This window comes from Clostridium sp. SM-530-WT-3G (assembly GCF_012843905.1).
Classification (GTDB): Bacteria; Bacillota; Clostridia; order Clostridiales; family Clostridiaceae; genus Clostridium.
Genome location: NZ_JABAGC010000002.1, coordinates 1 through 57,671, shown reverse-complemented (window position 1 = coordinate 57,671; position 57,671 = coordinate 1). Strand labels below are relative to the sequence as shown.

The 57,671-nt window shown below is 29.7% G+C and carries 58 protein-coding genes and 1 pseudogene (1 of these 59 running past the window's edge); 4 read left to right on the top strand and 55 right to left on the bottom strand.

Annotated elements, in window-relative coordinates:
- Positions 1-630: the 5' end (the start) of a YifB family Mg chelatase-like AAA ATPase gene (locus tag HF850_RS01225; protein WP_169103668.1), read on the bottom strand. Its footprint begins 894 nt before the window's first position; only the first 630 of its 1,524 coding nucleotides appear in the window; its start codon is at positions 628-630; its stop codon lies off the left edge, out of view.
- Between the two features lie 160 nt (positions 631-790).
- Here HF850_RS01225 and HF850_RS01220 point away from each other — a divergent pair, with 160 nt between their 5' ends.
- Positions 791-1,162, top strand: a complete 372-nt coding sequence (locus tag HF850_RS01220) for a YraN family protein (RefSeq protein ID WP_169103667.1) — start codon at positions 791-793, stop codon at positions 1,160-1,162.
- A gap of 127 nt (positions 1,163-1,289) precedes the next feature.
- Here HF850_RS01220 and HF850_RS01215 read toward each other — a convergent pair whose 3' ends face one another.
- From HF850_RS01215 to pta, 20 genes are all read right to left on the bottom strand, one after another.
- Positions 1,290-2,102 carry a ribonuclease HII gene (locus HF850_RS01215; protein ID WP_169103666.1) on the bottom strand — a complete coding sequence of 271 codons (813 nt, stop codon included), beginning with the start codon at positions 2,100-2,102 and terminating at the stop codon, positions 1,290-1,292.
- Positions 2,089-2,973, bottom strand: coding sequence for a ribosome biogenesis GTPase YlqF (gene ylqF / locus HF850_RS01210; RefSeq protein WP_169103665.1), 885 nt, complete (start codon positions 2,971-2,973; stop codon positions 2,089-2,091). The genes HF850_RS01215 and ylqF overlap by 14 nt, the downstream gene beginning before the upstream one ends.
- A gap of 231 nt (positions 2,974-3,204) precedes the next feature.
- Positions 3,205-3,555: a 50S ribosomal protein L19 gene (gene rplS / locus HF850_RS01205; RefSeq protein ID WP_169103664.1), complete on the bottom strand. Its 351-nt coding sequence runs from the start codon at positions 3,553-3,555 to the stop codon at positions 3,205-3,207.
- 131 nt (positions 3,556-3,686) lie between these two features.
- Positions 3,687-4,409 (bottom strand): tRNA (guanosine(37)-N1)-methyltransferase TrmD, encoded by a 723-nt coding sequence (trmD, locus tag HF850_RS01200; protein ID WP_169103663.1) that lies wholly within the window; start codon positions 4,407-4,409, stop codon positions 3,687-3,689.
- Positions 4,399-4,899: a ribosome maturation factor RimM gene (rimM, locus tag HF850_RS01195; RefSeq protein WP_169103662.1), complete on the bottom strand. Its 501-nt coding sequence runs from the start codon at positions 4,897-4,899 to the stop codon at positions 4,399-4,401. The genes trmD and rimM overlap by 11 nt, the downstream gene beginning before the upstream one ends.
- 245 nt (positions 4,900-5,144) lie before the next feature.
- Positions 5,145-5,372, bottom strand: coding sequence for a KH domain-containing protein (locus HF850_RS01190; protein ID WP_169103661.1), 228 nt, complete (start codon positions 5,370-5,372; stop codon positions 5,145-5,147).
- A 47-nt stretch (positions 5,373-5,419) separates the two neighbouring features.
- Positions 5,420-5,665, bottom strand: coding sequence for a 30S ribosomal protein S16 (gene rpsP / locus HF850_RS01185; RefSeq protein WP_169103660.1), 246 nt, complete (start codon positions 5,663-5,665; stop codon positions 5,420-5,422).
- A gap of 42 nt (positions 5,666-5,707) precedes the next feature.
- Positions 5,708-7,060: a signal recognition particle protein gene (gene ffh, locus HF850_RS01180; RefSeq protein ID WP_169103659.1), complete on the bottom strand. Its 1,353-nt coding sequence runs from the start codon at positions 7,058-7,060 to the stop codon at positions 5,708-5,710.
- A 13-nt stretch (positions 7,061-7,073) separates the two neighbouring features.
- Positions 7,074-7,403, bottom strand: a complete 330-nt coding sequence (locus HF850_RS01175; RefSeq protein ID WP_169103658.1) for a putative DNA-binding protein — start codon at positions 7,401-7,403, stop codon at positions 7,074-7,076.
- Positions 7,404-7,579: 176 nt separating this feature from the next.
- Positions 7,580-8,488: a signal recognition particle-docking protein FtsY gene (gene ftsY / locus HF850_RS01170; protein ID WP_169103657.1), complete on the bottom strand. Its 909-nt coding sequence runs from the start codon at positions 8,486-8,488 to the stop codon at positions 7,580-7,582.
- Between the two features lie 24 nt (positions 8,489-8,512).
- Entirely contained in the window at positions 8,513-12,076 is a 3,564-nt protein-coding gene (gene smc, locus HF850_RS01165) for a chromosome segregation protein SMC (RefSeq protein WP_169103656.1), read from the bottom strand.
- Positions 12,077-12,094: 18 nt separating this feature from the next.
- Positions 12,095-12,190, bottom strand: a complete 96-nt coding sequence (locus HF850_RS15465; protein WP_206151552.1) for a DUF4044 domain-containing protein — start codon at positions 12,188-12,190, stop codon at positions 12,095-12,097.
- Positions 12,191-12,272: 82 nt separating this feature from the next.
- Positions 12,273-13,358 carry a radical SAM protein gene (locus tag HF850_RS01160; RefSeq protein ID WP_169103655.1) on the bottom strand — a complete coding sequence of 362 codons (1,086 nt, stop codon included), beginning with the start codon at positions 13,356-13,358 and terminating at the stop codon, positions 12,273-12,275.
- The gene (gene rnc, locus HF850_RS01155) at positions 13,351-14,049 is read right to left on the bottom strand and encodes a ribonuclease III (RefSeq protein ID WP_169103654.1); all 699 of its coding nucleotides are present in this window, start codon (positions 14,047-14,049) and stop codon (positions 13,351-13,353) included. Before rnc ends, HF850_RS01160 begins: the two co-directional genes overlap by 8 nt.
- 105 nt (positions 14,050-14,154) lie before the next feature.
- On the bottom strand, positions 14,155-14,385 hold the full coding sequence (gene acpP, locus HF850_RS01150) for an acyl carrier protein (protein ID WP_169103653.1): 231 nt from the start codon (positions 14,383-14,385) through the stop codon (positions 14,155-14,157).
- Positions 14,386-14,465: 80 nt separating this feature from the next.
- Positions 14,466-15,467 (bottom strand): phosphate acyltransferase PlsX, encoded by a 1,002-nt coding sequence (gene plsX / locus HF850_RS01145; RefSeq protein WP_169103775.1) that lies wholly within the window; start codon positions 15,465-15,467, stop codon positions 14,466-14,468.
- A 357-nt stretch (positions 15,468-15,824) separates the two neighbouring features.
- Positions 15,825-16,007, bottom strand: coding sequence for a 50S ribosomal protein L32 (gene rpmF, locus HF850_RS01140; protein ID WP_169103652.1), 183 nt, complete (start codon positions 16,005-16,007; stop codon positions 15,825-15,827).
- 13 nt (positions 16,008-16,020) lie between these two features.
- The gene (locus HF850_RS01135) at positions 16,021-16,518 is read right to left on the bottom strand and encodes a YceD family protein (RefSeq protein ID WP_169103651.1); all 498 of its coding nucleotides are present in this window, start codon (positions 16,516-16,518) and stop codon (positions 16,021-16,023) included.
- 139 nt (positions 16,519-16,657) lie between these two features.
- A complete protein-coding gene (locus HF850_RS01130) occupies positions 16,658-17,857 on the bottom strand; it encodes an acetate kinase (RefSeq protein WP_169103650.1) in 1,200 nt (399 codons plus the stop codon).
- Positions 17,858-17,902: 45 nt separating this feature from the next.
- Positions 17,903-18,904 (bottom strand): phosphate acetyltransferase, encoded by a 1,002-nt coding sequence (gene pta / locus HF850_RS01125; RefSeq protein ID WP_169103649.1) that lies wholly within the window; start codon positions 18,902-18,904, stop codon positions 17,903-17,905.
- Between the two features lie 345 nt (positions 18,905-19,249).
- Here pta and HF850_RS01120 point away from each other — a divergent pair, with 345 nt between their 5' ends.
- Entirely contained in the window at positions 19,250-20,446 is a 1,197-nt protein-coding gene (locus tag HF850_RS01120; RefSeq protein WP_169103648.1) for a nucleotidyltransferase, read from the top strand.
- A 200-nt stretch (positions 20,447-20,646) separates the two neighbouring features.
- Entirely contained in the window at positions 20,647-21,816 is a 1,170-nt protein-coding gene (gene ylbJ / locus HF850_RS01115) for a sporulation integral membrane protein YlbJ (protein WP_169103647.1), read from the top strand.
- Here ylbJ and HF850_RS01110 read toward each other — a convergent pair.
- The 6 genes from HF850_RS01110 to HF850_RS01085 all read right to left on the bottom strand — a co-directional run bounded on the left by HF850_RS01110 (position 21,796) and on the right by HF850_RS01085 (position 27,697).
- The gene (locus HF850_RS01110; RefSeq protein WP_169103646.1) at positions 21,796-22,338 is read right to left on the bottom strand and encodes an ATPase; all 543 of its coding nucleotides are present in this window, start codon (positions 22,336-22,338) and stop codon (positions 21,796-21,798) included. The two genes, ylbJ and HF850_RS01110, sit on opposite strands and share 21 nt — an antisense overlap.
- A gap of 13 nt (positions 22,339-22,351) precedes the next feature.
- Positions 22,352-22,831, bottom strand: a complete 480-nt coding sequence (gene coaD / locus HF850_RS01105; RefSeq protein WP_169103645.1) for a pantetheine-phosphate adenylyltransferase — start codon at positions 22,829-22,831, stop codon at positions 22,352-22,354.
- Between the two features lie 11 nt (positions 22,832-22,842).
- Entirely contained in the window at positions 22,843-23,391 is a 549-nt protein-coding gene (rsmD, locus tag HF850_RS01100; RefSeq protein ID WP_169103644.1) for a 16S rRNA (guanine(966)-N(2))-methyltransferase RsmD, read from the bottom strand.
- Positions 23,392-23,456: 65 nt separating this feature from the next.
- Positions 23,457-25,490, bottom strand: coding sequence for an ATP-dependent DNA helicase RecG (recG, locus tag HF850_RS01095; protein WP_169103643.1), 2,034 nt, complete (start codon positions 25,488-25,490; stop codon positions 23,457-23,459).
- Between the two features lie 181 nt (positions 25,491-25,671).
- The gene (locus HF850_RS01090; protein ID WP_169103642.1) at positions 25,672-27,333 is read right to left on the bottom strand and encodes a DAK2 domain-containing protein; all 1,662 of its coding nucleotides are present in this window, start codon (positions 27,331-27,333) and stop codon (positions 25,672-25,674) included.
- 13 nt (positions 27,334-27,346) lie between these two features.
- Positions 27,347-27,697 carry an Asp23/Gls24 family envelope stress response protein gene (locus tag HF850_RS01085; RefSeq protein WP_169103641.1) on the bottom strand — a complete coding sequence of 117 codons (351 nt, stop codon included), beginning with the start codon at positions 27,695-27,697 and terminating at the stop codon, positions 27,347-27,349.
- A 207-nt stretch (positions 27,698-27,904) separates the two neighbouring features.
- Between HF850_RS01085 and rpmB the strand changes: the two genes are divergently transcribed.
- Positions 27,905-28,096: a 50S ribosomal protein L28 gene (rpmB, locus tag HF850_RS01080; RefSeq protein WP_002579588.1), complete on the top strand. Its 192-nt coding sequence runs from the start codon at positions 27,905-27,907 to the stop codon at positions 28,094-28,096.
- 393 nt (positions 28,097-28,489) lie between these two features.
- Here rpmB and HF850_RS01075 read toward each other — a convergent pair whose 3' ends face one another.
- The 28 genes and pseudogenes from HF850_RS01075 to HF850_RS00940 all read right to left on the bottom strand — a co-directional run bounded on the left by HF850_RS01075 (position 28,490) and on the right by HF850_RS00940 (position 57,365).
- Positions 28,490-29,125: a thiamine diphosphokinase gene (locus HF850_RS01075; protein ID WP_169103640.1), complete on the bottom strand. Its 636-nt coding sequence runs from the start codon at positions 29,123-29,125 to the stop codon at positions 28,490-28,492.
- Positions 29,126-29,130: 5 nt separating this feature from the next.
- Positions 29,131-29,775, bottom strand: coding sequence for a ribulose-phosphate 3-epimerase (rpe, locus tag HF850_RS01070; protein ID WP_169103639.1), 645 nt, complete (start codon positions 29,773-29,775; stop codon positions 29,131-29,133).
- Entirely contained in the window at positions 29,769-30,641 is an 873-nt protein-coding gene (rsgA, locus tag HF850_RS01065) for a ribosome small subunit-dependent GTPase A (protein ID WP_169103638.1), read from the bottom strand. Before rsgA ends, rpe begins: the two co-directional genes overlap by 7 nt.
- An 80-nt stretch (positions 30,642-30,721) precedes the next feature.
- Entirely contained in the window at positions 30,722-32,683 is a 1,962-nt protein-coding gene (pknB, locus tag HF850_RS01060) for a Stk1 family PASTA domain-containing Ser/Thr kinase (protein WP_169103637.1), read from the bottom strand.
- A gap of 2 nt (positions 32,684-32,685) precedes the next feature.
- Positions 32,686-33,405 carry a Stp1/IreP family PP2C-type Ser/Thr phosphatase gene (locus HF850_RS01055; RefSeq protein WP_169103636.1) on the bottom strand — a complete coding sequence of 240 codons (720 nt, stop codon included), beginning with the start codon at positions 33,403-33,405 and terminating at the stop codon, positions 32,686-32,688.
- Between the two features lies 1 nt (position 33,406).
- On the bottom strand, positions 33,407-34,450 hold the full coding sequence (rlmN, locus tag HF850_RS01050) for a 23S rRNA (adenine(2503)-C(2))-methyltransferase RlmN (protein WP_169103635.1): 1,044 nt from the start codon (positions 34,448-34,450) through the stop codon (positions 33,407-33,409).
- Positions 34,451-34,464: 14 nt separating this feature from the next.
- A pseudogene (rsmB, locus tag HF850_RS01045) lies at positions 34,465-35,781 on the bottom strand (16S rRNA (cytosine(967)-C(5))-methyltransferase RsmB).
- A gap of 13 nt (positions 35,782-35,794) precedes the next feature.
- Positions 35,795-36,481, bottom strand: coding sequence for a zinc metallopeptidase (locus tag HF850_RS01040; RefSeq protein WP_169103634.1), 687 nt, complete (start codon positions 36,479-36,481; stop codon positions 35,795-35,797).
- 16 nt (positions 36,482-36,497) lie between these two features.
- Positions 36,498-37,424 carry a methionyl-tRNA formyltransferase gene (gene fmt / locus HF850_RS01035; protein WP_169103633.1) on the bottom strand — a complete coding sequence of 309 codons (927 nt, stop codon included), beginning with the start codon at positions 37,422-37,424 and terminating at the stop codon, positions 36,498-36,500.
- Between the two features lie 24 nt (positions 37,425-37,448).
- Positions 37,449-37,889 (bottom strand): peptide deformylase, encoded by a 441-nt coding sequence (gene def / locus HF850_RS01030; RefSeq protein ID WP_169103632.1) that lies wholly within the window; start codon positions 37,887-37,889, stop codon positions 37,449-37,451.
- 11 nt (positions 37,890-37,900) lie between these two features.
- Positions 37,901-40,096, bottom strand: a complete 2,196-nt coding sequence (gene priA / locus HF850_RS01025; RefSeq protein ID WP_169103631.1) for a primosomal protein N' — start codon at positions 40,094-40,096, stop codon at positions 37,901-37,903.
- Positions 40,097-40,231: 135 nt separating this feature from the next.
- Entirely contained in the window at positions 40,232-41,416 is a 1,185-nt protein-coding gene (coaBC, locus tag HF850_RS01020; protein WP_169103630.1) for a bifunctional phosphopantothenoylcysteine decarboxylase/phosphopantothenate--cysteine ligase CoaBC, read from the bottom strand.
- A 1-nt stretch (position 41,417) separates the two neighbouring features.
- Entirely contained in the window at positions 41,418-41,636 is a 219-nt protein-coding gene (gene rpoZ / locus HF850_RS01015) for a DNA-directed RNA polymerase subunit omega (protein ID WP_169103629.1), read from the bottom strand.
- Positions 41,617-42,255 (bottom strand): guanylate kinase, encoded by a 639-nt coding sequence (gmk, locus tag HF850_RS01010; RefSeq protein ID WP_169103628.1) that lies wholly within the window; start codon positions 42,253-42,255, stop codon positions 41,617-41,619. Before gmk ends, rpoZ begins: the two co-directional genes overlap by 20 nt.
- Positions 42,255-42,524 (bottom strand): DUF370 domain-containing protein, encoded by a 270-nt coding sequence (locus tag HF850_RS01005; protein ID WP_169103627.1) that lies wholly within the window; start codon positions 42,522-42,524, stop codon positions 42,255-42,257. The genes gmk and HF850_RS01005 overlap by 1 nt, the downstream gene beginning before the upstream one ends.
- A 13-nt stretch (positions 42,525-42,537) precedes the next feature.
- The gene (locus HF850_RS01000; protein ID WP_169103626.1) at positions 42,538-43,419 is read right to left on the bottom strand and encodes a YicC/YloC family endoribonuclease; all 882 of its coding nucleotides are present in this window, start codon (positions 43,417-43,419) and stop codon (positions 42,538-42,540) included.
- A gap of 204 nt (positions 43,420-43,623) precedes the next feature.
- Positions 43,624-45,003, bottom strand: coding sequence for an NCS2 family permease (locus HF850_RS00995; protein WP_169103625.1), 1,380 nt, complete (start codon positions 45,001-45,003; stop codon positions 43,624-43,626).
- Positions 45,004-45,355: 352 nt separating this feature from the next.
- Positions 45,356-46,327 (bottom strand): asparaginase, encoded by a 972-nt coding sequence (locus HF850_RS00990; RefSeq protein ID WP_169103624.1) that lies wholly within the window; start codon positions 46,325-46,327, stop codon positions 45,356-45,358.
- A gap of 301 nt (positions 46,328-46,628) precedes the next feature.
- A complete protein-coding gene (locus tag HF850_RS00985; protein WP_169103623.1) occupies positions 46,629-47,054 on the bottom strand; it encodes a PBECR2 nuclease fold domain-containing protein in 426 nt (141 codons plus the stop codon).
- 300 nt (positions 47,055-47,354) lie between these two features.
- Positions 47,355-48,833 (bottom strand): stage IV sporulation protein A, encoded by a 1,479-nt coding sequence (spoIVA, locus tag HF850_RS00980; protein ID WP_169103622.1) that lies wholly within the window; start codon positions 48,831-48,833, stop codon positions 47,355-47,357.
- A 349-nt stretch (positions 48,834-49,182) separates the two neighbouring features.
- On the bottom strand, positions 49,183-50,175 hold the full coding sequence (locus HF850_RS00975) for an NAD(P)H-dependent glycerol-3-phosphate dehydrogenase (protein ID WP_169103621.1): 993 nt from the start codon (positions 50,173-50,175) through the stop codon (positions 49,183-49,185).
- A 2-nt stretch (positions 50,176-50,177) separates the two neighbouring features.
- Positions 50,178-51,494 (bottom strand): ribosome biogenesis GTPase Der, encoded by a 1,317-nt coding sequence (gene der, locus HF850_RS00970; RefSeq protein ID WP_169103620.1) that lies wholly within the window; start codon positions 51,492-51,494, stop codon positions 50,178-50,180.
- Complete coding sequence (locus HF850_RS00965) at positions 51,494-52,834, bottom strand: DUF512 domain-containing protein (protein WP_169103619.1); 1,341 nt, start codon at positions 52,832-52,834, stop codon at positions 51,494-51,496. Before HF850_RS00965 ends, der begins: the two co-directional genes overlap by 1 nt.
- Before the next feature lie 349 nt (positions 52,835-53,183).
- A complete protein-coding gene (gene phoU / locus HF850_RS00960) occupies positions 53,184-53,846 on the bottom strand; it encodes a phosphate signaling complex protein PhoU (protein WP_169103618.1) in 663 nt (220 codons plus the stop codon).
- A 34-nt stretch (positions 53,847-53,880) separates the two neighbouring features.
- Positions 53,881-54,633, bottom strand: a complete 753-nt coding sequence (gene pstB, locus HF850_RS00955; RefSeq protein WP_169103617.1) for a phosphate ABC transporter ATP-binding protein PstB — start codon at positions 54,631-54,633, stop codon at positions 53,881-53,883.
- A 9-nt stretch (positions 54,634-54,642) separates the two neighbouring features.
- Positions 54,643-55,524 carry a phosphate ABC transporter permease PstA gene (gene pstA / locus HF850_RS00950; RefSeq protein ID WP_169103616.1) on the bottom strand — a complete coding sequence of 294 codons (882 nt, stop codon included), beginning with the start codon at positions 55,522-55,524 and terminating at the stop codon, positions 54,643-54,645.
- Complete coding sequence (gene pstC, locus HF850_RS00945) at positions 55,524-56,417, bottom strand: phosphate ABC transporter permease subunit PstC (protein WP_169103615.1); 894 nt, start codon at positions 56,415-56,417, stop codon at positions 55,524-55,526. Before pstC ends, pstA begins: the two co-directional genes overlap by 1 nt.
- A gap of 21 nt (positions 56,418-56,438) precedes the next feature.
- Positions 56,439-57,365 (bottom strand): phosphate ABC transporter substrate-binding protein, encoded by a 927-nt coding sequence (locus HF850_RS00940; RefSeq protein WP_169103614.1) that lies wholly within the window; start codon positions 57,363-57,365, stop codon positions 56,439-56,441.
- Positions 57,366-57,671: the final 306 nt, after the last annotated feature.

The window sequence follows — 57,671 nt, the reverse complement described above, 5'->3', positions numbered from 1 at the left end:
CGCCGCTGCAATTTCTAACGCTCTTTTAGATGAATAATGCCCCATTATCATTCCAAAATCAACATCTGAGTCACATTCTTCTACTTCATCCTTTATCTCTGCCTTCATTGGTAGAATATCATTAAATTTAATAAATGAAATCACTTCACTTAAATTCCTAAAAGGATAATATTCACCCTCATCAAAATAAACACTTTCTTTCATATTGTCAAAAGGAAATATAAATTTTTTTATTTTTTCACGAATTCCTTGAACTATTATTGGTATTGTTCCCTTAATACTTTTTAGTTCTCCAAATAGAGATAATTCTCCAAATACTATGTATTCATTCATATTATTTTTTTCAATCTGTCCACTTTCCATAAGTATTCCTATTGCCATTGGTAGATCAAGTAAAGATCCTATCTTTCTAACATCTGCAGGTGCAAGATTAATAGTAATTCTGCCAAGTGGAAATTTATAACCTGAATTTACTATTGCAGCTCTTACTCTTTCCTTTGCTTCTTTTACAGAAGTATCAGGAAGTCCTACAATTATAAATTGTGGAAGTCCTTTTTCAATATCAACTTCAACATTAATCAAAAAACCTTCAAGTCCATTATGAGTTGCACTTATTATTTTAACTGCCATTTATATATCACCACCTTATGAATGATTATAGACATTCAAATAATTTTTAATTCCATAATTATAAAAAAACATTTAATTTGATTAATTTTTTTCATACAGTCAATACTTATAAATAATTTTAATAAAATTTAATTTCAAGTAGAATCAAGGAGTATTAACATTGAAACATTTCAATAAATTAGTAGGAAATAACTCTGAAAAAATAGCTCAAAAATTCTTATTAAAAAATGGATATAACATTTTAGACTGCAATTTTAGAAATCGCTCTGGCGAAATAGATATTATCTGTTCAAAAAACGATACAATAATTATCATAGAAGTAAAAAGTCGTTATTCATACCAATATGGCCCCCCAAAAGAATCCGTAAATTATTCCAAACAAAAATCAATAATAAATGTAACAAAATTTTATTTACTATATAAAAATATATATAATATGAATATAAGATTTGACGTAATAGAGGTATATATGAATTATAAAGATGATTCATATATTATTAATCATATAAAAGATGCTTTCAGAATTAATTAATTTTCATAATATCACTTTAATCCTAACTTCCTTAACGTCTTACTGTGATTTTATTTTTTAATATTTATTCAGCAAAAAAGCTGGTTACAGTTCTTAACTATAACCAGCTTTTTTGTCTTTTTATTATTTATAATAAATTCGATAAGAAACTCTCCCTATGAATTTCACTTTTTCCATAGTTCTTAAGTCCTTCAATATGTTTTGAAGTACCATATCCTACATTATGTTCAAAATCATAATGGGGATATTTTTTAGCATATTCATGCATTAAATTATCTCTATATACCTTAGCTACTATAGAAGCTGCGGCTATACATGCACTTTTAGTATCACCTTTTACTACTGATTTATTCTCTATTTCTATATTTTTCACAAGATATCCGTCAGAAAGAACTAAATCAGGTTTTATATTAAGAGAATTACAGCTTTCTAAAAACACTTTATTATTAGCAAATGCAATTCCCTTTTCATCTATCTCTTTATTTGAGGATACAGCTATATGATAACATAGTGCTTTTTTCTTAATTATTTCTGCTAGTTCTTCTCTTTTTGATTCTTTCACTTTCTTTGAATCATTTAAATAAAGTATAAGATCATCATCACATACTTCCAAATCAAGCATAACTGCACATGCAACAATAGGCCCTGCAAGGGGTCCTCTACCTACTTCATCTACACCTGCAACATATTTATAATTTCCAAATGATCTATCAAACTCATACATTTTTTTAACTCTTTCCACTTCTTTAACATAAGCAGAAATTTCTTTTTCTATTTTAGCCCTTAATGTTAATACATTTTTTCTTGTATCACTTCCAAGCCATGACAATATCTTTTGTATTTCTCCACTTTTATAAGCTTCAATAACACATACTTTAGATACTTCTTCTTTTATGTATGCAAAAGGAAAAGACTTAATATCATTATTAATTATCTCCATCATTTTCCTCTTGTATTTTTTCTTCTTCAACTGGCCTTTCTAAAGAAATCTTACCAATCTTTCCACCTCTAAATTCATCAAGAAGTATAACAGCAAGTCTATTGTAGTCAATTTCCCCTTTTGATATTAAAGTCCCTCTCTTCTTTCCAATTGCATCTAAAGTATCTAATGGATTTTCGTATACTTCATCTAATTTATATCTTGCTTTTAATTCCGCCTCATAATTATTCTGAAGTCTTTCAACAAGTTTTAAGGATAATTCTTCTATATCCATTATTTCGTCTTTAATAGCTCCTGTGAACGCTAAATTCAAGGCTGTTTTCTCATCTTCAAACTTAGGCCATAGTACTCCTGGTGTATCTAAAAGCTCGATACCAATAGCAGTTTTAATCCATTGCTTACTCTTAGTAACCCCTGGTCTATCTCCTGTCTTTGCAATATTATTTCTAGCCATTTTGTTTATAAATGTAGATTTACCAACATTAGGTATACCTACTACCATTACTCTAGTAATTATTTTCACCATACCTTTTGCTTTTAATCTATCATGTTTTTCTTTTAATAAATTCATAAGGGCAGGTTTAATTGCTTTAAGTCCATCACCTTTTAAACAATTAACTTCAAGTACTTTTACATTGTCATTACTTAAATAATTAATCCATTCTTTTGTTACTTTGCTATCTGTAAGATCACTTTTATTTAAAAGAATAAGTCTTGGTTTTCCTTCTAATAATTTATCAATATCAGGGTTTGCAGATGCTCTTGGTATTCTTGCATCTCTTATTTCAATTACAGCATCTACCAACTTTAAATTTTCCTTGATTTCTCTTTGAGTTTTTCTCATATGCCCTGGAAACCAATTTATTGCCATATGAATTCCTCCTTTTATTTATAATTAATAAGTAAAAGATGGTAATTAAAAAAATTATTATATTTATCAACAGCTATTTTAAAAATTTTAAACTTAAATACCTTAACTCTTACTTCTTATTAGATTTAATCTATATTTTTATATAATATATCCTAATTTATAAAATATTATTTTTTTATAATTTACTTTTATAATAAAAAAAAGGACTTTTCAGTCCCCTTTTTTTATATACTATCTAGTTAATAATTCTTTAACTTTAGCAGCCTTACCAACTCTATCTCTTAAGTAGTAAAGTTTAGCTCTTCTTACTTTACCTTTTCTAGTGATTTCGATTTTGTCGATGATTGGCGCATTCATTGGGAATGTTCTTTCAACTCCAGTACCGTAAGCAACTCTTCTTACAGTGAAAGTTTCTCTTAAACCACCGTTTTGTTTCTTGATTACAGTTCCTTCGAACATTTGGATTCTTTCTTTGTTACCTTCTTGAATCTTAACATATACCTTTATAGTATCTCCGATTGCAAATTTAGGTAAGTCAGTTCTGATTTGTTCAGCTTCAATAGCTCTAATTATTTCGTTCATTGTGCATTCCCTCCTTAACGATAATTTGACGTTCTTAACACAGTTTTTCATGTAGACAGAGGAACGCCCGTACTAGCACAAAATCTATAATACCACATATTTTTTTGCATTTCAACAAAAAAGATTTATTTTTATTTACATTCTTTGGCTTTTTTTAGAATCTTAATATCTTCTTTGGTAAAAGTTATATTTTTATATAAGTCAGGTCTTCTTTCCTTTGTTATTTCAAGAGATTGAAGTCTTCTCCACTTTCTTATATTTTCATGATGACCTGATAAAAGCACATCAGGAACCCTCTCCCCTTCAAATTCTTCCGGCCTTGTATACTGAGGATATTCTAAAAGTCCATCATAGAAAGATTCTTCCATAAAACTTTCCTGTTTTCCAAGAACTCCTGGTATAAGTCGTAAAACTGAATCAATTACAGGAATAGCCGCCATTTCTCCTCCAGTAAGAACAAAATCACCTAAAGATATTTCCATATCCACATGTTTATAAACTCTCTCATCTATGCCTTCATAGTGTCCACATAAGAATATAAGGCTTTCTTCTTTTGAAAGATCATTTGCCATCTGCTGATTAAAAGTTTTACCTCTAGGCCCAAGGAATATAACCTTACCATTGCGTTCTTTCTTTACTGCTCTTATACAATCTACTATAGGTTGAGGTGCCATAACCATACCAGCTCCTCCACCATATGGATAATCATCAACTTTTTTATGCTTATTTAATGTATAATCTCTTATATTGAATACATTTAAATCAACAATTTTATTTTCTCTTGCCCTTCCAATTATGCTATGATCAAAAATCGAAAACATTTCTGGAAAAAGAGTCAAAATACTAATCTTCATCTTGCCATTCACCTACTGGTCTTATAACTATTTTCTTTTCATCAATATCAACACTAAGAACTATATCTCTAAGTACTGGAATTAATACCTCTTTAGGTTGTTTAATCCAGTATACATCATTATTAGGAGTACTTATAACATCAAAAACTCTTCCTATTTCCTTGTCATTTGTGTCATACACTATGCATTCCTTTAAATCTGAAACATAATAAGTATCTGGTGGTAATTCAGGTTCACTTTCACGTGGGATTTCTATGTACTTTTGCTTATAAGTTTCAGCATCATTCATAGTATCAACACCTTCAAGTTTTAATATTACTCTGTCCTTTTGAAACTTAACACCTTGTATATTCATATCTACTCCACCAACTAAAACAGTTTTAAGTCTCTTATACTTTTGAACATCTTCAGTTAATGGGTATACTTTAACTTCACCTTTAATTCCATGAGTATTTATAATTTGACCAATTTTAAATAATTTTTTTTGCAAACTTTTCACCCCGTATTTTTTTCAGTTAACAGTTAACAGTTAACAGTTAGCAGTTTCAGATGTTTACAAAGATACATTTTACTCAAAAAAGTCTCATTATTTATTAAACTACGTAAATAATGAATCATTGCTCTGCTAATATTAAAAGTTTATCTGTTAAAAATATTTTTCTTTATCTAAAACATTATATCCTAAATTTATAAAAAATAAAACAAAAAGAGTTAGGATAAACCTAACTCTCTATTTTAGATGATTTCTACTATAACGCGTTTATGCTGTTTCACTGCTGCTGCCTTTACTACTGTACGTATAGCTTTTGCAATTCTTCCTTGTTTACCAATTACTTTTCCCATATCATCTGGGGCTACTTTTAACTCTAGTATAAGAGATTGCTCTCCATCCACTTCATTAACAGTAACAGCATCCGGATTATCAACAAGGGATTTAGCTAAATATTCAACTAACTCCTTCATAAACGTCTATAATTAGTATGTACTAATTACAGAATTCACCTCCAAAATTACTTAGTAAGACCTGCGTTGTCGAAAAGTCTTTTAACTACGTTTGTTGGTTGTGCACCGTTAGCTAACCATTTGCTAGCTTTTTCTTCATCAACTTTGAACTCAACTGGTTCAGTTAATGGGTTGTAGTATCCAATTTCATCGATGAACTTACCATCTCTTGGAGATCTTGAATCTGCAACAACAACTCTATAGAAAGGAGCTTTGTGAGCACCCATTCTTCTTAATCTGATTTTTACTGCCATGTTTATTTCACCTCCTTTAAAGGATAATATTATATTTCAACTCTAGAAAGGTAACTTACCAAATAATCCGCCTTTTTTAGCTTGTTTTTGGAATGATTTCATCTGCTTCATCTGCTTTTTCATCATTTCGTAACTCTTCATGAGTTTATTAACTTCTTGAACTGTAGTTCCAGAACCCTTAGCTATTCTATTCTTTCTTGACTTTTCCTTATTTAATATATCAGGATTTCTTCTTTCTTTAGCAGTCATAGATTGAATAATTGCTCTAGTTCTATCCATAGCCTCCTGACCTTTCTCAAAATCTACTCCTTGAAGTTCTTTTGAGTTCATACCAGGAATCATTTCTAAAATTTTATTTAAAGGTCCAAGCTTTTTCATCTGCTCCATAGCCATTAGGTAATCATCGAAGTTAAATTCTTGATTTAACATTCTCTTTCCTAAATCTGCTGCTTCCTTTTCATCAATGGCTTCTTGAGCTTTTTCTATAAGTGATAGCACATCACCCATTCCAAGAATTCTAGATGCCATTCTATCAGGATGGAACACTTCAAAGTCATTCATCTTTTCACCAAGACCTACATATTTGATAGGTTTATCAATTATGCTCTTGATTGAAAGTGCAGCTCCACCTCTTGTATCACCATCAAGTTTTGTAAGGATAACACCTGTAACATCTAAAGCATTATTAAAGCTTTCTGCTACATTTACAGCATCCTGCCCTGTCATTGAGTCAACAACAAGAAGTATTTCTGATGGATTAACATTTTCTTTTATATCTTTTAATTCCTGCATTAATTCTTCATCAATATGAAGTCTACCTGCAGTATCTATGATTACAATATTATTACCATTATCTTTTGCATGAGCAATTCCTGCTTTTGCAATATCAACAGGATTCACTTTATCTCCCATTGAAAATACTGGTATATCTATTTGTTTTCCTACTACTTCTAATTGCTTTATAGCTGCTGGTCTATATACGTCACAAGCAACTAATAATGGCTTTTTATTTTCTTTCCTCAAAGATAATGCGAGTTTACCACACATTGTAGTTTTACCAGCACCTTGAAGCCCAACCATCATTAAAACTGTAGGTCCACTACTATTGTAGTTAAGTTTACTTTCACTTCCACCCATAAGATTAGTAAGTTCTTCGTTAACTACTTTGATTACTTGTTGTCCTGGTGTAAGACTTTCTAATACTTCATCTCCTACACATTTAGAACTAACTGAAGAAACAAAGTTTTTTACAACTTTATAGTTAACATCTGCTTCTAATAAGGCAAGCTTTACTTCTCTCATGGCTTCTTTAATATCTTTTTCAGTTAACTTTCCTTTTCCTCTTAATTTTTTGAAAGTCTCCTGTAGCTTTTCGCCTAAACCTTCGAAAGCCATGTTTACCTCCTCCTTATAAATTTTCTAGTCTATTTTTATATTGTATAATATCCTCTTCATCAATGGAATATTTACTTTTTAAAAACTCTAAAAAATCTATAATTTTTTGTTCTCTACTTACACTCTTTTGAAGTAAGTTAAGCTTACTTTCGTAGGATAGAAGTTGCTTATAGCATCTTTTGATTAAATCATGGATTGCCTGACGACTTGTTTTATTAATCTCAGCAATTTCTGCTAAAGATAAATCGTCATTATAATATAAATCCATTATATCTCTTTGCTTTTCCGTTAATAATGAACCATATAAATCCATAAGTAACGCAATCTCAACTCTATCTTCCATTTAATCACCTTACCCACAAAAGAGATTTTAACAGGATTATTTATAAGTGTCAAGTACTTTTACTTAACACTTATTCTATTTTAAAAATTTTGTTTTTTTGAAACGTTTTTTATATTTTTTTATCATTATAAAAACACTTTTTTTATAATATTTTTAACATATTTCTTAATTAATAATTAAATTAATGCTTCTGCAAAACTTTCAGCATCAAATTTTTGAAGATCATCAATACCTTCTCCCACACCAATATATCTTACTGGTATACCAAGAGCCTGTTTAATAGAAATTACAACACCACCTTTTGCGGTTCCATCAAGTTTAGTTAATATAATACCATCTATAGGACATGCTTCCATGAACTGCTTAGCTTGAATAACTGCATTCTGTCCTGTTGTAGCATCTAACACAAGAAGAGTTTCTTTTTTATATCCTTCAAGTTCTCTATCAATAATTCTATTTATTTTTTCAAGCTCATTCATTAAATTTTTCTTATTATGAAGTCTTCCAGCCGTGTCGCATATTAATAAATCAATATTTCTAGCTTTTGAAGCTTCAATTGCATCAAATACTACTGCTGCTGGATCTGAACCTTCTTGATGTTTTACTATATCAACATTTGCTCTTTCACTCCACACTTCAAGCTGGTCAATAGCAGCTGCTCTAAATGTGTCCGCAGCTGCAAGAAGAACCTTTTTACCTTCAGCTTTATTTTTAGCCGCAAGTTTACCAATTGATGTAGTCTTCCCTACACCATTAACCCCTATTACAAGCATAACTCTCTTTTCAGAATCATCCTCTTCGTAAGCCCCCTCAACTAATATATCCCTTATAACTTCTTTAAGAGCTGGTTTTACTTCTTGAGGATCATTTATTTTTTCTTTACGTATCTTAGTTTTTAATCTTTCAATAATATCAATTGTAGTATCCATACCAATATCTGATGTAATTAATATTTCTTCTAATTCATCATATAAATCATCATCAATTGTAATAGCAATTTTTAATACTTCATTGATCTTATCTGTAAGACCATCTCTAGTTTTAGTTAATCCATCTTTAAGTTTATTAAATAAATTTCCAAACAACTTAAATTCCTCCTAGCATTTTATTTACTCTATATTTTTAGTTAAATCTACAGATACAACTTTGGATACACCTTTTTCTTCCATAGTTACACCATAAATTATATCACTTGCTTCCATAGTTCCTTTTCTATGTGTTATTACTATAAATTGTGTGTTATGAGAAAATCTCTTTAAGAATTCAGCATATCTAAATACATTAGCATCATCAAGTGCTGCTTCAATTTCATCTAGAATACAGAATGGAGTAGGTTTCATCTTAAGTATCGCAAACAATAATGCTATTGCAGATAAAACTTTTTCTCCCCCTGACATAAGATTTATATTTTGAAGTTTTTTGCCAGGAGGTTCAACATTTATATCTATATTAGCTGTAAGTTCATCGCCCTCACCTAATATAAGCTCTGCACTTCCCCCTTGGAATAAATCCTTGAATGTTTCATTAAAGTTATAATTTAATATTTTGAAGTTTTCCTTAAATAAACTTTTCATTTCATTAGTCATTTCTTCAATAACTGAAATAAGCTCCATTTTAGCTTTTTCAAGATCTTCTGCTTGAGATGACATAAATTCAAATTTATCTTTTATTTCTTCATATTCTTCAATTGCAGCTAAATTAACAACGCCAAGCTTTGTAATTTTACTCTTTGTTACTGTTATTTCATGCTTTAATAACTCTTCATCTTCAACAGGTTCACACATATCAAGAGCTTCAGCATATGTAAGTTCAAGCTCTTCATTAAGCTTTTTATATATATGCTCTTTATCACTTTCTTTTTTAGCTTTTACTATTTCTCTTTTATTAACTTCCATTTCACGTCTGCTGATTTCATCAAGAACAATATTTATAGCATTATCTTTTTCTTTAAATTCTACTTTTAATTTTTCTTTTAGCAATTCATCATCTTTGAAATTCATTTCAAGTTTATTTATTAATATACTGTTTTCTTCTATACTTCTATTTTTCTCTTTAATATCTTCATTTAGTTGCTTTACTGCCTCTTCATTATAGATATTTTCCTGTTTAAGGTCTTTACTCTTCTGTTCAAGATCAAGTTCATCCTTTTCCATTCTATTACAGTCGTTTTTCTTACCTTCAATTATTTCATCAAGTTTTGCTTTTAAAATTTTCATTTCAGTAAGCTTATTATCACTACTGCTTACTTCTTCACTCTTAATGCTTATGATATTCTCTAATTCTACACTCTTACTCTTATTAGTAGAATTTTTACTTTCAAGTGCTTCTATATGTTTTTGCTTTTTAGAAAGCTTTTCTAACATTATTTCTTTTTCTCTTAATATCTTCTTAATTTCTTCTCTAGATATTTCTAAGTTTCTTTGAAGCTTATCTGTATCATTTTGAAGCCCTTTAGTTTCACTTTCCTTCTTAGTAAGTTCAATATTCTTTTCATGAATAAGATCTCTATCATTTAAAATCTGCTCATCCATAGACTTTATTTTAAACTTAATATCTTGTGTTTCTTTAACTAATGAAGAATATGAAACCTTTTTAGCTTCTATTTCTTTTCCTAGTTCCTCAATTTCTCTTTTTCTTCCTAGAACATTAGCATTTTTACCTTTTATACTCCCACCTGTTAATGCTCCTCCTGGATTAACAACTTCACCTTCTAAAGTCACTATTTTATACGAATAATTTCCTATCTTAGCTATATTAAGAGCACTATCCATATCAGAACATATTATAGTTCTTCCAAGTATATAATTCATAATGTTATCATATTCAGATGAATAAGATATTATTTCGCTTGCTATTCCTATATATCCTTTAGACTCTAAAATACGCTTATCAAGATTTAATTTCTTTCCTTTTATTATATTAAGCGGAAGGAATGTAGCTCTACCAATATTATTTTTCTTTAAATATCCTATAAGAATTTTAGCAATTTGTTCATTTTTGGTTATTATATTTGATATGGCTGCTCCCAATGCTATTTCAATAGCAGTTTCATATGTTTTTTCAACTTTAAATATTTCACCTACTACTTTTGTATCCTCTGGATTTACAATATTATTCTTATGAATTGATTCCATAAGTGATTTTACAGACCTATTATATCCTTCATAATGCTTTTCTAAGTTTTCAAGCATATTCTTATTAGCATCTAACTTTGTTAATACTCTGTTTAATTCTCTAACTTCATTTTCTTTTTTAGTAAGAGTACCTTGTAAAGAAACTAAATTTTTTCTACTATCTGAAATCCTATATTCAATTTCTCTAATATTATTTTTTTTCATTTCAATGTCATTTAACAGACCTTTATATGTAGCCTTATTTATAACAATATTATTTTCTAATGATGATATGGAAGCATTTAAAGTTTCTTCTTTTTCATCTCTTAAAGCTATATCTCTACTTAGAATATTAATTTCATTTTTAATATCTGAATTATTCTTTAAAAATTCTAATTCGCCTTCCCTTAACTTTTTAAGTTCATTTTCAATCTTTCTTAATTCATTGAATCCAGTTTTATTTAAAGTCTCTAATTTTAAAATTTCTTCTGTCTTTTCTTTCTGTTCATCAATTTTAGATGTTAATTCCTCTTCTAACAGTTTCTTATCTTCAATTAATTTATTTATCTTAGCTGAAATATCTTCTATTTCATAATTATTTCTTTTTATTTTTTCTTCACAGTTCTTTATTCTTTCTCGAAATAATTCTATACTTTTTCCATCTTCACTAATAATATCTTTAAGACCATAATATTTTTCTTTTTCTTCTAGTGTTTTCTTTTCAATATTTTCAATTTTATTTTCTAATTCTTTAAGTTTTTCCTTATCACTAGCAATTTCCTGTCTTTTAGAATTTATAGCTTCAACTTTTTCATTTAAATCTTCATTAAAAATCTTTAAATCATCATCCATAATTTTTATTGTATGGACTATAAGTGAAACTTCCTTAGCCTTTAATCCCTTAGACAATTCATTGAATTCAAGAGCTTTTTCTCTTTCAATTCTTAAAGGCTCTAATCTTTCTTCATATGTAGATAAAATATCATTAATCCTAACCAAGTTATCATCTGTATTACTTAGTTTCTTTTCAGCTTCTTCTTTTCTATTCTTAAATTTAACTATTCCAGCAGCTTCCTCAAGAAGAGCTCTTCTTTCTTCAGGCTTACCACTTAAAATAGCTTCTATTTTACCTTGTCCAATGAGAGAGTATCCTTCCTTACCTATTCCAGTATCCATAAATAAGTTTGTAATATCTTTAAGCCTGCATTTTGTATTATTTATAAGATATTCAGATTCACCTGATCTAAATATTCTCCTAGCTACAGTAACTTCATTATATTCCGTTGCAAGCTGTTCATCACTATTATCTAATGTAAGAGTAACCTGTGCAAGACCAACTGGTTTTCTAAATTGAGTTCCAGCAAAGATTACATCTTCCATCTTTCCGCCTCTCAGTACCTTTATGCTTTGTTCTCCTAAAACCCATCTTACTGCATCTGATATATTACTTTTACCACTTCCATTTGGACCTACTACTGCAGTTACACCTTTCTCAAATTTTAATTCTGTTTTATCAGCAAAGGATTTGAATCCTCTTATTTCCAGAGATTTTAAAAACATCTGCCCACTCCTTACAAATTACAAAAGTATAGTAGGTAATAATCCTAAAATAAACACTATAATCATAAAAACAACCATAGCTACCGTCATTTTTTCTCTAGTCTTCTTCTTCATATTTACCCTCCTCGTTATTTTAAGTTTATAGTATATATTACCAAATTTCAAATAATATATTAAAAGCGAGAGTTTCCCCTCGCTAGTATATTATATCCACTTTCTTATTATCTAAATAAAGTTCAATTCTTCCTCTATCAATATCAGAATCCTGCCTTACAATGAGACTCTTTCCTTTTTCATTAAGTTTATTAAAATAAGCCTTCTTATTTGCATAAAGTTTGCTTATATCCTTAGGATTAATATAAATTTCACCTTTATCATATTCATTCATATTTTCAAGAATCTTATCAACTAAAAGACTACTCTCAACAAGTTCTCTAAACGCAGGATGAAATGGCCCTGCAACAACATCACCATTTTCATTTATAGTTTCAGTTGGCTGAAGTCCAATACGAATGACTTTTATATTATTCTCAGAATACATATCATACATCTTCTTGCTTATTTCAACAGCTTCTTCTAATGTATAAGGTATATACTCTCTTCTATTGTACATTACTTCCATAGCTGTATCTTTAATAACAAGAGCTGGATATATCCTGCATATATCAGGCTTCATACTTATAGATTTTTCAGTTGTGTAAATATCTCTCTCGAAAGTATCACCTGGAAGCCCTGGCATTATTTGATGTCCTAGTACAAACCCATAATCTTTTATCAGCTTTGAAGCTTTTATAACATCCTCAACCCCATGACCTCTTGCACTCTTTTTAAGCACATCTTCATCTAGAGACTGAACTCCAAGCTCTATTATATCCACACCATATTCCTTTAAATATGTAAGTATGTAATCATCTATGTAATCAGGTCTTGTTGAAAGTCTTATTTTATCAATAAGCTTTTTATCCTTAAATTCTTTTGCTACTTTTAATAATTCGCGTTGCTTTTCTTCTCTTATCCCTGTAAATGTACCACCAAAGAAGGACACTTCAACTGTAGCTTGTGTATGATCTATAGTTTCAAGGTAATCTTTAATAGTTTTCTCAACAAATTTATCTGTTACTTCTTCATGATCATGATTTTTCTTTTGTATAGTATCTGCTCCAGCTATTCTTATAGAATCCTTATTAGTTCCTGTAATTCTATCCTGATTACAAAAAACACAGTCATGAGGACACCCCTCATGAGGTACAAATATAGGTATTATATAATAATTCTTACTCATTTATCCCATCCAATTTTATCAAAGCTTCTTTTGCAGCATTTTGTTCTGCTTCCTTTTTACTATATCCACATCCTTCACCCATGACCTTATTATCAATCACAACGTTAGTGAAAAATTTTCTTCTATGTGGTGGCCCTTCATGTTTGATTAATTCATAATGAATTAATACTTCTCCATCTTTTTGTAAAAATTCTTGAAGCTTAGTTTTAAAGTCTAATACTATTTCATTATTTATAGCTTTCTTAATTATATCTTCAAAATGAAGCAATATAAAGTCTCTTACAAATCCAATACCTTTATCTAAATAAACAGCCGCAATAATAGCTTCGACTGCATCGGCTTGTATAGAAGTTCTTTCTCTTCCTCCTGTAAGCTCTTCACCTTTGCTCATTCTTATATATTGCCCAAGTTTTAATTTTTTAGCAATCTCAAAAAGAGAATTTTCACATACTATTAAGCTTCTTATTTTAGTAAGCTCACCTTCACTTTTATTCTTATAATTATTAAATAGATATTCAGTAATACATAATTGTAAAACTGCATCGCCTAAAAACTCAAGCCTTTCATTATATTCAGCATCTTTAAACTGATTAGCAAATGAACTATGCGTAAGTGCTGTTTTTAACAATGTAGGATTATTAAAATAAACTCCCAAGTGTTCTTCAATTTCCTTAAGTGTATATCTGTTCATTTTCTCCACTCCTTGAAGTTTATTCTTCAACTTGCTCTTATAAACAAATTCAAGAATAAACTAATTTTATAAATATAAAATCCCGCAGAATTTAGCGGGATTATGTTATTCTTCGTGATGAGCTTTTACATAATTAACAACATCTCCAACTGTTTTGAAGTTTTCAACGTCTTCATCTGGTATTTCCATGTCTAGTTCATCTTCTAAAGCCATTATAAGCTCAACGATATCTAATGAATCAGCATTTAAATCATCTATAAATAATGCATCCATAGTAACGCTAGCTTCATCTATGCTTAACTTATCAGCAATAATTGCTTGGATTCTTTCAAACATTTGTTTCACCTCCCAAGTTCTACATTTAGATAATATTATATATTACCTAAATCGTCAATATAAGTTTTTTAAATATATAATTAATTTTGTTTAACAAATTCAGCCTTAATATTATCTAATACTTTATTATCATAAAATATTTTTGTCTGTCTTATAGCATTTTTAAATGCTTTTGCATCAGAACTTCCATGAGCTTTTATACATATTCCATCAACACCTAAAAACGGTGCACCACCATACTCTTTATAATCAACTTTTTTCATTAAATTTTTTAATGCTGGTTTTAAAAGAAGAACTCCAAGTTTAGAAATAAATGACGACTGTATAATTTCATCTTTTACCATTCCTAATATATTAGAAGCAGCTCCCTCATACATTTTCAAAGCAGTATTCCCTACAAATCCATCACTTACTAATATATTTGTTTCTCCTGTAGGTATGTCTCTTGGTTCAACATTACCAATAAAATTCAATGATTTTTCATTCTTTAATAATTGATATGTTGACTTTGCCAATTCATTTCCCTTTTCTTCTTCTTCTCCTATATTTATAAGACCTATAGAAGGTTTCTCTACGTTAAATACATACTTATAATATATTTCACCCATCTTAGCAAATTGTACTAAATATTGAGGCTTGCAATCAACATTAGCTCCAACGTCAACTATCATAAACTGTGATTTTCTCCCTGGCATTATAGGTGAAAGAGCTGGTCTTTCTACTCCTTTAATTCTTCCAACTATAAGAGTACATCCTGCTAAGAATGCTCCAGTACTTCCTGCTGAAATAATTGCATCACATGTTTTATCTTTAACTAAATTAAGAGCTTTTACTATACTTGAGTCTTTCTTTCTTCTTACTGCCATTACTGGATGCTCATTAGTTGATATAACTTCCTTAGCATCAATAACTTTTACTTTATCTTTTGAATAATCATATTTAGATAATTCTGCATTAATTTTATCTTCAGGTCCAGTAATATAAAATTCTATACTCTCATAATCTTTCAGTGCTTGAATTACCCCTTCAACAACAGCTGCAGGTGCATTGTCTCCACCCATACCATCTATAGCTATCTTCATTGTCATATATTCACCTCTGAAATATTTTTATCATTTTTTATTTATGAATCATTTTAATTATATCCTATAATCTCATTTATTACAGCCTTTATTTATATAACCACAATATTTATTTCACTGTCAAATTAATTTTATAATACTTATTTTATAAATTACCAAATTATATTTTCTATATTTATTGTGCCTATACATATATTAATTAAATTATAAATAAAACCAAAATTAATTTAAATATTAATTAATTCATAAAAAACAAAAAAGCTATTATAAAAATCTAATGAATTAGATTATTTATAACAGCCTTATATAAGTTAAAAGAAAGCCATAAGACTTTCTTTTAATTTGCAGAAACTACTACTAGTTTGCAGAAGCTACAACTTCCTTACCTTTGTAAGAACCACAGTTCTTGCATACTCTATGAGCAAGTTTCATTTCGTGACATTGTGGACATTCTACGATGCCTGGTAAACTAGCTTTAAAAGTTTGAGCTCTTCTCTTTTTACTTCTAGCACTACATTGCTTTCTAGCTGGACAACCCATTAGTTACACCTCCTTATTTATCAAACAACCCTCTCAAGGCTTCAAAACGTATATCTACGTCTTCTTTATCACAAGAACATGTTTCATAATTTAAATTACATCCACATTCTTGACATAATCCCTTGCAGTCGTCTTTACATACTCTTTGAATAGGTAATGTTGAAATTATACTTGTTTCAACAATTTCTGTGATGTCTAATACATCATTCATTACAACTATAGCTTCATCATCTTCTGAATCTGCATTTGTCGTAAACCTTTCTTCTATATCAATATCTATTGGATAGATAAAGGTATCTAAGCATCTTGAACATACCATTTCTAGTTCAGTTTTTATATTAGCTTTAATAACTAATATATCACTGCCAGATGTTATCATACCATCTACAATACATGGCTTAGCAAATTTAATTATATCTCCTTCAAATTCCACATTAGGAATTTCAACAGTATAATTAATCTTTTTGCTTCTATCTTTACCTGAAATAATATCTGAAATCTGTACTTTCATACTTACAGAGTATATTGCATAATTGAACAGTTGTCAATAATCCAATAATCTCCTTTCACTCCTTAGCATTTATTTGTAAATCAAACACAACTAATTATATAAAGGAGGTTATAAAAAGTCAAGTTATTTATAACAAATACTATTTAATTAATTCTAAAGTTTCTTCAGCAATCATTAATTCTTCATTAGTAGGAATTACAAATAATTTAACCTTTGATTCTGGTGTAGAAATTTCCATACCATCACCTACATTTTGATTATCATTTTTAACTGCATCTATATCAATTCCAAAGAACTGCATATCACTTAAGGCTCTTATTCTAACTTCTGGAGCATGTTCTCCAATTCCAGCTGTAAATACTATAGCATCTACGCCATTCATTGCTGCAGCATAAGCTCCTATTTGCTTTTTAATTTGGTATCCATAAATATCCATTGTTAATAATGCTCTATGATCATTTCTTTCATTAACAGCAGCTCTAATATCTCTAAAGTCAGTTGTTAATCCTGAAACCCCAACAACTCCTGATTTTTTGTTCATGATTTCATTAACTTCATCAGCAGTATATCCTTTTTCTTTTTGTAAGAAAGTAACTATTGCTGGGTCAATACTTCCACATCTTGATCCCATTATAATACCATCAAGTGGAGTGAACCCCATTGTAGTATCTACTGATTTTCCACCATCAACAGCTGTTATACTAACACCATTTCCTAAGTGACAAGTAATGATTTTAAGATCTTTAATGTCTTTATTCATCCACTTTGCAACTTGACCTGCTACATATTTATGAGAAGTTCCATGGAAACCATATCTTCTTATGTGATCTTCTGTATAGTATTCATATGGTAATGGATAAATAAATGCTTTTTCTGGCATTGTTTGATGGAATGCAGTATCAAATACTGTTACCATTGGAGTATTTGGCATTAAAGCTTGGCAAGCCTTTATTCCAAGTACAGCTGCTGGATTGTGTAATGGAGCAAGTTTTGATATTTCTTGAAGTTCTTCAACTACCTCATCATTAACAACAACAGAATGAGTATAAGTTTCACCACCATGAACAACTCTATGTCCTACTCCTGATATTTCATCCATTGATTTAATTACACCTTGTTTTTCATCAACTAAAGTCTTAAGAACTAAGTCTATAGCTGTTTGATGATCTTTTAATTCAGTTTCAAGTACATATTTATCTCTGCCTTCAACCTTATGTGTTAAAACTCCATCAATTCCTATTCTTTCAACTAGCCCTTGAGCTAATACATTATCATCATTCATATCAATAAGTTGATATTTTAACGAAGAACTTCCGCAGTTAATTACTAATATTTTCATAATTGACAACACTCCTCTTAGTATTAATTCTAATTAATTATTTTTTTATTTTGTTGCTTGAGCTTGAACAGCTGTTAATGCTACAACATTAACTATATCTTCAGAACTACAGCCTCTAGATAAGTCATTTATTGGTTTAGCAAATCCTTGACAAACTGGTCCAATTGCTTCTGCATTTGCAAATCTTTGAACTAATTTATATCCTATATTACCAGCTTGTAAGTCTGGGAATACTAATACATTGGCATTTCCTGCAACCTTACTTTCTGGTGCTTTTTGTTTTGCAACCTTTGGTACTATTGCAGCATCTAATTGTAATTCACCATCAATATTTAAGTCTGGTCTTAATTCTTTTGCTTTCTTTGTTGCATTTCTTACTTTATCTACAACTTCATGATCTGCACTTCCCATAGTTGAGAATGATAACATAGCTACCTTAGGATCCATCTTTGCAAGATGTTTTGCATTATCAGCAGTAGCTATTGCTATTGACGCTAATTGATCTTCATTTGGGACTGGATTAACAGCACAGTCTGCAAAGAATAATAAACCATTATCTCCGTATGGTGAATTTGGAACTTCCATTATGAAAAAGCTTGATACACAAGATACTCCTGGTGCTGTTTTTATTATTTGTAACCCTGGTCTTAATAAATCACCAGTTGTATGAACTGCTCCAGAAACCATTCCATCAGCATCATCTAATTTTACCATCATTGTAGCAAAGTATAATGGATCTCTAACTATTTTTTCAGCCTTTTCCATTGTTACACCTTTTGCTTTTCTTAGTTCATAGAAACCTTCTATGTATTTACCTAAGTTTTCTGATTGTTCTGGATCTATAATTTCTACACCTGTTAAATCTACATCTAATTCAGTAGCCTTAGCTATTATTTCTTCTCTATTCCCAATTAATATAGGATATGCTAATCCTAAACTATTAATTTTTTGCGCAGCTGCTATAGTTCTTTCTTCGTTTCCTTCTGGAAGAACTATCTTCTTTCTGTCTGATTTTGCTGCTTCCCAAATTTTTTCCATGAGTTTCATAATTTGAGTTCTCCTTTCACTAATCGTATCTCTTTTATAACTAATATACTCCTATAACTCTAGCATTTTCAACTAGAAAATAGAATTCTTTAGATTTAAAATAATCAAAATTATCAGACAATTAACCTTAAAAATACACATAGGCTAAAAGTTTTTTTTTTAACAATTAAAAAATATTTTTTAATTTGATAAAATCAAGCAAAAATACCACTGTAAACATTTTTAACATAATACTTTTTATACTTATTTTATAAAAAAATTACAGTAATAATTTCCTTTATAAATATATTTTTTCAGTCTATAATAAATAATATTCAATTAACTTTATAAAAAAGAGGTGAATTCATGATTACAGGAATTATTACTGAATATAATCCATTTCACAAAGGCCATGCATATCATTTATTACACTGCAAAAAAGATACAAAGTCTTCAGGTGTAGTATGTGTAATGAGTGGTAATTTTATGCAAAGAGGAATACCAGCAATAGTTGACAAATGGAAACGTGCAGAAATGGCTGTTAAGAACGGAGTAGATTTAGTAATTGAACTACCATTAGTATATTCAATTTCTTCAGCGGAATATTTCGCATTTGGAGGCATTTCACTTTTAAACAATTTAGGAATAATAGATACAGTTTATTTTGGAAGTGAACATGGCAATATTGATGTTTTAGATTCTATTGCAGATGTACTTTCAAATGAACCTTTAGAATATAAAAAACTTTTAAAAAAGCATTTAGATAATGGATTTCCATTCCATTCAAGCAGATCCATTGCTTTAGACCAATACTTAAAAAATGAAAATGTAAAAGAAGTATTATCAAATTCCAACAATATATTAGGAATAGAATATATTAAAGCAATAAAATCCTTAAACAGCAAAATCATACCTAAAACTCTTAAACGAGAAGGTTCTTCTTATAATGAAGAAACTTTAAGCAAATCATTTGCTTCAGCAACCTCAATAAGAAAACATCTTAAAGAAAACTCTATAGATTTATTAGGAGATGTTTTAACTGAAGAAAGTTTTGCTATACTAAATAACTTACATCAAAATAATTATAAGTTTACTTTCGAAGAAGATATGTTTAAGTATATAAAATATAAACTACTTACAAATGAAAATGCATTAGCCTCTCTTCCTGATGTATCCGAAGGTCTTGATAATAAAATTTACAAAGAAATACTTTCCTCAAATTCTTTAGACCAGCTTATATTATCTGTTAAAAGCAAGAGATATACTTATACACGAATAAACAGAATACTGGCTCAATGTTTTTTAAATTTAGAAAATTATGATTTATTAAAGCTTGCAAAATCACCAGCTCCATATGCACGGGTGCTTGCTTTTAATAATACTGGACGTGAAATCTTAAAAAAAATGAAAAAAACTTCAACCATTGATATAATAACTAAAATTCCAAAAAATAATTTATGTGATCATTTAAAACTCGATATTTTAGGTACGAAGGCATATTCAGTTTTAAATAACCATATAAATCCAATGGCAGATTATTTTAATGGACCTATCATAATATAAAAGTTATTTACATAATCATAGGAATAGAAATAAAAATAGTACGAGTTACTGAACAATATCTACAATTTATGCAATAAAATAATCTCATTTATGGGTAATCTGTGATCAACTAGCAGTTACCCGTAAATAAAAAATTTTATAAGCAGCTTTTTTAGATATTACGTTATTCTTACTCGTCCTTTATAGATAGGGGTGATTCTATGACTGTGATTATAATCTTGTGTTTATTAATTATTCTACTGATAATTCTACTTATAAAACAGTTGAATATGGATAAAAATATAATTTTCTGTATTATTATTTCTATTTTAATAGTTTTATTCACTATAAATATAAAGACATGCATTCCTGCAGCACTTGATGGCTGTAAATTGTGGTATAAAGCAATACTACCAACTACATTTCCATTTGTTATAATATGCAACTTGCTTATATCTTATAATGGTATTGAACTATATTCAAAAATTCTAGGTCCTTTAATATGCAGGCCTTTAGGCCTTTCAAAAAATAGTTCATTCCCTATAGTTGCTAGTATGCTATGCGGATATCCTTTAGGTGCAAAATATTCTTCTGATATTTACAAAATGGGATATATAGAAAAAAACGAATATGAGCGCTTATTAAATATAGCCTCAAATGTAGGACCATTATTTTTAGTTGGTTCTGTAGGTGCTGCATTACTAAACAATGCTTCTTTAGGATATATAATGCTTATAAGTAATTATGTATCATGTTTTATAATTGGATTAATTACAAAAAAAAAGAAGGATGTTATACAAGAATATCATCTTCCTTCTTATAAAAATACCACCTCAAATTTTGGTACTGCAATAAAATCTGCTGTTGAAAATGCAATTAATACAGTACTTACTATTGGTGGATTTATAGTAATTTTTTCAGTTATAATTTCATTAATAAAAAAGAGTCAATATATCTCATTTATCTTTAATTATCTAGGAAATATTATAAATTGTATTTCTCAAATAATATATGGAATCTTTTTAGGAAGTATAGAAATAACAAATGGCTGTAATATTATTTCCAATCTTCCTGTATCAATTCCACTAAAAATAAGTATCATAAGCTTCTTATGTTCTTTTTCAGGCCTTGCAATAATAGCACAAGTAAGTTCATTTGTCAGTGAAACAAATATACATTATAGCAAATATATATTTTTCAAATTAATTCAGGGTATTTTAAGTTTTTTTATAACATACGGTCTCACTTTAGCAATACCATCAAGTGTTTACACAAGCAGTATTCATGTTACATTGTTAAATTCTTATCTATCTATCTTGCCAGCAATTTTATTGCTTGTACTAACATTTACATGTAATTTAATATATAGATTATTTTTTCATGTCTCTTAATTCTTTAATATTATCTTTAATAACATTATCAACATCACTTAAAGTTCTATCTATGTCATTTGCAACAGTTTCAAAACTACTTTGAAGATTTTTTATCAGTATAATTTTCTGATTCTCTATTTCCCTATTTAATTGACTTAAAATTTCATCCGAATAATCTCTTGATCCTAATCTAATGGCCTTAGCATCTCTCTGAGCTGAGGCTATTATTTCTTCTGCTCTAATTTTTGCTTCTCTAACAAAATCATGACTTTCCACATTTTTTTTCATCATACTTTCAGTTTCTTTTTTTACAGACTCGTATTCCTTTTTAGCTTCCTTTAATATTCGCTCTTTTTCACCTAATACCCACTGTGCTTTTTTTAACTGATCTGGAAGGTAGTTTATTATTTGATCTATAGTTTCTAAAAGTTCTCTTTTATCCAACATTATTTTGCCACTCATAGGTACTTTCGCTGAATTTTCAACTAAGTCTTGTAAATACTCAAGTAGTTCAATAATATTTACATCCATATTATCCACTTAAAACACTCCTTTAATTTTTTATTCTATCGAGTATATCCCCTACTATTTCTAGTGGAACTAACCCTGTAATATTACCGCCAAACTTTGCAACCTGCTTTACACCGGAAGAACTTATATGTAAATTTTCAGCCGAACTCATCATACATATAGTCTCAACATTAGAATCCAGTTGATTATTTATAAATGCCATCTGTAATTCATACTCAAAATCAATAGAATTTCTAAGACCTTTTAAAAGAATACTAGCATTATATTCTTTTAAAAAGTCAACTAAAAGTCCATTAAAACTTACCACTTTTACATTTTCCATATCTTTAGTAACTCTTTTTATAAGTTCAACTCTTTCATTTGTTTCAAATAAATATTTTTTATCAATATTTACTAATACAGCTACAATGATCTCATCAAAAATCTTAGCACCTCGTTTTATTATATCAAGGTGCCCATTTGTTATTGGATCAAAGCTTCCTGGGTAAACTGCTACTTTCATTAACAAATCTCCTAACACTTATAATAACATACAGTTGTATTACCGTACTTTTTACTCTTCTTTAATTTAATACTTTCATAACCTTCATATATTTCTTCAATCGAATCTATTTTAGTTACTATTATTCCATCTTCAGCTAAAAGCCCATTTTCATAAACTATTTTCATTGCTTCAGGAATCATTTCTCTACAATAAGGTGGATCAATAAAAATCACATCAAACTTCTTCCCTTTAGATGCAAGATTTTTTAAACCTACATATGCATCAATATTCATTGGAAAACAAAAGTCTTGGAATTTTAAGTTTTCAACATTTTGTTTTAATAAAGGAAAAGTAGTATCACTTTTGTCAAATAAATAAACTTCCTTTGCTCCTCTGCTTGCTGCTTCTAAACCTAAACTACCTGTACCTGCAAATACATCTACTACTTCAGCTTCAGGTAAGTATAATTGGATAGAACTAAACATTGCTTCTTTAACTCTATCTAATGTTGGTCTTGTTTCCATTGTTGCTGGAGATATTAGTTTATGTCCTCTTGCTTTTCCTGCTATTATTCTCAAAATTAATTTCCTCCCTTAACGGTATATATTTATTATATTAACATAATTTATAATAATATTTCAAATTAATTGAAACATATATATTTACTGCTCTTTTGAAGACTTTTACTTATTTCATTTATTAATTCTCTATTTAATTCTGTATCATTATGCAGTATATTGTCCGCTTCCATTCTTGCACACCTTAAAATATTCATATCATCATAAATGTTTGCAAGTACAAATCCTTCATCTCCACTCTGTTTTCTCCCAAACATTTCTCCTGCTCCCCTAAGCTTAAGATCTTCTTCTGAAATTAAAAATCCATCACTTGATTCAACCATTATGTTCATTCTCTTTTTAGTAATATTACTCTTTGCTTTCGCTATAAGTATACAATATGATGCATATTGACCTCTTCCAACTCTTCCTCTTAACTGATGTAACTGCGCTAATCCGAATCTTTCAGCATTTTCAATAATCATTACTGATGCATTAGGAACATTAACTCCAACTTCTATAACTGTAGTTGAAATAATAACATCTAATTCATGATTCTTGAATCTCTTTATTATTTCCTCTTTTTCGCTTCCTTTCATTTTACCATGAAGAATTTCAACTCTAAGATTTCTAAAAACACCTTCTGTAACCCTATTATATACAGTTTCTACAGAATTTAATTCTTCCTTTTCATCTTCTTCTATAAGAGGACATACAATATACACTTGTCTTCCATTTTTAATTTCATCATATGCAAGTTCATACCCTATATCTCTCTTGGAATCTTCATAAAATCTAGTTTCTATCTTTTTTCTGCCTGGTGGAAGCTCATCAATTATAGAAACATCCAAATCAGAATACATATATAAAGCTAATGTTCTTGGAATTGGTGTTGCTGTCATTACAAGACAATCTGCTTTTCTTCCTTTATTCATAAGCTTGCTTCTTTGTTCTACCCCAAATCTATGCTGCTCATCTGTTATTATAAGACCTAGCTTTCCAAATTCAACATCTTCTTGGAATAAAGCATGAGTTCCAATCACTAAAATAGGATTTTCATTTTTTATTCTATCTTTTATTCTTCTCTTTTCTTTAATACTAGTTCCACCTGTTAATAATTCAATCTCTATATCATAATCAGCAAATAATTTCTTAGCTTCTTCATAATGTTGTGTAGCCAGAATTTCTGTTGGAGCCATAAGTACACACTGATATCCATTTTGAATAACATTAAATATTGCAATTAAAGCTACAATAGTCTTTCCACTTCCTACATCTCCTTGTACTAGTCTATTCATAGGTGCACTTGCTTTTTGATCTCTTAAAATATCTCTTACTACTTTCGTCTGGGCATTTGTAAGTGGAAATGGCAGCTTTTCTTTAAAATCTCTTAATTCCTCAGCCCATTCAAAGGAAATACCGTTAGTACTTTTTTTAAGTTGATATTTTAGAAGAAGAAGTTTAAGAGAATATGTAAATAGCTCTTGAAATTTCAATCTTGTTTTAGCTTTTTCAAGCATATCTCTATTTTTTGGGAAATGAATGCTTCTTATAGCATCATTTAAAGATATAAGCTTATATTTATCTAAAATTTCCTGTGGTAAATTTTCTTTTATATCCATAGATCCTAATATTTGATTAATAAGCTTTTCAAACAACTTATTACTTATATCCCCCTTTAACGGATATTTAGGAAGTATCTCACTAGACATAGCCTCATCACATGCAATTACAGGACCTATTACTTCTAAAGTATTCCCTACTCTTTTAAATTTACCCATAAGGTTATAAGATTTTCCTCTTGTATAATTGTTCTTTACATAAGGCTGATTAAACCATTTTGCAGTTACTTTATGTCCTCCATAATTAAAATCAATTGTGGTCAATATCTTACCATTTCTTGTTCTTATATCTTTTTTAAAAAGCTGCACTTCACATTTTAGAATCTGCTTTTCCTCACCATCAATATTTTCAAATTCAGCATTTCCATCTACAAATTCATAATCTCTCGGAAAATACAAAAGTATATCTAAAATATTAAAAATTCCACATCTATTTAATTTTTCAGTCGCCTTCGGGCCAACACCTTTTAATGATGAAATATTACTGTATATATCCATAATTTCTCCTTTTATCATGTATTAAATTACTATTACGCAATGAATATAATACATAATAACTTTTAAATTTATTTTCTATAAATAATATCCGTTGTACATTATACCACTATTTTTATAATTGACAATGAACAATGTATAAATTATATTTTATGCAAAAAAAGAACACCCTAAGGTGTTCCTTTTATTCTACCGAAATTAAATAGTAATATAATGGCTGATTTCCTTTATAGAATTGAATATCAAAATCTTCATATTTATCATTTAATTCAGTTTCAAACTTTTTAGCTTCTTCATCTGTTACTTCTTCACCACAATATACAGTGATAAGTTCACAATCATCATCTATCATATCAGCTAATACTTTAGCTGCTACTTCTTCTTTATTTTCACCAACTTCCTTGATTTTACCTTCAATTAAACCAAGCATGTTGCCTTCTTTAATATTTATACCATCAATTTCAGTATCTCTTACTGCATAAGTTACAGATCCAGTTTTAACACTTTCAATAGCATATTTTAGTTCTTCAAAGTTTTCTTCAACCTCGCAGTCTGGGTTAAACATTGTAGCACATGCTATACCTTGAGGAATACTTGTAGTTGGTATTACACGAATATCTTTTTCTGAAATTTCTGCTGCTTGATTTGCTGCCATTATTATATTTTTATTATTAGGTAATATAAATATATGTTCAGCATTTATTTTACTTATTGCATCAAGCATATCTTGTGTTGATGGATTCATTGTCTGACCACCTTCTATTACGTAGTCAACACCTAAATCTTTGAATATATTTGAAATTCCACTTCCCATAGCAACTGTTATAAATCCATATTTTTTCTCTTCATCACAAGTTGCTACTTCTTCAGCCTCATTGGCTTCTTTAGCTTTTTCATTCTCTTTTTTATCAGCTGCATCCATTAATAATTCTCTATGCTCTTCTCTCATATTATCAATTTTAATTTTTGATAATTCACCATATTGAACAGCATAAGATAAAACTTTTCCTGGATCATTAGTGTGTATATGAGTCTTTATAACATCATCATATCCAACTACTATCATCGAATCACCAAGTGGTTCTATTTTATCTTGGAATTCCTTAGCTTTTTTAGCATCTCCTAAAATTATAAACTCAGTACAATATCCAAATTTAATATCTACTTCTTCAGTTGACTGTGCACCAACTTTACCTGATGAACCAGCAGTAATGTCTTTAATTTCTGCTTTAATATCATCTTTTAACGCTTCATACATTCCTTGTAAGATTATATAAAGCCCCATACCACCCGAATCTACTACTTTTGCCTTCTTTAAAGCAGGTAACAATTCTGGAGTTTTATCTAGCATTATTTTAGCTTCTGCAGTAACTTCTTCCATTAAACTTACTATATCTTTAGCTTCACTTGCGATAGCAGCTTCCGATGCTGCTCTTACAACTGAAAGTATTGTTCCTTCTGTAGGTCTCATAACTGCTTTATATGCTGCATTAGATCCTTCTAAAAGTCCTACTGAAAATTCAGCAACATCCACCTCATCTTTTCCTTCTAATCCTTTTGATATACCTCTAAGGATTTGAGATAAGATAACACCTGAATTTCCTCTTGCTCCCATTAAAGCGCCTTTAGCTAACTTTTTAGAAACTTCTCCAATAGAGTCACTATCCATGTTTTCTATTTCTTTAACAGCCGCTTTAAATGTCATAGACATATTAGTTCCTGTATCACCATCTGGTACTGGGAAAACATTAAGTGCATTTACAAAATCACTTTCTTCTAATAATCTATTACTAGCATTCACAACCATGTTATAAAAATCACGGCCATTTATTTTTTCATAATTCATTTAGTTTAACCTCCTAGACTCTTACCGCTTGCACATTTACTGTTATGGATGAAACTTTAAGTCCTGTATAATTTTCAACATTATAACGTACCTTTTGTATAATGTTGCTAGAAATAACTGAAATTTTTGTTCCGTATTCAACCATAATAAATAGTTCAATCTGTAATCTATCATCATCTGTTAATTGTAACTTAACACCTTTGCTCAAATTTTCTATGCCCATAAGTTCCCAAAGACCTTCACTGGCACTTTTAGAAACCATTCCAACTACGCCATAGCACTCCATTGTTGATAAACCAACAATTTTTGCTAAAACTTCTTCTGAATAACTTATATTACCATTTTCGTTTGAAAATCCAACCATTCGTATTCCTCCTAATTCTTATTTCCTATTCTATATTCTATATTAGAACCATATTTTATTCAAGTATCCAAGTAATTAATATTACTAAAACAACATTTTCTTCAAATTCTTTGAATATTTTTTCTTGCCTATTAGAAAATCATATGATATAATCTAATCTGTCCTATTGAAGAAGATTATCTTTGAAATATAAGGAGGTGTTTTCTAATGGCAAGAAGATGCGAAATTTGTGATAAGGGTGTTGTAGCAGGTGTACAATACAGCCACTCACATCGTCAATCAAAGAGAACTTGGGCTCCTAACATAAAGAAAGTAAAAGCTTTAGTTAACGGAACACCAAAAACTGTTCATGTATGTACAAGATGCCTTAGATCTGGAAAGGTTCAAAGAGCAATATAGTTCATAATAAGGAATGCAATTGTTAAGTCAATTGCATTTTTTATTTTGCAGTTTTTATTAATGAAGATTTCATATTAATTTATTCTCTCTATATTATAATAATTTTATACATATTCATATTAACATTACTTACCTAAAAAAACAAATAGTTGTAAACAAGCGTATCATTCTAACCTTATTCACAACTAATTATAAATACTTTTTTTATTATTAGAGCTTAATTATGTACACTCTATTTTTTTCTTCTAAAAAACCTTATAATATTTGAAAAAAACTTAGGCAGTTTAATAGCAATAATTTTCATAAATAAACCCTCCGAGTATATTTTTGTGTTGATAAAAATGCTCTATCTATATATTAATATTCAGAAGGCTTAAAATATGTTCCAAAAATTTAATCATTTGAATGCATTATTAATAAATTTCCACTCTCAAAACTTATTTTTATTGGCGTATCAATAAATTCATTACATATTGCTCTTGGATCTAACAGATGCATATCATATCCATCAAGATTGTATTTTGCACCTTGTATATTAAAATTCTTAACAACATCACTCAATGCATGAAAAGAAATATTTTCACCATACTCACCATATAAAGTCATATTATTATGAGCAAGATAAACTATATTGTTATCATCTACTATAATAAGCTTTGCACCTTTATCTTTGGTCGTAAGAATAAGACCTATATTCCCTAAAGTATGATCTACTCTTGTTCCTGTTCCTCCAAGAAGATAAATTTTTTCTGCTCCCATTTTCAGAGCTTCCATAATAGCTATTTCAGTATCTGTATAATCTTTTTCAGGTGGAAATTTCTTAATTTCAATATTCTTAGAACTAATAGTTTCAAAAGTTTTCTTATTTATAGAATCAAAATCCCCTAATGATAATTGAGGAATTATATTATATTTTATAAGGCATTCATTTCCCTTATCAGCTCCTATGATAAAATCACACATAGCAACATATTTTCTAAGCAACTTTTCACTTGGTGCATTTCCACCACTAACTATTAAAGCATTCAAAAATACTACCCCCTAAGTGCTTTTATATTTTCACTTATATCTCCACTATTAAATACAGCTGATCCTGCTACTATAACATTTGCACCAGCTTCTATTACAGATTTTACGTTATCCTTTCCTATTCCTCCATCAACTTGTATAAGAAGATTTGGATTTCCCTCTTTACTCATTTCTTTAACTTCTCTTATTTTATCTAAAGAATAAGGAATAAACTTCTGACCTCCAAACCCTGGATTAACAGACATTATTAAAACCATATCTAAACTGTTTATTATATCTTTTAATACACATACTGGAGTTCCTGGATTTAATGCAACAGCTGCCATTTTTCCTTTAGATTTAATATAATTAATTGTTCTATCGATGTGTCTATCAGCTTCATAATGAATAGTTAATAAATCTGCACCTGCTTCAATAAATGCATCTATATAATTTGCTGGATTATCTATCATTAAATGAACATCAAAAACCTTATCTGTTCTATTTCTTATAGATTTTATAACAGGTAAACCAAATGATATATTTGGAACAAAAGATCCATCCATAACATCAATATGGATAAAATCTGCTCCTCCTTTATCTATTCTTTCTATATCTTCTCCTAATTTTGAAAAATCAGCAGATAATATTGATGGTGCTATCTTTACCATTTGTTTTTCTCCTCCTTCATTATCTCCTCTAATGATTTAACATAGAAATCATATCTATATTTATTAACCTTGCCTTCTTCTACAGCTTCTTTTAAAACGCATTTAGGTTCTTTATAATGTAGACATCCTCTATATTTACACTTATCATTATACTCGGTAAATTCCGGAAAACAATATTTCAAATCATTTTTATCCATAAGCTCCTTTATTTCTAGAGTAGAAAAACCTGGAGTATCCACTATATATCCATCTTCTATTTCTATAAGTTCGCTATGTCTAGTTGTATGTTTTCCTCTTCCAAGTTTAACACTTACACTTCCAGTTTCCATATGCTCTTTATCTGCAAGTTTATTAATAAGTGTTGATTTACCTGCACCTGATGGACCACATAATACTGTAACATTTCCTTGAATTCTTTCCTTAAGTCTTTCGATTCCAATACCTTCTTTTGCATTAATGTAAAGAACCTCATATCCAATATCATTTATTCTCTTTTTTATTTCTTCTCTTTCATCTTCAGATACTAAATCTACTTTGTTTAAACATACAACAACTTCAATATTATTGTATTCACATAATATTAAAAATTTATTCAGCAAATCAAAGTTTATATCTGGATTCTTTACTGCAAAAACAATAAATGCCAAAGATACATTAGCAACAGTTGGTCTGATAAGTTCTGATGTTCTTTTATGTATATCTTCAATTACCCCTTTTCCATTTTCTATCTTTATTGTAACATCATCACCTACCATAGGTTTTATATCTTTATGTCTAAATTTCCCTCTAGCTTTGCATTCTATTAAACCTTCTTCTGTCTTAATATAATAAAACCCCCCAATGCCTTTTATAATCTTTCCATTCATATTATTCCTCCATAATTTGTATAAATTAAATATATTATAAAAGGAGAGGCTTTTAAAATCAACCTCCCCCCAAAATTTTATTAATTATCTGTTTTAGTAGTATTATTATCATTAGTATTAGCTACTGGAGCATTTCCACCAGTGTTTTCTTCACCTGATGGCTTTGCAGTAGTTTGTGAACTTGAATTTCCTGCTTCCTCTTTGTGATTTTCTCCGCTATTAGTATTATTACTATTATTTTTGTTATTATTATTAGTATTATTGTTACTACTATTATGGTTATTGTTAATATCGCTATGGCTATTGCCATTGTTATTATTATTATTATTATTATTATTATTGTTACTATTATTATTTACATTAGAGTTATCTTTGTCAGAACCATTCTGTTCTGTTTTATCATTTTGTTTTGCTTCTGTACTTGTTTGTGGCTTATCAGTATCCTTAACTTCTGGTTCTGAATTATTTGTTTTGTCTTTATCGTCATCTTGATTGTTTTTCTTGTTATTAGTAACAGTATTCTTAATTACTCTAGGACCTTTACTTATAACAACTGTAATCTCTGTATTTTCATCTACTTCAGTATCTTTTGCTGGAGTCTGTCTTATTATTTTGCCTTTAGGAATATCACTACTATACTCTTCACTAGTACTTGATATCTTTAACTTATATGAACTTAAAATTGTATTTGCAGTATCAAGGTCATCTTCAACTAGATCTGGCATTTTAACTTTTGCTGCTCCTCCACTGACAATTACTCTAATTTGACTATTTTCTTTTACTTTAGTTCCAGCTTCAATATTTGATTTAATTATTGTTCCTTTTTGTTGATCACTTTCCTCAGTTCCAGCTTCAACTAAAACTAAATTCATAGATTCAAGTGTACTTTTAGCTTCATCAACATTCATTCCAACTAAATTAGGAACAGTAACTTCTTTTGCTCTATTGCCTAAAAGCTTATAACCACCTACTCCTAAAACAATCACTAATACAATTCCTACTACTCCTAAAAGTATTTTATTTATCATAGATTTTTTCTTAACGAAAAATGAATCATCATCATAGTCGTCATCATAATAATAATCATCATCTTCTTCATCGTTAGAATAAGCAGCCTTAGGAGCAGTTTCCTTTGGTTTTTGCTTAGTCATTTCCTCACTTACAGCAGACATTATTATTGTATGCTCATTATCATCATTATCATCACCAATAATAGCATTTGGATTATTTTTAATCTTTTGCAAATCTGCTATCATTTCTTTAGCCGTTTGATACCTCTTACTAGGTTCTTTCTCCATTGCTTTTAAAATTAAAGTATTTAAGCTGTCTGGAATCTTAGAATTAAGAGTCTTTGGAGGTACAACATCCTCTTGTATATGTTTTAAAGCAATAGTTACAGCACTATCACCTTGGAATGGCACTACTCCAGTTACCATTTCATATAATACAACACCTAACGAATATAAATCAGTTCTACAATCAATAAAGCTTCCCTTTGCTTGTTCTGGAGAAAGATAATGTGCTGATCCCATTATTGTACTAGTATTTGTAATAGTTGATGATGTTGATGACTTAGCTATTCCAAAATCAGTTACTTTCATAACACCATCTTCAGTAACTAATATGTTTTGTGGTTTTACATCTCTATGAATTATTTTATTTCTATGCGCACAATCTAACGCTTTTGCAATTTGAATTGCAACTGAAATACCAGTTTCATAATTCATTTTCCCAACTTGTTTTATAACATCTTTTAATGTTTTTCCATTAACATATTCCATTACAATATAATTTATATCATCAGCCTGAGTTCCTACATCTAACACATTAACTATATTGTTGTCAGATAAGGTTGCAATGGCAGTTGCTTCTCCCATAAACTTTTCTACTATATCAGCATTATTACAGAATTCTTTCTTAAGTATTTTTACAGCAACAAATCTATTTAATTTGTTATCACGTGCTTTAAATACTTGAGACATTCCGCCTTCGCCAATTTTCTCTAGCAACTCATATCTGTTACCAAGTACGATTCCTTCCATTTTTACATCTCTCCTCCAAACAACAACACTGTTATATTATCCCTGCCACCTTTTTCTTTAGCCATATCAACAAGTTTATTGGCAATATGATCATAATTTTTTTCACTCATGACAATCTGTAAAATTTCTTCTTTTGTTAATTCATTTGTTAATCCATCTGAACATAATAATAGAACTTCATATTCGCCATTCATTACATCAAATACATCAATACATACATTTTGATTTGTTCCCAAAGCTCTTGTTATTATATTTTTCTTAGGATGATTTACAGCCTCCATTTCACTTATTGTACCACTATCAATAAGTTCCTGTACAAGTGAATGATCTTTAGTAATCTTTTTTATCATTCCATCCTTTATACCAATGCATGAACTATCACCAACATTGGCAACATATATATTTTTTCTAGTTATTAAGCATGCTGTAACTGTTGTTCCCATACCATTTAATTTATCACTTGTCATTGAGAAGTTAAATATTTCTCTATTTGCTTCTTCAATTGCTATCTTAATGAGTTCTCTTTCATGTATCTTAGAAAAATTATATTTTACATAATCTACAATTCTCTCTGCTGCCATTTTACTTGCAACTTCTCCAGCATTATGCCCGCCCATTCCATCTGCTACTACATAAATTTTAAAATCAGCATCTTCATAATAAGCTGCATAGTCTTCATTAAGTGCTCTTTTCAAACCTATGTCACTTACCAAGCCTACCATATTAATCCTCCCCTATCTTTTGGGTTTTAATGTAACTTCTTCTAAGTTGTCCACATGCTGCATTAATGTCACTTCCCATTTCTCTTCTAGTTGTAACTTCAACTCCATAATTCTTAATTATTTCAGAAAAATCTTCTATAGTTTTTTTAGATGATCTCTTAAATGTATTTTCTTTTACCTCATTTACAGGTATAAGATTTACATGACATAAAAGGCCCTTTAAAAGTTTTCCTAATGCTTTTGCATCTTCCTTACCATCATTTTTATCTTTAATTAATGCATATTCAAATGTAACTCTTCTATTAGTTTTATTAATATAGTATTTACATGCTTCAAGTAATTCTTCTATTGTGTATTTATTTGCAATAGGCATAATTTCTTTTCTTTTTTCATCGCTAAATGCATGTAGCGAAATAGCCAATGTAGTACTAAATTCCTTATCTGCTAATTCATATATCTTCGGAACAATACCACAAGTTGATAATGTTATATGTCTCTGTCCTATATTTAATCCATAATCTGCAGAAACTACTTCTAAAAATTTAACTACATTATCATAATTATCTAATGGTTCTCCACTCCCCATTAATACAATATTAGAAATTCTTTCTCCAATATATTTTTGGACTACTAATACTTCAGATAGCATTTCACCAGTAGTTAGATTTCTAACACGTCCTTCAATTGTTGAAGCACAGAATTTACATCCCATCCTACATCCTACTTGAGTAGATATACATATTGAATTCCCATGCTTATATCTCATAAGTACACTTTCAATTAAATTTCCATCTGGAAACCCTAGAAGGAACTTTTCAGTTCCATCTAGATTTGATTTATATACTTCAACAATTTCAGGCATTGTAATTGTAAAGTTTTCTTTAAGTTTTTCTTGTAATGACTTTGGAATATTTTTCATTCCTTCAAAGTCAGTTACCCCCTTATATACCCATGATAGTATTTGCTTGCCCCTAAATGCACTTTCACCATTTTCTTTCATCCATACTTTAAGTTCATCTAAAGTATAATCTAGTAAATTGTTCATTTATTCACCTACTATTATTTCTTTTCTAATTTGGCAACAAAGAATCCATCCATATCTTCATTTGGCATTATAGTTAGCGAACCATCTCTATTGTATGCTAAGTTATCTTGCTTACCTACAAAAATTTTCTTAATTTCACAGTCCTTATGCTTATTTATAAACCATTCAATATTTTCTTCATTTTCCTCTTTATTTAAAGTACAAGTTGAATAAATCATTATTCCACCTTTCTTTAAATATTGCCATGCATTTTCCATTATTTCTCTTTGAATTGGAATTATTTCTCTTAAATCATTTCTTTTCTTATTCCATTTAATTTCTGGTTTCTTTCTTATTATGCCTAATCCAGAACATGGAACGTCTATAAGTACTCTATCACTTGAAGCAATTAATTCAGCATTTAACTTAGTAGCATCATTTGCTGCAACTTCAACATTAGTTATACCTAATCTTTCACAGTTTTCTTTTATTAAATTAAGTTTTGATTCATGTAAATCAAATGCAAGAACTTTACCTGTATTTCTTAGAATTTAAGCTATATGAGTAGTCTTTCCTCCTGGAGCACTACATAAATCTAAAACAGTCATTCCTTCTTCTAAATCAAGAAGTGGAGCTATAAGCATAGCACTTTCATCTTGAACTGTTATTTTACCTTCTACAAATAAAGGATTGCTTTCTATTGATTTTCCACCTCTAATACTTATTGCTTCTGGACATACAGCACCTTCTTCAATATCATATTCCATATTTTCAAGTTCTTCATAAACATCATCATAATCCGCTTTAAGTTCATTAACTCTTATACTTACCTTCGGAATATTATTTAATCCTGCCATTATTCTTTTAGCCGTATTTTCACCATATTGCTTTATTAAAAGTCTTATCATCCATGGTTCAAAAGAGAATTTATATGCATATTCGTCTATTTTATTTCCTGGAACATTAATATCATCAGGATTTTTTGTAAAACTTCTTAATATACCATTAACTAATTTAGCATCACTTTCTGATACTTCTTTAGCTTCTTCTACTGCTTCATTACATGCCGCATAACTTGGTATCTTATCTAAAAAATTCATTTGATATACTGCAACTCTTAAAATATTTAATGTATTTTTATCCATTAATTTTATATCTTTTACAAAGTTACCTATTATTATATCTAATGTTTTCTTTCTTCTTAAAACACCATAAACTATTTCTGTAAGTAAGGCTTTATCTTTGTCATTAAGCTCAACTTCATTTAATTCTTTAGAAAGAATTATATTAGAATATGCTCCTTCATTTAAAACTCTATTTAATATTTTTACTGCTAATTTTCTACAATTCATATGCTACCTCTTCTTAATCATCTCTATTGCTTAAAGCAATTAGTCTTATTAGCTGTGATACCGCCATTAATGTCGCTGCCACATAAGTCATTGCAGCTGCTCCTAAAACTTTTTGTGCATCTTTTATTTCATTTCCATAAAGTATACCTCTTGATTCTAGAATTCTCAATGCTCTATTTGAAGCATTAAATTCAACAGGTAACGTAATAAGTTGAAATATTACTACAGCTGAAAACAATAAAATTCCAAGTGCTGTAAGTCCTCTAAATCCAAGTAATAACCCAATAAAGAATAATACCCAAGATATATTCGAACTAATATTTACTACTGGCACTATAGAATTTCTTATAACCAGGGGCTTATAACTTTCTTTATGCTGAATCGCATGACCAACCTCATGAGCTGCAATTCCTGCTGCTGCAATTGTTGGATTATTATAAACTTCTGGTGATAATCTAAGTACCCTGCTTGATGGATCATAATGATCTCCAAGCCTTGCATTTACCATTTCTATTCTCACATCAAATAATCCAGCTCCATCTAAAATCATTCTTGCAACCTGCATACCTGTATACCCATTGGTAGTTTTAACTCTACTATATTTATTATAAGTAGAATTTATTTTCATCTGTGCAAAGAATGAAATAATTATAGCTGGCAATAATAGAATTACTGTCGGATCAAAATATAGCCCATGCATTGGATCTACACCTCCACTATCCTAAAATTATATTTTTCTCAATATCGTGTCCATTTATATACTGTTCAACCATTAATGGCTTCCCATTTGGAAATTGTACTTTCTTAATTAACAATACATTGTTGCCACATGTAACTTTTATACCCTCTTTACTTACATCAATTATTGTTCCTGGAGTCTTATCAGTTTTTTCTTTTAAGACTTCACTTTCAAATATTTTCATTCTTTGATCTTTATAACTGCTATATGCAATTGGCCAAGGATTTAATCCTCTAATTAAATTGTGTATTTCTTCTGCGTCCTTATCCCAGCATATATTAGCAATTTCTTTATTAAGCATCTTAGCATAGAATGTTTCTCCACTTTGCTTTTCAGGAACTATTGTTTTATTTGCCAAACCTTCAATAGTTTCAACTAATAAATCAGCACCTCTTACTTTTAAAATGTCATAAAGCTCACCAGCAGTCATACTATATGGTATTTGTACTTCATCTTTTAAAAGCATATCTCCAGTATCTAACCCTACATCCATAAGCATTGTAGTATTACCTGATACCTTTTCTCCTCTTATTACAGCCCACTGAATTGGTGCCGCTCCTCTATACATAGGTAAAAGAGAACCGTGAAGATTTATACAGCCATACTTTGGTATATCTAAAACTTCTTTTGTTAAAATCTGTCCAAATGCAACTACTATTATAAAATCAGGTTTCATTTCCTTTAATTTTTCAATAAGTTCTATATCATCCTTAAGCTTAACAGGTTGGTATACAGGGATATTATGCTTTAAAGCTTCTTCCTTAACCTCAGAATATCCCATCTTCTTTCCTCTACCCTTTGGCTTATCTGGTTGCGTAAATACAGCAATAACATTGTATTTTTCAACTAATTTTTGTAATGATGGAACTGCAAAATCAGGAGTACCCATAAATACTATGTTCATTAATTTTTCCTCCTTTGCTAATTTCTATTTTTCAACTCTGTCTACGAATAAAGTACCATCTAAATGGTCATTTTCATGTAAAATAGCTCTAGCTAAAAGTTCTTCAGCTTCTATTTCAAATTCCTCACCTTTTTCATTTATTGCTCTAGCTTTTACATAATAAGGTCTTTTTACTTCTTCTAATTCACCAGGTAAACTTAAGCATCCTTCTTGGTCAACTTGTTCTCCATCAGTTTCTAAAATTTCTGGATTTATAAATACTAGTGGCCCTTCTCCAATGTCGATGACAAACAATCTTTTTAATATACCAACTTGTGGTGCAGCAAGACCTACTCCATCAGCTTCATACATTGTGTCAAACATATCATCAATTAATGTTAATAATCTTTTATCTATCTTTTCAACTTCTCTGCATTTTTGTCTTAAAACGTCGTCTCCAAATTTTCTTATATTTCTTAATGCCATTTTAATTCCCCCTAGGTCATATTATTAGGATTAATATCTATACTAACCCTTACTTCATTATATACACTCTTATTTAATTGATAAAGTATATCTTTAATATTTTCACTAAATTTGTCGTCAAATTCACCTTTAATTATTATCTGCCATCTATAATTATCTTTTAATTTACTGATAATACAAGGTACTGGTCCCAACATTTTTAAATCTCCTACTATTAATTTTTTCAAATTAACTTGTAAGTTATTCATAAATTTTTTTAATTTTTCCTCATTTTTAGAAGAACCACCAATCAATAATATTTTACCAAAAGGAGGATTGGCCATCAACCTTCTAAGATTTATTTCTTCTTTAAACAATCCTTCATAATTTTCATCTTTTGCATAATTTAGACTGTAGTGATTAGGTGTATAACTCTGAACTATTACTTTTCCATCATCTTCTCCTCTACCAGCTCTTCCTGCAACCTGAGTTATTATTTGATACGTTCTTTCAGCTGCTCTATAATCGGGTATATTTAAAGACATATCAGCTGCCAATATTCCTACAAGTGTCACATCTTTAAAATCAAGCCCTTTAGATACCATCTGAGTACCTATAAGAATATCTGCTTCATGATTTTTAAAAGAATTATATATTGATTCATGAGAATTTTTATATCTTGTTGTATCTACATCCATTCTTAAAACTTTTGCTTTTGGAAAGTATTTCTTAACTTCCTGTTCAACACGCTCTGTCCCTGCCCCAAAAAATTTCACATATTTACTTCCGCATTCGGGACATACTTTTTCTGCCTTTTGCGCTCTCCCACAATAATGGCACACAAGATATCCATTTTTATGATATGTCATTGATACATCACATTCAGGACATTTAAATACATATCCACAGCTTCTGCATGATATGAATGTTGAAAAACCTCTTCTATTTAAAAATAATATTATCTGCTTCTTCTCATTTAGTGTTTCTTCAATGGCAGAAGATAATTTTCTACTAAATAGTGACATATTGCCGCTTTTCAATTCTTGTCTCATATCTACTATTTCCATCTTAGGCATAGACTTACCATTAACTCTATTATTCATTTCAAGAAGTTTATATTCACCTTTCAATGCTTTATAATAAGTTTCTATACTAGGAGTTGCAGATCCTAATACAAGTTTACATCCTTTAATTTCACACAAATATTCACTTACTTCTCTAGTATGATACTTAGGATTCTGCTCAGACTTATACGTATTTTCATGTTCTTCATCTATTATTATAAGTCCAAGATTCATTAAAGGAAGAAATAATGCACTTCTCGCACCTATTACAAGCCTTGCTTTTCCTTCTTTAATTCTATACCATTCATCAAATCTTTCACCATCACTAAGTTTACTATGAAATAGTGCAACATCTTCCCCAAATCTGCCTTTAAATCTCTCAATCATTTGAGGTGTAAGTGCTATTTCTGGCACAAGAACTACAGCACTTTTTCCAATTGAAAGTACATATTCAACAAGTCTCATATATACTTCAGTTTTTCCTGAACCCGTTACACCTTTTATTAAATATTTATAATCATCGCCTCTAATTATTGAATTTACACAATACTGCTGTTCAAGTGTCAAATCTTTTCGTAGTTCACTTCCATATGTCCTAGTGTTATATCTAAATACTAATTTTTCTTCACACTTCAATATTTCTTTTTCTATAAGCTTATTCAACGAATATAAAGAAAAATCCTTATTTTGAGTCAGTTCTGTTTTTGTATACACGCCATTATTTTCAACAATATATTCATATAAATTTCTGTAGTTATCTTTTTTAAAAAATTCTTCACTAAGTTCTCCATTTATGCAGATAACCATTTTTTTCTTATTTGTAGAGCCTCTCATAATTCCTGGTGGAATCATAAGACGTATTGCATCTATGTACTTACATAAATATTTCTTTCTAAGAAACTTAACAACTTTTATATCGTCATAAGTCAGTATAGGCGCATCATCACAAATATTTTTAATTTTCTTTACCTTATAATTTATTTGAACATCATCTTCTTTTAATATAGATATTATAAAACCATAAACGCTCTTACTTCCCATTCCAAAAGGGATTTTAACTCTATATCCAACATCTATATTATCTAAAAATTCATCTGGTATTTTATATGTAAATGGTTTATCTACTTCTAATGCATCGCTATTAATTATTATTTCAGCATACATATTGTATTCCCCCTTTACATTAATTTAATAATTACATACAAAAGTATATTATATTGTTTTTTTGATTACAGTCAAATAAATTTTCTAAAATTAAAATTTATTAAATTTCATTATAAATAGAAAGAAGCGCAAAGTTTAGCGCTTCTTAAGTATAATATCAAATAAATTTTCTGCAATCTTTTCTTTGCTCATCTTATCTAGATTAATTTCTTCTTTTTCTTTAGATAAAATAATAACCTTATTATCTTCAGATGCGAAGCCAGTATCGCTGCTTGTTATATCATTTGCAACTATATAATCTAAATTTTTTCTTTTAAGCTTACCTAAGGCATTTTCTCTTAAGTTTTGGCTTTCAGCTGCAAATCCAACTAGAATCTGCTTATCCTTCAAACTCCCTAACTCTTTTAAGATATCATTATCTTTAATTAATTCTAAAGATAAATCATCATTGCCTTTTTTTATCTTTTGTGTGCTATAAGTTTTTGGTTTATAATCTGCAACCGCAGCTGATTTAATAACAATATCAGCATTATTAAATTTCTCTAATACTGCTTTTCTCATTTCCTCGTTAGTTGAAACTTTTATTAATTCTATTCCATTTGGAACTTCTAACGAAGAAGGCCCTGTTACTAAAGTTACTTCAGCCCCCCTATTTCTAGCTTCCTTAGCTATTGCATATCCCATTTTCCCACTAGATCTATTTGTTATAAATCTAACCGGATCAATTGGAGCTATAGTTGGCCCAGCAGTTACTACAACCTTTTTGCCTTTTAAATCTTTCTTCTCATCTAATTCCATTAAAACTCTATCAACAATTATTTCAGGTTTTTCAAGCTTTCCTTTGCCAATAGAACCGCATGCAAGTCTTCCTTCTGCTGGTTCAATAAACTCATATCCAAAAGACTTAAGCTTTTTTATATTATCCTGAAGTATTGGATTTTCATACATATTAGTATTCATAGCCGGAGCAAAGATAACTTTTGCTTTTGTTGCCATTATTGTTGTAGAAAGCATATCATCTGCTATTCCATTAGCAACTTTTCCAATTATATTAGCTGTAGCAGGAGCAACTAATAATACATCTGCTTTTTCAGCTAAACTTATATGTTGAATTTCCCATACCTTTGGTTCTTGAAATGTGTCACATGCAACTACATTTTGGCTTAATGATTGAAATGAAAGAGGAGTTACAAACTTTGTAGCATTTTCAGTCATTATAACATTAACATTAATATCTTTCTTTATAAGAAGACTTGTTATTTCTAATGCTTTATAGACTGCAATTCCCCCACTTACCCCAAGCACAACATTTTTTTTCATTTTATTTTGCTTCCTCATTTACTCTTTCAAATTTAATAGCATCTTCATCAATTTCGTGAATAGCAATTGTTAATGGTTTATGAGAGTTAGCTTCTACTTGTGGCTTAGAACCATCAATTATTTGTCTTGCTCTCTTTGCTGATAGTAATACTAAAGAATATCTATCGTGTGTCTTTTTTAGTAGGTCTACTACTGATGGATTAATCATAGAGTTGTTCATGAATAATACCCTCCTTTGAATCTAATATACTATGTTTTATTCTATCTACTCTACATTTTTCTGCTGTTATAATTGATTCAAGTTTTTCAACAGCTGTTTCAACTTCATCATTAACTACAGCATAATTGTATTTTGAAACAAAATTAATTTCTTTGTAAGCTGACTTAAATCTCTTCATTAAAGATTCTTCAGTTTCGCTTCCTCTTTTTATTATTCTTTGCTTTAATTCTTCCATAGATGGAGGAAGAATAAATATGAATATACCTTCTTCAGCATTTTCTTTAACTTTTAATGCCCCTTGTATATCAATTTCTAATATTACATCTTTTCCACTTTCTAATAATTCTTCAACATTAGATTTTGGTGTGCCGTAGAAATTATCATATACTTCTGCATACTCTAAAAAGTCATCAGCTTCTATTTTTTCTTTAAATTGTTCCTTAGTCATGAAATGATAGTTTACGCCATCAACTTCACCTTTTCTTGGAGACCTTGTTGTTGCTGAAACTGATAATACAACCTCTTTATTTCTTTCCATAAAGCTTTTGCATATAGTACCTTTTCCGGCACCAGATGGCCCTGATATAACTATTAAAAGTCCTTTACCTCTGTTTTTCATTATACATCATCCTCATCAACTACTTCATCTTTAGTCGCTAATCTATGAGCTACTGTTTCTGGTTGGACTGCTGATAAAATAACATGATCACTATCTGTTATTATAACTGCTCTTGTTCTTCTCCCATAAGTAGCATCTATTAGCATGCCTCTATCCCTAGCTTCTTGAATAATTCTTTTTATAGGTGCTGATTCTGGGCTTACAATAGCAACTAATCTATTTGCAGAAACAATATTCCCAAAACCTATGTTAATTAATTTGATTCCCATGTTTTCCTCCTAACTACTCAATATTTTGAATTTGTTCTCTTATTTTTTCTAGTGTATTTTTAATTTCAATCACTTTATTTGTCATGCCAATATCGCATGATTTAGATGCAATTGTATTTGCTTCTCTATTCATTTCTTGAATTATAAAATCAAGTTTTCTACCTATTGGTTCACTTAAATTAAGAGTTGTACGCACCTGACTTAAATGACTTTTTAATCTTGTTATTTCTTCATCTACCGCAGCTTTATCAGAGAATATAGCAATTTCAAGAGCAACCCTGCTTTCATCTATATCAACGCCAGATAACAATTCATTAAGCCTTTCTTCAAGTTTCTTCTTATACATCTTAGGCACAATTTCAGATACTTTTTCAATTTCATTAACATATTGTTCAATTGTATCTAACTTAATCAATATATCTTCTTTAAGCTTTTCACCTTCACGTGCTCTCATTTCTTCCATATGCTTTAATGCACTTTCAACTAGTGGAGCTATCTCCTTGAATATATCATCTAGATTTTCTTCTGGTTCCGATACAGTTATAACATCAGGAAATCTTGCTATTTTAGTAGTTGATATATCATCAAGCGTACCTAGACTATTTTGTATTTCCTTCAAACATTCGTAGTATCCTCTAGCAAGCTCTATATTTAGCACTGGTTTTCCACAGGCACTTCCATAATTTTTATAGTTAATAAAAACATCAACTTTACCCCTGCTTAATTTTTTGCTTATTATATTACGTATTTTTTCTTCAAGTGAAAACATTATCTTAGGCATTCTAATATTTATATCTAAATATCTATGATTAACACTCTTCATTTCAATTGAAAAACTAAGTTCTTTACCTTCTTCACTTTGTGCTCTTCCAAAGCTAGTCATGCTTTTTATCACTTTTACACCCCCTTATTGAATGTCACTTTAACTATTCTTCATATATAATAATCAATTAATAAATTGCAGTCAATGATTTATTTACAATTTGTTTACAATTCTTTTTTAAAGCACTAGAAAATAAATTGTAAAAAAGCTGTATATTGAAAAATATATACAGATATTTTCCCAATATACAGCTAGATTAAATTTAATTTTCTATAATTACTTTAATAATAACAATTTAAGTATGAATATAATTGCTAAAATTATCATTACCCATGATACTTTTTTCTTTTCATTTTCTTTAGCAAATAATAAATTATATAATATATTTACTATTACATATACCAAAACTCCAATTGTTAATCCATCACCAATACTATAAGTAAGAGGCATCATTGCTATTGTTAAGAATGCTGGAACACCTTCTGTTATATCTTCAAATTCGATATTTTTAACTGCTCCAAGCATTAAATACCCAACATATATTAGTGCAGGCGCTGTTGCACAAGATGGTATTGCAATAAATATTGGCGAGAAAAACATAGCTATTAAAAATAATACTCCTGAAGTTACTGCTGTCCACCCTGTTCTTCCACCAGCTGCAACACCTGTTGAACTTTCAACATATGTTGTTACTGTTGATACTCCTAAACATGCTCCAATTGTAGTACCAACTGCATCTGCCATCAATGCTTTTCCTACATTAGGAACATTTCCATTCTCATCAAGCATACCTGCTCTTGAGCTTACACCAACTAAAGTACCTACTGTATCAAAGAAATCAACAAATAAAAATGTGCATACTACAACTATAAAATTCATTATATTACTTGGATGTAAAACATAAGCCAAATCAATTTTACCCGCTACTGGTGCTATACTTTCAAACTTAAATATACCATTAGGTAAATAAATTCCTAGAGCTGCTGCAGCTTCAGTATTTGAGACAGCATATGCCCATGCTAGTAATGTACTAACAACAATTCCTATTAGTATTGCTCCCCTAACTTGTTTCTTATCAAGTACAGCTATAATTATCAATCCAATTAATGCAATTAAAACAGTTGGAAGCTGAAAATCACCCAAAGCTAAATAAGTTGATTCATTAGCAACTACAAGGCCACTTCCTGTAAGTCCTATAAAGGCAATAAATAAACCAATACCAGCTGTTACTGCATGTTTCATATTTATTGGTATTGCATTTACAACAGCCTCTCTTATCTTAAATAGAGACATTAATATAAAAATTATACCTTCAACAAATACTGCTGTTAAAGCAACATGCCACGATATACCTTTACCAAGTACTACAGAATAAGCAAAATAAGCATTTAATCCCATTCCTGAAGCTAGTACAAAAGGAAGATTAGCATATACTCCCATAAATATACTTGCTATTGCTGCAGCTAAACAAGTTGCTGTCACCACAGCACCTTTTTCCATACCAATTCCATCTGATCCTAAAATATTAGGATTTACTGCTATGATATAAGCCATAGTTAGGAATGTAGTAATACCAGCCATAATCTCCTTTTTGAAATCAACTTTTTCATTAGAAAGAATATCAAAAAATCTTCCTTTAGTTTTTGTCTTCTCCATTTTATACCTCCAAAAAATCAAACTGAATTAAATGGTAATTATGATTTTCTACATCTAAGATTTTTATTTTATAAATATAATTCCAACATTCAGGTTTTAACTGAACAAATTACTTGTTAGAAAAAACTTCAACATAAAGCATTTTGTACCTTTTAACAGTTTTATTATATATTTAATCACGAATATTGTCAATTAATTTATTTTTATTTTTTGTTTTATTACGAATTATAAACTTATTTTTCTCGTAAATAATACAGAGTATTATAATTTCAAAATAAAAAACAGACGTAAATATAATAATATTATACTTACGTCCATTTCCAATTATTTCTTTTTTCGAATTATTTTTATACTACTCAAACATTTTTCTTATTACATTAATATCATTTGTATAATTGATTGCAACAAGTAATTTAATTTTAGCTTTTTGACCAGCTAAAACATCCCCAAATATACATCCTAATTCTTTTAATTCTTTTCCTCCACCTTCATATCCATATGATTCAAAAACTCTTCCTTCAAAACATCTAGATACTATCACAACAGGTATATTATTATTTACCGCTCTCTTTATTCCATCCACCATAGTTGGAGGAACATTTCCTCTTCCTAATGCTTCAACTACTATACCACTATATCCTCTATCTATAGCAAAATCTATAAATTCTGAATCACATCCCGCACTACATTTAATCAAGGCTACATTTTTATCAACATCCTCTATCTTCATATGTATAGATTCTGGATTTTTTCTATAAAATATTACCCTATTATTATCCACTATTCCAATTGGTCCAAAGTTAGGAGTGCTAAATGCATTAAGAGCCATAGAATTTCTCTTAGTTACTTCGCATGCACTATGTAATTCACCATTAAAACATACAAGAACACCCCTATTTTTAGCATCATCACTTATTGCTGTACATATAGATGAAGCCAAATTAAATGGTCCGTCATATCCTAATTCTGAACTGCTTCTCATTGCTCCTGTCACTATAACAGGCTTTTCTGTTTTTAATGTCATGTCTAAAAAGTATGCTGTTTCTTCTAATGTATCAGTACCATGAGTAATAACTACCCCTGTAACATCCTCTTTATCTAATAATTCCTGAACTAAATTAGATAATTTAAGCATCAACTTTGGTGTCATATATGGTGATGGTAGACTTGAAAAATTATAACTTTCAATTTCTGCATATTCTTCAATTCCTGTTACCATGGCCATTATATCTTCTCCACTCAAACTTGGAACCACAGCCTTAATCCTTTCATCTACTTTCATGGAAATTGTTCCACCATTAAATACTACTGCTACCTTTTTCATTTTGTTCCTCCATAACTCTTTAGTATTATAATAAAATTCGACCTATATGTGTTACTGATTACGTTTGAAAAATCAATATTAAATTAGATCTGTACTTAACAAAGCTCTACTCACATACATTTGATGAGCAAGTTCTAATATCTAAATATAAAAAATTTAGATTCTCACTTAAAGAAAACCCTTAGATCTTCTCTAAGAGTTTTTATTTTTTGGCAGGTCGGCGTATCCTGCATCTCTGATTACTAGAAATAGCGCGTGAGGAGCCTTTTCTCACCTCAAAAAACAATCATTTTATATTATATCATAAGATATTCTCTTTTGGTTCAATTTCATCTATTTTTATCAGTCTTTCTCTATATATCCTTGCATTTAATTTCGATAATGTTATGGGATACATTGTTGCTACATAAATATATTTTTCATCTATATCAATTTCCAATCCCAAAAATATTATTGTATTTTCCATTTTCTTTACAAGTTCTATAGAATGACCTTTATCTGTTTTGTAATCTATTCCAACATAATCCGGTTCTCTTATTATCTTCTCAACTATTTCTATTATATTATCTTTAACTTTTTTTGTGAATTGCTTACCATGTCTTTTTTTTATGTGGTTTATAACACCTGGAGAGGCATAAACTGTTCGTGGTACTTCTATTGGTAAAACATCACTTATTGAAATTTTTATTTTACCGACTTTCTTATAAGCCTTATACTCTCTTCTCATAATACCCCTCATTTACATCCTTTTCTTCATTATATCCTTACAAGAATTACTTTTCCACATATATGATAAAAAAGTTATTTACTTATTAAATTTTAAAATAAAAAGATTTTATTACGGCAAGCTAACCTTACTACTATAATAAATAATTTTACTAATAGCTTTTCTGTTAATATCAAAATTATAAATTTATCTTTATTTTGTGATTTTCACTTGAACTTATCCAATATTATTAATTAAATTTTCCTTTCAAATAAAAGAGCCAGCAAAAATAATCACTAGCTCTAATAACTATTTAAATACTTATAGAATTATACAAATTAATCCTCCATTACCCTCATTTATTATTTTTTGAAGAGTTTTTTGTATTTTAACCTGTACATCTTCAGGCATCTTATAAAGTTTATTCTGCAATCCTTCCTTAACCAACACCTCTAAAGACTTACCAAACATATTACTCTGCCAAAGCTGAGCAGGATCTGTTTCAAATTGGTCTAAAAGTCCTTTAACAAGTTCTTCTGATTCTTTTTCTGATCCCATAATAGGGCTTATTTCTGTCTTAATGTCACATTTAATAAGGTGTAAGCTTGGAGCACTTGCCTTTAATTTAACACCAAATTTATTCCCCTGTTTAACTATTTCAGGTTCTTCAAATTTCATTTCAGATAATTGTGGAGCGACTAATCCATATCCATTTTCCCTTACATCATCAAGGGCATCTTTAACTTTATCATATTCACATTTTGCATGAGTCAATTCTTTTATTATTCCCAAAAGATCACTTTCACATTTTACTTCCAAATCACATATTTCACTGAGAACCTTATAGAAAATATTATCTTTAGGTCTCATAAGTACTTTAGCCATTCCACTTCCTAAATCTACTTCTTTAATTGCAGCGCTACCCATGAAATCTTCAGCTTCAAAATTATTCAAACAGAATTTTATGTCTCTAACCTTTGAAACGTCTTGACTCATGTCCTTAATTATGTTAAAAAAGTCTTTCTTTAACCAATGTCCTGGTTCTAATTTTTCTAGCCATTCTGGAAGATCTATATTAATTTCTTTTACTGGGAATTCTTTAAGTACATGTTTGAATAAATCTCCAATATCTTCTTCACCCATATTGAAAACATCCATTATCTGAACTGATACATTATATTTTGATTCTAATTCATTCCTTAATGTCTTTGCTTCTTGTGAATTTGGTTTAACTGTATTTAAAACAACGATAAAAGGCTTATTTAATGACTGAAGTTCAGATATAACCCTTTCTTCAGCCTCAACATAATCCTCTCTATCTATACCAGTTATACTTCCATCTGTAGTAATAACTAAACCAATTGTAGAATGATCGTTTATTACCTTTCTTGTCCCAATCTCTGCTGCATCTTCAAATGGAATTTCATACTCATACCATGGAGTATGAACCATCTTACTTTGTTCTCCCTCTAAATATCCAAGAGCTCCCTTTACTATATATCCAACACAGTCAACCATTCTAACCTTGAACTTAACTTCACCATCAAGTGTTATTTCAACTGCCTCATTGGGAACAAACTTAGGTTCAGTAGTATGAATGCTCTTTCCAGAACCACTTTGTGGCAGTTCATCTTTAGCTCTTTCTTTTTTATAAGTATTTTCTATCTTAGGTATAACCATGAGATCCATAAATTTCTTTATGAATGTTGATTTTCCTGTTCTAACAGGTCCAACAACTCCTACATATATGTCCCCTTGCGTACGATCTGCAATATCTTTGTATATGTTAAAACTATCCACATTATTCCCTCCCACATTCTTTTTACCAATATATATATATTCATACCCATTTCAAAATATACACACAGATGAAAAAGTCAGCTATGCTGACACTACGAGCTTAAAAACTAAGTATTCACAACAATCAAGGTAAAAATTCAACACATTTATGTATAAGGTTCCATTCACCTTCCTTATATATTAATATAATTTATCTATTACACTTATATATATTCCATATATATGAATATAAGTATTAAAATTTTAAGAATTGTACAAGAACCAATCTCAATATTTTCTGCACTTTATATAAAATAAAAATATCTTTCGAATGACTATATTAATCATTCGAAAGATATTTTTAACATTATTAAAATAATTCGCTTTTCTTACTTCTAATCATAAGATTATCAACTATTTCTTTAGGCTGCTTATTTTCAAATAAAACTTTATACAATCCATCTGTAATAGGCATTGATACACCTATTCTTTCTTTAAGCTGATAAAATGCTTTGCAGGCTTTTACACCTTCAACAACCATGCCCACTTCACTTAAAGCTTCATTTAAAGATTCACCACTGCCAATAAGAAATCCAGCACGTCTATTTCTTGAATGTTTTGAAGTACATGTAACTATTAAATCTCCCATACCTGTAAGCCCATAGAAAGTTTCTAATTTACCACCCAAAACAATTCCAATTCGGCTTATTTCTTTCATTCCCCTTGTCATTAAAGCAGCTTTAGTATTATCTCCATATCCAAGACCCTCTAAAACTCCAGCAGCTAAAGCTATTACATTTTTAACTGCCCCTCCTATCTCTACACCAATAATATCATCATTAGTATAAATCCTTAAATTAGGAGTCATAAATAAATCCTGAACTTCAAATGCATACTTCATATCTTCTGATGTACTCACTAAAGTTGTTGGAAGTTTCATTGCTATTTCTTCTGCATGGCTTGGTCCAGATAAAACAACAATAGGATTTTGTAATTCTTCTCTAATCACAGATGATAACCTTTTATCACTATCTTCTTCTATTCCCTTAGCTATAGAAATAATAGGAATGTTTTTAGGCAAAATATCTTTTATAGATCTACACATGCTTCTTATTACATGTGAAGGTACAGATAAAACAATATAATCTGCACCTTCTATAGCTTCTGATATATCTACAAAAGCTGTAACATTTTCAGGAATTATTAAATCTTTCATATACTTTTCATTTGTTCTCTTAATATTAATTTCATCCACAACTTTTTTATCTCTGTTGTATATGTTAACAATATTATCTTTTTCGGCTAAAACTACTGCCAGTGCAGTACCAAAGCTTCCACCACCTAGAAAAGTAACTTTACTCATAATTATTCCTTTCTTTGTCTATATTCTATTTGAATACCTGTTCCCTTAAAATCAAAGCTATCTCTTAATTGATTTTCTAAGTATCTTTCATAAGAGAAGTGTCTTGCTTCTGCATCATTAACAAAGAAGACAAATTTTGGTGGTCTAGTTGCAACTTGAGTTGCATAGTAGATTTTCATTCTCTTAAGACCAACAACTGGTGGTTCTTTCATAAGAACTGCTTTGCTTATAACATCATTTAAAATACCAGTAGATACTCTCTTGTTATAATTATCATAACATTTTTTAGCCATTTCTAAAACCTTGTGAGTTCTTTGACCAGTTTTTGCTGATATGAATAAGTATTCTGCATAACTTATAAATTTAAGTTTACTTTGTAATTCTTTCTTAAATTTATCTAATGTTTTATCATCTTTTTCAACAAGATCCCATTTGTTTACAACAACCATAATAGCTTTTCTCATTTCATGAGCATATCCTATTATCTTTTCATCTTGTTCTGTAACTCCTTCTTGAGCATCTATCATTAATATACATACATCAGCTCTTTCAATTGCAGCATAAGTTCTTACTACAGAATAACGTTCTATTTCTTCTTTAACTTTGCTCTTTCTTCTAAGCCCAGCAGTATCTATTAATATGAACTTTCCTTCCTTAGTTTCAAGAGTACTATCAATTGCATCTCTTGTAGTTCCAGCAACATCTGAAACTATTACTCTTTCTTCACCAAGTAATTTATTTATTAACGAAGACTTACCAACATTTGGTTTACCAATCATAGCTATTCTTACATATTCATCTTCATCTTGTTCATAAATTGATTCATCAAAATTTTCTACTACTCTATCAAGCATATCTCCAAGACCTAAACCTTGAGAAGCAGAAATTGAAACAGGATCACCTATACCTAAATTATAGAATTCCCATGCATTATCTTCTTCCTTTATTGAGTCAACTTTATTAACTACTAAAACTACTGGTTTTTTACTTTTTCTAAGCATTGTTGCAACTTCATGGTCAGCTGCTGTAAGTCCTTCTTTTCCATCAACAATAAATATAATAACATCAGCAGTTTCTATAGCTATATTTGCCTGTCTTCTCATCTGTTGCATTATAATATCGTTTCTTTCTGGTTCTATACCACCAGTATCAATCATAGTAAAGTTATACTTAAGCCATTCTGCTTCTGCATATACTCTATCTCTTGTAACTCCTGGTGTGTCTTGTACTATTGAAATTCTTTTTCCTGCTAATCTATTAAATAACGTTGATTTACCAACGTTAGGTCTTCCAACCATAGCAACTATTGGTTTAGCCATTAAATTTCCTCCTCTTTACATTCATTAATTTTTTGAATAAAGTCTTCTCCTGTGTAATCTACAACTATGACTTTCACATCTAAAGCTTCTTCTATATCTTTAATCTTTATATCATCTAACATTATCTGTTCTGAAGAGTCTGCAAGTTCATAACCCTTTCTAAACATATTATTAGCCATGATTAAATACTTAGTATTAATTTTTCCTTTTAACTGTTTTATTATGTCAGTTCCTGTTAAAAGACCTGCAACTGTAATCGTATGTCCAAAATAATCATTTACTATTTCATAGACATCTAACTGAATATTACTATTTGCCTTTTTAATTTTCTTACTAGCTTCTAAAAGTTCTGGATATGCTAATGTTCCAGTAACCAGTGAAAAACTACCTTTCATATCTTTATCAAGGTCAACTATTGTTTCATCTATAGCATCTCTAAAGCATCTTACCATACCTACTCCATCTTCTATTTGATGATAACCTTCATAAAAATCTGCATCTGGAATCTCCTTATCAGCTACAAGGTAGAATTCATCAGATAATCTTGCAAATGGTGTTCCAACCTCTTCAATAAATTTCTTCTGAAGCTTTTCAACTCTCTCTATTTCTTTACGCGACTCTTCTTTAGTATATGTAGTCACATGAGTTAAATTTTCTCTATATCTAGTTACTCCAATTGGAACTATTGCAATACTATCTACTTGAGGATATAAAGTATACAAATCATTTATTGTTCTTATAAGCTCATCCCCATTATTTATATTAGGTACTGAAACTATTTGAGCATTAAGTTGTATTCCTGCATCTGCAAGTCTCTTCATTCTCTCAAATATATTTCCTGCAAACCTATTATTAAGCATTTTTACTCTTAATTCTGGATTTGTTGTGTGTACAGAAACATTTATAGGACTTATATGATAATCTATAATTCTATCTATATCTTCTTCCTTCATATTTGTAAGTGTTACAAAGTTTCCTTGAAGAAAAGATAATCTTGAATCATCATCCTTAAAATAAAGACTATCACGCATCCCACTTGGAAGCTGATCTATAAAACAGAAAATACATTTGTTACTGCAGCTTTTTGCTTTATCTATTAATCCACCACCGAACTCAATTCCAAGTTCTTCTTCATAATCTTTTTCTATTTCTATCTCCCATATTTCTCCACTATCAGCTTTTTCTATTTCTAATACAAGTTCTTCATCATCGCTTAAGAACTTATAATCAATAATATCATTAACTACTTTTCCATTTATTGAAAGAAGCGCATCATTTTTTTCTATCCCCACTTCTTCTGCTATACTTCCAGGAGCTATACTTGTTATAATGCTTTTCATTAAATTACTCTCCTTATTATAACATAATATCTATCTTTGTTATATTACATTATTACTTTGTTTAAGTCAATAAATCCTTTTTATCATAATTCTACCCCTTTTATTATTTCTCATACAAGAATTATATATCCTATTTATTAGAAAAATCGAGCATGAGGAAAATAATTATTTTACTACCTGGTAATATGTTAATCCCAATTTTTTAAGGTTTCTGTATTTAATTTCTATCCTTGGATAGTGGTTCCCACTACAAAACTCACAACAAACTTTTACCTTCAATTTGTTGACCATGCTAAGCACACTAAAAAAATCCTTTAAAATTATATTATTTAAAGGATTAAATTCTCACTTATTCATTTAAATCAACATAAATGCCTTTTTTAGAAAAAATAGTCCATTCACAAATATTTGTAACATGATCAGCTATTCTTTCTAAATATTTAATTACAAATAGTAGCTGTGTTCCATCATTAATTAAATCTTCTTTTTCATGAATTCTTTTTATCATCTTTTCAAATAATGATTTATACAAAACATCTACCTTATCATCTTCTTTACAAATTTTGTATGCCGCATCAACATCATTTTGCAAATACACTTCTATAGATTGTGTTATCATGCTACGTACTTTCATTTCCATCTCAAATAGCTTCTCAATATCTCCATTAAAAACTTTTAGACTTCTATTTATCCTTTTGGTTATCTTGCATATATCAACTGCATGATCTGCAATTCGTTCTAAATCAGTAACTATTTTTGATGCTGTAAATACTCGCCTTAAGTCTTCAGCAAGAGGTTGTTCTGTTGCTATAAACTTAATACAGTCTTCTTCAATTTCTTTCTGCATATTATCAACAATATCATCATTCTTTATGACTTCTTCAGCTTTTTGTATATCATAATTCTTTAATGCAATCATGCTTTCATAAATCTGCTTTTCAACAAAACTAGTCATATCTATTAATCTTTTAGTAATATTTTTAACTCTGGCCTCCTGTAATTGCCTTACCATTATTAATCCCCTCACTTTTAATTTAATTTCTCTTTTATCCAAATCTTCCCGTTATATAGTCTTCCGTTCTTTTATCCTTAGGCTTGTAAAAAATATCATCTGTCTTTCCAAATTCAATAACCTCTCCATTTAAGAAAAATGCTGTCTTATCTGCAATTCTTCCTGCCTGCTGCATATTATGAGTTACAATTATTACTGTATATTTCTTTTTAAGTTCATCCATAAGTTCTTCCATTTTTGCAGTGGAAATAGGATCTAATGCTGATGTAGGTTCATCCATTAAAATTATTTCAGGAGAAACTGCAAGAGTTCTTGCTATGCATAATCTCTGCTGCTGTCCTCCAGACATTCCAAGCGCGCTATCCTTAAGTCTGTCTTTTGTTTCATCCCATAAAGCAGCTCCTTTTAAACTTTTTTCAACTATTTCATCAAGCTGATCTTTATTTTTTATTCCATGAATCTTTGGCCCATAAGCAATATTATTATAAATTGACATAGGAAATGGATTAGGTCTTTGGAACACCATACCTATTCTCTTTCTCAAATGAATTTCATCGTAATCTTTATATATATCTTTTCCTTCAAAGAGAACTTCACCATCAATCTTTACAATATCAATCAAATCATTCATTCTATTAATAGTTCTTAAAAAAGTTGACTTACCACAGCCTGAAGGACCTATAAGCGCAGTAACTTCATTTTTATTTATACTCATATTTATATCTTTTAGTGCCTGTTTTTCTCCATAATATAAATTTAAATTTTTAGTTTCTATTATGTTATTCATAAATTCCTCCTATTTGCCACTGTAAGCTTTAATCAATCTATTCCCAATTAATTTTGCAATTACATTGAATAAAAGTACTGCTATTATGAGTACTGCTGCTGTTCCATTAGCAATCTGAACTGCATCCACCACTATGCCTTCTGAATTTAATTTCCATATATGGACCGCTAATGTTTCTGCTGGTCTGAATAATGAAAAAGCTGAATTTCCTGTCAAGCTTATGCTGTTGAAGTTCAAAGTTTTTGAACTCAATCCTGCTGTATAAAGGAATGCTGCTGCTTCTCCAAATATTCTTCCTGCTGCAAGTATTATTCCGGTTATTATTTCTGCCATAGCACTTGGTACTGTAAGTCTCATTAATGTCTGCCACTTTGTAGCTCCAAGTCCAAGTGAAGCTTCCTTTACTTTCTTACTTGCGGCTACAATGGCGTTTTCTGATATTCTTGTCATTGATGGTATATTCAAGATACTTACAGATAGTGCTCCAGCTAGCACTGAATATCCCCATCCTGCCATGTTTACAAAAACCAGCAACCCAAACATACCTATTACTATTGATGGAAGAGATGACATTGTTTCAAGACACATTCTTATAAAATTAAGAATAGGCCCTTGCTTTGCATATTCTGCTAAATATATACCTGCGCCAATTCCAATAGGTACTGTAATAATCAATGATATTACAAGCATATAGAATGAATTAAATAACTGTGGCCCTATTCCTCCACCTGCACCTGTTAATTTAGGCTTTCCAAATAAAAATGAAGGTTTTAGCATTGCGCCACCTTTGTATAATATATAAGCAATAAATGCTCCAAGTAGTACAACAATAAAAACGCTTATTATATAGAAAACAGCCGTTGCAATCTTATCCGCTCTTTTTGCATTCACTATCTGTCACTCCTTCTCTCGATCATTCTAACTAAAACTATGAATATAAATGAAATAATCAGCAATATTAAAGCTAAAGTCCATAATGCATCATTCCATGCTGTTCCTCCTACTGTATTTGCCATATCCATAGTAATAATACTCGTAAGTGTGGCCATTGAAGAGAAAATACTGTCTGGTATTCTTACTGTATTACCTATAACCATCTGAACTGCTAATGCTTCACCAAAAGCTCTTGCTATTCCAAGTACTATTCCTGTAAGAATTCCCGACTTTGCTCCTGGTACTATAACCCTATAGATTGTCTGCCATCTTGTAGCTCCTAGTCCATAAGATGCTTCTATATGATCCTGAGGAATTGTCTTTATTGCATCAATTGATAGCGTTGCAATTGTAGGTAAAATCATAAGTGAAAGTACTAAAATTCCTGCAAGTAATGAGAATCCCATTCCACCAAAGTTATTTTTTATAAATGGAACTAATACTGAAATACCAACCCAGCCATATACTACTGATGGTATTCCAACTAAAATTTCCAATGCCGGCTTAATAATTTTCAAACCGACTTTTTTTGATATTACATTTACAAAAATAGCTAAAGAGACAGCTATAGGTGCACTTATTATTACTGCACCTACAGATACCAATGTTGAACCTAAGATGAAAGCAAGAGCACCAAAGGATGGCTCATCACTTTGATTCGGTTTCCAGTCATTCTTAAATAGAAATTGTCCAATACTATAACCATCCTGAGTAAATAACTTTATACCCTTTGAAGCTATAAATATTATTATAGATAAGGTTATTAGTATTATCAGTATTCCACATAACCCTGCAAATCCCTGGCCTAAATATTCATTTTTCAGCCTCTCCTTAAAACTTCTCTTTTCCATCTTAATCATCCTTTAATCTTTCTATTTTTCTTTAATATCTGATCCTGAGATAAATCCTAAGCTGCTTAAACTATCTTTATTTTCATCGCTTGATATGAAGTCTATAAATAATTTAGCCGCTTCATTTGGTTCACCTTTTGTATACATATGACCATATGACCAGAATGGATATGAACCATTTTTGATATTAGCTTCATCATCGCTTACACCATTTATCTTAACTGATGTCAATACTTCTTTAGCTTCTGCTGTATTCATATATGCAAGACCTAAATAACTGATTGCTCCGTCATTTTGTTTCATAGCTGATAGAACTGCACCATTAGAATCCTGTGTTACTCCAATTGAATCATTTTCTAAAGTCTTATCTCCATCTAAAATTGTCTTTTCAAATGTAGCTCTTGTTCCTGAACCGCTTGTTCTATGAATAATTAATATTTCTTTATCAGGACCTGTTGTTCCATCAGCCTTTTTAATTTGGTTCCAATTTGTAACCTTACCTGAGAATATATCTTTAATCTGATCTTTTGTTAAATCATCTATTCCGAGTGTCTTACTTACTGCTACTGCAAATCCTTGAGCTACAACTTTATGATCTACTAACTCTTTTGCTTTATCAGCATCAAGTTTTTCTTCTGCAAAAACATCTGAATTTCCTATATCAACTGTTCCATCTGAAACTTGTGTAAGACCTGTACCTGATCCTCCAGCCTGTGCACTTATTTCAATGTCTGGATTTTTTTCATTAAATTTTTCAATAGATTGTTCCATTAATGGTAATAAAGCTGAAGATCCACTTACTGTTAGTGATCCACTTACACTTTCTTCAGAACTTCCACTAGCTGTTCCTCCAGCACTCTGATTGCTGTTACCGCAACCTACCATTGCTCCTCCAATCATAGTTACTAGTAAAGCACTTACTATTAGTTTTAAACTTCTTTTTTTCATTAAAGTTCCCTCCATTTAATAGATTACTTATTATTTAATTATCTTTCTTATTTTTCCTTACAATTCTATAATAAGCTCATTAAGTTAATAGATTATTAGGCGTATGTTAATTAATATTAGAATACTGTTAATTAAATTTAACATTTCTCTTTATAATATTCCCTCCAAAGTTCCATCATTTTTTCTACACACATAAGTATTAATAATAAAAAATTGAATATTTATTTACAATCGAGTAGGAGGTAGACAATTATTTTGTCTACCGACCTCTCAGTCGAGTAAATAAGAGGAATTGCACCTCAAACT

Excerpts from the sequence above, each read along its gene's own strand:
- HF850_RS01215 (WP_169103666.1), bottom strand. The coding sequence starts at position 2,102 with ATGGAGATAATTAATAATGATATTAAGTCTTTTCCTTTTGCATACATA.
- ylqF (WP_169103665.1), bottom strand. The coding sequence starts at position 2,973 with ATGGCAATAAATTGGTTTCCAGGGCATATGAGAAAAACTCAAAGAGAA.
- rplS (WP_169103664.1), bottom strand. The coding sequence starts at position 3,555 with ATGAACGAAATAATTAGAGCTATTGAAGCTGAACAAATCAGAACTGAC.
- trmD (WP_169103663.1), bottom strand. The coding sequence starts at position 4,409 with ATGAAGATTAGTATTTTGACTCTTTTTCCAGAAATGTTTTCGATTTTT.
- HF850_RS01190 (WP_169103661.1), bottom strand. The coding sequence starts at position 5,372 with ATGAAGGAGTTAGTTGAATATTTAGCTAAATCCCTTGTTGATAATCCG.
- rpsP (WP_169103660.1), bottom strand. The coding sequence starts at position 5,665 with ATGGCAGTAAAAATCAGATTAAGAAGAATGGGTGCTCACAAAGCTCCT.
- ffh (WP_169103659.1), bottom strand. The coding sequence starts at position 7,060 with ATGGCTTTCGAAGGTTTAGGCGAAAAGCTACAGGAGACTTTCAAAAAA.
- HF850_RS01175 (WP_169103658.1), bottom strand. The coding sequence starts at position 7,403 with ATGGAAGATAGAGTTGAGATTGCGTTACTTATGGATTTATATGGTTCA.
- smc (WP_169103656.1), bottom strand. The coding sequence starts at position 12,076 with ATGTTTTTAAAATCTCTGGAAATAAGAGGATTCAAATCCTTTGCTGAT.
- HF850_RS15465 (WP_206151552.1), bottom strand. The coding sequence starts at position 12,190 with ATGAAGAAGAAGACTAGAGAAAAAATGACGGTAGCTATGGTTGTTTTT.
- HF850_RS01160 (WP_169103655.1), bottom strand. The coding sequence starts at position 13,358 with ATGAGTAAGAATTATTATATAATACCTATATTTGTACCTCATGAGGGG.
- rnc (WP_169103654.1), bottom strand. The coding sequence starts at position 14,049 with ATGAACAGATATACACTTAAGGAAATTGAAGAACACTTGGGAGTTTAT.
- acpP (WP_169103653.1), bottom strand. The coding sequence starts at position 14,385 with ATGTTTGAAAGAATCCAAGCAATTATTGCTGATAAGTTAAGCATAGAT.
- plsX (WP_169103775.1), bottom strand. The coding sequence starts at position 15,467 with ATGAAGATAGCTATAGATGGTATGGGTGGAGACAATGCACCTGCAGCT.
- rpmF (WP_169103652.1), bottom strand. The coding sequence starts at position 16,007 with ATGGGTTGTCCAGCTAGAAAGCAATGTAGTGCTAGAAGTAAAAAGAGA.
- HF850_RS01135 (WP_169103651.1), bottom strand. The coding sequence starts at position 16,518 with ATGAAAGTACAGATTTCAGATATTATTTCAGGTAAAGATAGAAGCAAA.
- HF850_RS01130 (WP_169103650.1), bottom strand. The coding sequence starts at position 17,857 with ATGAAAATATTAGTAATTAACTGCGGAAGTTCTTCGTTAAAATATCAA.
- pta (WP_169103649.1), bottom strand. The coding sequence starts at position 18,904 with ATGAAACTCATGGAAAAAATTTGGGAAGCAGCAAAATCAGACAGAAAG.
- HF850_RS01120 (WP_169103648.1), top strand. The coding sequence starts at position 19,250 with ATGATTACAGGAATTATTACTGAATATAATCCATTTCACAAAGGCCAT.
- ylbJ (WP_169103647.1), top strand. The coding sequence starts at position 20,647 with ATGACTGTGATTATAATCTTGTGTTTATTAATTATTCTACTGATAATT.
- coaD (WP_169103645.1), bottom strand. The coding sequence starts at position 22,831 with ATGAAAGTAGCAGTTTACCCAGGAAGCTTTGATCCAATAACAAATGGG.
- recG (WP_169103643.1), bottom strand. The coding sequence starts at position 25,490 with ATGGATATATACAGTAATATTTCATCATTAAAAGGTGTTGGCCCGAAG.
- HF850_RS01090 (WP_169103642.1), bottom strand. The coding sequence starts at position 27,333 with ATGAATTATGAAAAAATAAATGGCCGTGATTTTTATAACATGGTTGTG.
- HF850_RS01085 (WP_169103641.1), bottom strand. The coding sequence starts at position 27,697 with ATGGTTGGATTTTCAAACGAAAATGGTAATATAAGTTATTCAGAAGAA.
- rpmB (WP_002579588.1), top strand. The coding sequence starts at position 27,905 with ATGGCAAGAAGATGCGAAATTTGTGATAAGGGTGTTGTAGCAGGTGTA.
- rpe (WP_169103639.1), bottom strand. The coding sequence starts at position 29,775 with ATGGTAAAGATAGCACCATCAATATTATCTGCTGATTTTTCAAAATTA.
- rsgA (WP_169103638.1), bottom strand. The coding sequence starts at position 30,641 with ATGAATGGAAAGATTATAAAAGGCATTGGGGGGTTTTATTATATTAAG.
- pknB (WP_169103637.1), bottom strand. The coding sequence starts at position 32,683 with ATGGAAGGAATCGTACTTGGTAACAGATATGAGTTGCTAGAGAAAATT.
- HF850_RS01055 (WP_169103636.1), bottom strand. The coding sequence starts at position 33,405 with ATGGTAGGCTTGGTAAGTGACATAGGTTTGAAAAGAGCACTTAATGAA.
- rlmN (WP_169103635.1), bottom strand. The coding sequence starts at position 34,450 with ATGAACAATTTACTAGATTATACTTTAGATGAACTTAAAGTATGGATG.
- HF850_RS01040 (WP_169103634.1), bottom strand. The coding sequence starts at position 36,481 with ATGCATGGGCTATATTTTGATCCGACAGTAATTCTATTATTGCCAGCT.
- fmt (WP_169103633.1), bottom strand. The coding sequence starts at position 37,424 with ATGAACATAGTATTTATGGGTACTCCTGATTTTGCAGTTCCATCATTA.
- def (WP_169103632.1), bottom strand. The coding sequence starts at position 37,889 with ATGGCATTAAGAAATATAAGAAAATTTGGAGACGACGTTTTAAGACAA.
- priA (WP_169103631.1), bottom strand. The coding sequence starts at position 40,096 with ATGTATGCTGAAATAATAATTAATAGCGATGCATTAGAAGTAGATAAA.
- coaBC (WP_169103630.1), bottom strand. The coding sequence starts at position 41,416 with ATGAAAAAAAATGTTGTGCTTGGGGTAAGTGGGGGAATTGCAGTCTAT.
- rpoZ (WP_169103629.1), bottom strand. The coding sequence starts at position 41,636 with ATGAACAACTCTATGATTAATCCATCAGTAGTAGACCTACTAAAAAAG.
- gmk (WP_169103628.1), bottom strand. The coding sequence starts at position 42,255 with ATGAAAAACAGAGGTAAAGGACTTTTAATAGTTATATCAGGGCCATCT.
- HF850_RS01005 (WP_169103627.1), bottom strand. The coding sequence starts at position 42,524 with ATGGGAATCAAATTAATTAACATAGGTTTTGGGAATATTGTTTCTGCA.
- HF850_RS00995 (WP_169103625.1), bottom strand. The coding sequence starts at position 45,003 with ATGGAGAAGACAAAAACTAAAGGAAGATTTTTTGATATTCTTTCTAAT.
- HF850_RS00990 (WP_169103624.1), bottom strand. The coding sequence starts at position 46,327 with ATGAAAAAGGTAGCAGTAGTATTTAATGGTGGAACAATTTCCATGAAA.
- HF850_RS00985 (WP_169103623.1), bottom strand. The coding sequence starts at position 47,054 with ATGAGAAGAGAGTATAAGGCTTATAAGAAAGTCGGTAAAATAAAAATT.
- HF850_RS00975 (WP_169103621.1), bottom strand. The coding sequence starts at position 50,175 with ATGAGTAAAGTTACTTTTCTAGGTGGTGGAAGCTTTGGTACTGCACTG.
- der (WP_169103620.1), bottom strand. The coding sequence starts at position 51,494 with ATGGCTAAACCAATAGTTGCTATGGTTGGAAGACCTAACGTTGGTAAA.
- HF850_RS00965 (WP_169103619.1), bottom strand. The coding sequence starts at position 52,834 with ATGAAAAGCATTATAACAAGTATAGCTCCTGGAAGTATAGCAGAAGAA.
- phoU (WP_169103618.1), bottom strand. The coding sequence starts at position 53,846 with ATGGTAAGGCAATTACAGGAGGCCAGAGTTAAAAATATTACTAAAAGA.
- pstB (WP_169103617.1), bottom strand. The coding sequence starts at position 54,633 with ATGAATAACATAATAGAAACTAAAAATTTAAATTTATATTATGGAGAA.
- pstC (WP_169103615.1), bottom strand. The coding sequence starts at position 56,417 with ATGGAAAAGAGAAGTTTTAAGGAGAGGCTGAAAAATGAATATTTAGGC.
- HF850_RS00940 (WP_169103614.1), bottom strand. The coding sequence starts at position 57,365 with ATGAAAAAAAGAAGTTTAAAACTAATAGTAAGTGCTTTACTAGTAACT.